The sequence below is a fragment of the Nocardiopsis tropica genome (genome assembly GCF_042660575.1).
In the GTDB taxonomy this organism is placed as follows: domain Bacteria; phylum Actinomycetota; class Actinomycetes; order Streptosporangiales; family Streptosporangiaceae; genus Nocardiopsis; species Nocardiopsis tropica.
Window position 1 is genome coordinate 1 of sequence record NZ_JBHSUF010000001.1, and the last position, 57671, is coordinate 57671.

Here is a 57671-nt window from a genome sequence, read left to right on the forward strand (position 1 = left end):
TGGTGCAGCACTGGCTCGGGGCCATGGGCTTCCCGCGCCGCTACGCCGACTACCTGCCCGGAGACGGCTTCACCGAGCTGAACCAGATCTCCTCGGTCTCCGCCTTCGTCCTCGGCGCCTCGACGCTCATCTTCTTCTGGAACATGTACATCACCGCCAGGAAGGCGCCCAAGGTCACCGTGGACGACCCGTGGGGGTACGGCTGCTCGCTGGAGTGGGCGACCACCTGCCCGCCGCCGCGGCACAACTTCACGTCGCTGCCGCGCATCCGCTCGGAGCGTCCCGCGTTCGACCTGAACCACCCGCACGCCGCGGTCCCGTCGGGCACGGACCCCGAGAGGAACTGACCGCCCCGAGCAGTCGGGCCTCCCCGCAGGAGACCCTCCCGGGGCCGTTCCGCCCGCACACGAGCTCAAGGCCCCAGGCGCCCGCACGGCGCCGAGGGCGACCGGTTCCGGATCGAAGGCGCATGGTCGTGAATCCATCCCCTGCTGACAACGCACGGTGGCCGCTCCTCGAGGGGCGCGCCGCCACGGTGTTCGCCACCCTCCTGGCCGTCGCCACACTGATGATGCTGTGGACCTGGACGGGGCACACCGCCTTCGCGGCGGCCGGGTGCTGCACGGCGGCCGTCGTGTTCGCGGCGGGGTTCGTACGGGCCAGGGCCGGCTGGGCCGAGCTGGTCGGCGGCCCCCTGGACGGCGCACGGGTCCGCTCCACCAGGGCCGACCGCCTCCGGGGGGCGTGCCTGGTCCTGGTCGTCCCCGGCGGAGGGCGTGCCCGCTACGGCCGGGACGAGGCCGGACGCCTGGTCTACCGGGGACGCGACGACAGCGGGGAGAGCTGAGGGCGCGGCCCCGGGCAGCGCTCCCGATGCCGTGGCCGCTCCCCGCCGTGAGCGGCCACGGGAGCCCCGACGGGCGCCGCGAGGCCCCGCGGAGTGATCCCCGTCTCAGGACGACCTCCACAAGTCCGACGCCCCCGGAACTGTGCGCCCCGCCCTCCCCCCGCCACACGCGCATCACGGACAATGGGTGGTGATCCACTCCCACCGCCTCCCCGAGGGGAAACGCCCATGCCCGCCAACGGGACGAAGAAGCACGTCCGCCACAGGGGTCTGACCGCCCGCGACCTGGCGCTCATCGCCGTGTTCGCGGCCCTCATCGCCGCCCTCAGCGTCACCGTCGCGATCCCCTTCCCCGGCTCCCCGGTGCCGGTCACCCTCCAGACCCTGGGCATCATGCTCGCCCCCAGCCTCCTGGGCTGGAAGCGCGGCAGCCTGGCCGTGGCCACGTTCGTCGTGCTCGGCCTGGCGGGACTGCCGCTCTTCGCGGGAGGCAGGGGAGGGCTGGCAGCCCTGGCGCTCCCCTCCTCCGGGTTCATCGTGAGCTGGATCCCCGCCGCCCTCGTCATCGGCCTGCTCACCGACCTGATGCTGCGCAACGGCCGCTACCGCCTCTGGCAGGGGGTCCTGGTCAACGCCCTCGGCGGCATCGTCGTGGTCTACGCGATCGGACTGCCCTGGCTCGCCGTCGCCGTGCAGAGCTGGGAGATCGCGGCAGTCTCCGGGGCCACCTACCTGGTCGGCGACGCCGCCAAGGTCGTCCTCACCGCGCTCATCGCCTCCGCGGTCCTGCGCGCCTACCCGATCCCGCCCGCCGGACGCCCCGTCCGCGACGGGGCGGACCAGGAGCCCGGCAGCGGCGGCGGAGCCGCCTGATGCTCCGCCTCCAGGGGGTCTCCCACTCCTACGACGACCGCGCCGTCCTGCGCGACGTCACCCTCGACCTCGCCGAGCACCGCATCGGCGTGATCGGGGCCAACGGATCGGGCAAGTCCACGCTCGCCCGCACCCTCAACGGCCTCGTCGTCCCCGACGAGGGCCGGGTGACGCTGGGGGAGTGGGACACCCGGCGCCACGCCAAGCACATCCGGCGCCGGGTCGGGTTCGTCTTCTCCGACGCCGCCAACCAGATCATCATGCCCACGGTCGCCGAGGACGTGGAGATCGGCCTGCGCTCCCTCCGACTGGGGAGGGAGGAGACCGCCCGCCGCGTCGACGCCTTCCTGGTCCGCTACGGCCTCGACGGCCACCGCGACCACCCCGGGCACCTGCTCTCCGGAGGCCAGAAGCAACTCCTCGCCCTGGCGTCGGTCCTGGCCACCGAACCCGAGGTGCTGGTGTGCGACGAGCCCACCACCCTGCTCGACCTGCGCAACACCCGCATGGTGCACCGCACCCTCGACGGCCTCGACCAGCAGGTCGTCCTGTTCACGCACGACCTCGACCTGCTCGACGGGTTCGACCGGGTCCTGGTCATGGACGAGGGGCGGGTGGCCTTCGACGGGGCCCCCGCCGAAGCGGTGGCCCACTACCTCCGGCTCATGGACGGGGCGGACCGGGAGGCCGGCGCGTGAGCGCGATCGGCCTGTACGTCCCCGGCACCGGGCCCCTCTACCGGGCCCCGGCCTGGGCCAAGCTCCTCGGACTGCTCGCCGCAGGCGTGGCGCTCCTCGCCGCCGCGGACCACCGGATCGCGCTCGGCGCGCTGGCCGCGTCCCTCCTGGCCTACCCCGTGGTCGGGCTGGCCCCCGCCCGCGCCTGGGGGGTCCTGCGCGTCCTGTGGCCGTTCCTGCTGGCCATCGCCCTGTTCCAGGTCCTGTTCGGCGAGTGGGAGACGGCCGTGCGCCTGTGCGCGCAGCTGGCCGCGCTCGTGCTGCTCGCCAACGTCGTCACGCTCACCACGCGCGTGCGCGAGATGCTCGACCTCTTCGAGCGCGTGGCCCGCCCGCTCCGGCACGTCGGGGTCGCCCCCGACCGGGTGGCGCTCGTGCTCGCCCTGACGATCCGTTCCATCCCGATGGTCGCCGACGCCTGGCGGACGTCCCAGGAGGCCTATCGGGCGCGGGGGCTGTCCGGGCGCCCCCACCTGCTCGTGGTCCCGGTGATCGTCCAGCTGCTCCGGATGGCCGACGCGACGGGCGAGGCGCTGGTGGCCCGGGGGATCGACGACGACACGCGCGCCTGACGCGACGCGGGCACACGGCGCAGGGCGGACACCGGATCGCCGCCCACGGGGCGCCGGGTGGATAATGTCCGGACAGCCCCCCTGCTGCTCCTACGAACCGGTGATAGCGTGCCCCGGCGTCCCCCCGCCGACATCATCCGAACATGGTCCGCCGCCACGGCGGCGATCTGCCTCGTCGTGCTCACGGCCCTCGCGGTCCCCGGCGCCACCTCGGCCGCCGGAGGACTGTCCGCGCCGGACCCGGCCCTCGTCCGAACCCTGCTCTCGGAGAGCGCCCTGCCCCTCGTGCCCTTCGCGCCCCTGACCGGCCCGGCCACCGGCGGGCGCACACTCGGGCCGGCGCAGCGGGACGAGCTCACCGGGCGGGTGGAGGAGCTGGCCGGCGAACACCCCGCGGACTTCGCGGTCGCCGTCCAGGACCTGCGCACCGGCGCCACCTTCAGCCACGGCGCCCACGAGCGGTTCCCGACCGCGAGCGTGTCCAAGCTGACGATCCTCGCCCTGCTGCTCCTGCGCGCGGAGGAGGAGGGGCGCGGGCTCTCCGCGTCCGAACGGGACCGGGCGGAGGAGATGATCCGCTACAGCGACAACGAGGTCACCGACGGCCTGTACGCACGCATCGGCTTCACCGACGGGTTCACGAGCGGCGTCCGCGCCCTCGGGTTCACCGGTACCGACCCCGACCCGCGCGGGGTGTGGGGCTCCACGACGACCACCGCGGCCGACCAGGTGCGGCTGCTGCGGATCCTGTACGTCGGCGAGGGGCCGCTGTCGCCGGAGAGCCGTGCGTACGCCCGCGGGCTGATGGAGTCCGTCGCCCCGGAACAGGCCTGGGGGGTGTCGGCCTCGGCCGTCCCGGGGGACACGGTCGGCCTCAAGAACGGCTGGACGCCCCGCGAGGGCAACCGGGGGCTGTGGACCGTCAACACGGTCGGCTACGTGAGCGGCCCCGACCACGAGTACCTCATCGCGGTCCTGTCCGACGGGAGCCACGACTACGCCACCGGCGTGGCACTCGTGGAGGAGGTCTGCGGGACGGTCACGGAGGCCATGGAGGAGGCGCGCGGCGACGGAGGTCCGGCGCCCTCTCCCCGGGGCCCCGCACGCTGACCGTCCCGGACGCCCCCGCGCGGGCAGCGCGCCGGGGCGGGACCCCGGCGCGCCGGGCCGGCCCCGGACGGGACGCACGGGCGCCCCGGCCGGAGGCGTGCCCGGCCGGGGCGCACGGTCCCGGAGGCGGACCGTGGACGGCGCGCCGCTAGTCCAGCGGGCCGCCGGCCACGTAGACGACCTGGCCCGACACGAACCCGGCGTCCTCACCGGTGAGGAACGCGACCGTGTTGGCGATGTCCTCGGGGACGCCTACCCGCCGCACCGGGATCTCCGCCTCCTTGAACGCCTTCATGTCCTCGTACTTGACGCCGATCCGCTCGGCCGTGGCCCTGGTCATCGCGGTCTCGATGAACCCGGGGGCGACGGCGTTGCAGGTCACGCCGAACTTGCCCAGCTCGATCGCCAGGGTCTTGGTGAACCCCTGGAGCCCGGCCTTGGCGGCGGAGTAGTTGGCCTGGCCCCGGTTGCCCAGCGCGGAGGAGCTGGACAGGTTGACGATGCGGCCCCAGCCGTTCGCGGTCATGTGCGCCTGGGCGGCCTTGCTCATCAGGAACGAGCCCCGCAGGTGCACGTTCATCACGGTGTCCCAGTCGTCCGCCGACATCTTGAACAGGAGGTTGTCGCGGAGGACACCCGCGTTGTTCACCAGGATGGCGGGCGGGCCGAGGCGTTCGGAGACGGTCGCGACCGCGGCGTCCACCTGGTCGGCGTCGGAGACGTCGCATCCGACGGCGAGGGCCGTGCCGCCCCCGGCGGTGATGCGGTCCACGACCTCCTGGGCGTCGGACTCCTTCAGGTCCAGGACGGCGACGGCCCGGCCTTCGCGCGCCAGGCGCTCAGCCGTGGCGGCGCCGATCCCGCGGGCGGCTCCGGTCACGATGGCCACACGAGGCGTTGGGGACATGGGGTTACCTCCAGAATTCACGTGGTGGGCGCGACAGAATCCTATCCACATCCCTACCGGTCGGTAAGCGGGTGGGGGTGGGCGTGCGGCCTTTCGGGGAGCGCCGGGGAGAGGGCCGGGGAGGAATGGGGATCCGGTGAAGTTGGTCCCCCTGTTTCCCTGCACTTTGTCGAAGCTTGGCCTACGATTGCCACCAAGACCGAGATGCACGTGCATACGAGACGTGCAGCGGCACGGGCCCGAAGGTGTCTTCGCGGGATCGCGGAGGTTTCCGGGACGTGTCGTCGCTGCTCGCCACGGTGCGTCAGGGAGGAAGTGGAAGGCATGGAGTGTGCGGAGGCGGTGACGGAGCCTGCCGGCGGATGGTGGCTCAAGGTCCTGACGCACGGTTCCCGGCGCTGGAACACCCCGGTCTGCGGCGACCGGCACGACGCGGTCACGTGGAGCTTCGAGCCGAGGCCCCAGGCGGTGGGGGCCGCGCGGGAGATTTCCGAGGCGCTTCTCCGCGAATGGGAGATGCAGTACTTGTCCGGCGATGTCGCGGTGGTCGTTTCCGAATTGGTCACCAATGCGGTCCGGCACGGCGGTCCCCTGCCCTTGACCAGGCAGAGCGAGGGGGGTATTCAGCTCTCACTGATGCGCAGCGGGAGCGAATTCATCTGCGCGGTCCGGGACGGCGGTGATCGGCTGCCCCGGAGAAGGGAAGCAGATCTGACCATGGAGGGCGGGCGCGGACTTGCCCTGGTGAGTGCTTTCGCGCGAGAGTGGGGTGTGATTCCCACGTCTCCCGGCGGAAAGTTCGTTTGGGCACAATTCGCCTGATCCCGGTCAGGCGTCCCGTGACCGGCCGTCCCGCGGCCACCCGAAGTCCGCGGGGGCTCCGGCCCGGTGGCCCGCCGTCCGCGACGGGGGTCGACGGCGGCCCCTCCCGGAGGGGCCGGCGCCGTCACCGATGGAGTACCCGGGTGCGGGGGCGCTCCGGTTATATCGTGTACATGTAGTGTCTTGACCTCAAGGCAAAGGTGTCCCGCCACCCCGGATACCCTTGTGCCGGGAATGACAGAGAGGCGACGAACGTGGATATCGCTCGATTGCGCAAGGGGAGCGGCCCCACCGTGCGTCGCATGCTACTCGGGCACGAGCTTCGTAAGCGTCGCGAACAGCGGGGTATCACCCGTGAGGACGCGGGGAACCGGATTCGGGCATCCGCGTCGAAGATCAGCCGGATGGAACTCGGCCGGGTCGGTTTCAAGCTGCGCGATATCGAGGACCTCCTCAAGATGTACGGGGTCTCCGACCGCAAGACGATCAAGGAATTACTCGAAGTCGCCCGCGAATCCAACAAGCCCGGGTGGTGGAAGGAGTACGGCGACTCGCTCCACAAGTGGTTCATCCGCTATGTGGGCTTCGAGGAGGCCGCCGACCACATACGCATCTACGAGTCCCAGTTCGTGCCGGGCCTGCTCCAGACGGAGGAGTACGCACGGGAGATCATCTCGGGCGGCGTCGAGACCGACATGGTCACCGAGCAGCGCATCGAGGCGAGACTGCGCAGACAGAAACGCATCGAGAACGACACGAGCATGCGCATGTGGGTGATCCTCGACGAGGCTGCGGTGCGCCGCCCCATCGGCGTGATCAGCCGCGGTCCGGAGATCATGCGCCGCCAGATCGAGCACCTGATCCACCTCAGCAGCGAGCACGACAACATCACCCTCCAGATCATCCCCTTCTCCGTGGGCGCGCACGCGGCCGAGGCCGGGTCCTTCACCCTGCTGAGGTACTCCGAGTTCGAGCTCGCGGACATGGTGTACCTGGAGCAGCTCCACGACGGCGAGCTCATCGACCGCCGCAACGTGGTGGAGGCGTACACCAAGGCGATGACCCGGCTGAGTGTGGCCGCGGCCACCCCGGACGAGACGCTCGACATCCTCAAGGAGATCCGGGAAGACCTCAAATAGCCGTTCACCGTCGCCCGCGGAGGGGCGGAGCGGTGGTGAGGGGAGACGAACGCGGGCCCGCCGAGGCGGGCCTTTCCGGATGTTGAAGGGCCCTGTCCACTGGACAGGGCCCTTCTGTCCGTATCCTCGGTCGACCCGGGTGAGGGCGTGGCAACCGGGTCGGTGAGTGCGGAGGGTCCCCGGGCGGAACTCCCCCGGGCGCTCCGAAGCCCCCGACGGCATTGTCGGTGGGGACTCGTCCTAGCTGAGCAGGTTGTCGAAGTCACCGTCCTTGGCGCCCAGGATCATGCAGTCGATCTCCTCCTGGGTGTAGACCAGCGCCGGCCCGGACGGAAACCGGGAGTTGCGCACGGCGATCGAGCCGTCGCTCAGGCGGGCCATCTCGACGCAGGCGCCCTGGGAGTTGCTGCGCTTGGCCTTCTGCCAGGCGACATCGGTCAGCTCGGTCGCGGTGATGCCGTTGTGTGCGGTCATGCTGTGCTGCTCCTTCGGATCTGCGAGGGGAACGTCCGTGCTGATGCACCGCCAGATGCACGTGCACAAGCACTGACACTTCATAAGCATAGCGTGACCCTCGCCACTTGTCCGGGGGTTTGGTTCTATGTAAGCGCGGTGTAATCCAACCGTTCGGGACAGGTGTCCGGACCCCGACGAACGGGACGACACGGGTGCGATTCCGGCGCTCGGCACGGTGCCGGACACGCGTGAGCCCCACCCGTCCGGCACGTACCGGACAGGTGGGGCTCACGGGGGCCGACCGGGCAGGGGCCCGGTCGCGGCGGGACGCCGTCAGGCGTTCGAGGTCAGGAGCAGCCCAGCGCGGTGGTCAGCGCGGCCAGGTTGCCCCGCATGATCGACGGGTAGTCGTCGCCGGGGGAGTCCTCGGTGACGCCCTCCAGCGGGTCGAGCACCCGCACCTCGGCACCGGTCTCGGAGGCGATGGTCTCGGCCGTCTCCGGCGGCATCAGCGGTTCGGTGAAGACCGTGGTGATGTCGCGCTCCCGCACGATGTCGGTGATCGCGGCGATCTGCGACGGGGAGGGCTCGGTGTCGGGGTCCACCCCGCTGACGCCGACCTGTTCGAGGCCGTAGGCCTCGGTCAGGTACGTGAACGCGGTGTGGCCGACGACGACGTCGTGGTGCTCACAGGAGGCCAGGCCCTCCTCGTACTCCTGGCCGATCGCCTCCAGCTCCGCCGTCACGGCCTCGACGTTCTGCTCGTAGGCGTCGGCGCCCTCCGGGTGGACCTCGCCCATCCGCTCGCCGAGGGCCCGGGCGGTCTCCGCCATCAGCTCCACGTCCAGCCAGAAGTGGGGGTCGTGCTCACCGTGGTCGTGGTCCTCCTCCCCCTCCTCCTCATGGGCGTGCTCGTCCTCGTGGCCGTGCTCGTCCTCGTGGGCGTGCTCCTCGTCCCCGTGCTCCTCGTCCTCGCCTCCGGCCGGACGCAGGTGCACGACGTCGCCCACGTCGAGCGCGCTGTCCGAGGCCTCCTGGGAGATCGCGTCGTCCACCGCGGGCTGGAGGCCCCCGACGAAGAACGCGATGTCGGCCTCGCTGACCTCGCCCACCTGGCGGCCGGTGAGCTCCAGGTCGTGGGGTTCGGTGCCGGGCTCGGTCAGCTGGGTGACGGCCACGCCGTCCCCGCCGATCTCGCGGGCGAGCCACTCCAGGGGGTAGACGCCGGTGACCACGGTCAGGTCGGCGTCGGCCGGGGGGACACCCGTGTCCTCGGCCCCGCCTCCTCCGCTTCCGCAGGCGGTGATCATCATGAGTGTCGCGGTGCCGAGGACGGCGGCCCGCACGGTTGTCCCTGTTCGCATGGGTCAATCATCGGGATAATGAAAACGGTTGTCAATTTGTCTGCTTGTGGAGGATGTCTCCCGGGTGTCGGATCCGCCCGGGTTCTACACGATCTCCGAGAACCGCTCGACGTCGTCGGTCCGTCCCGCGACCACGATCACATCGCCCTTGTTGAGCACCGTCTCCTGGGTCGCGTACGTGAACTCCGCGCCCATGCGCTTGACCGAGACCACGGTGATCCCGTACTCTTGGCGCACTCCCGTCTCGCGCAGGGATTTGCCCAGCAGCTCCTTGGGAGCCTTGGTCTTTCCGAGGGAGAACCCCTCCTCCAGCTCCACGTAGTCGAGCATCTGCCCCGACAGCAGGTGCGCCACCCGCTCGCCCATGTCGTGCTCGGGCAGCACCACGTGGTGGGCTCCCACCTGCTCCAGGATGCGGCCGTGCCGACGGCTCGTCGCCTTCGCCCAGATGGTCGACACCCCCAGGTCCACCAGCTGTGACGTGGCCAGGATGCTCTCCTCCAGGTGGGTGCCGATGGCCACCACCGCCCGGTTGAAGTTGGAGGCGCCGATCTGGCGCAGCGCCTCCTCGTCCGTGGCGTCCGCGATCACCGTGTGGGTGAGGGCGTCGGCGTAGGTCTGCACCAGGCGCGGACTGGTGTCCACGCCGAGGACGTCCCAGCCGCGGTTGACCAGTTCGAGGGCGAGGGAACTGCCGAACCGGCCGAGGCCGATGACCAGGACGCTCTTGTCGTCGTTCCTGTTGCGGTGTGGCACGGGTGACTCCTGTCTGTGCGGCTCAGCCGATGATCGGCCTGGCCTCGGCGAGATCGTAGCGCCGGCGGCGGTCGCGGAAGGCCAGGGCGGTGGCGACGGTGATGGGGCCGATGCGCCCCGCGACCATGAGCGCGACGAGCAGGCACTGGGCCCACGGGGGCAGCTCGGGGGTGATGCCGGTGGAGAGCCCCACCACGCCGAAGGCGGAGACGACCTCGAACACCACCGGGAGGAAGTGGAAGGGGGTCGTGTGCATGAGCAGCAGCGAGCTGAACGCGACGACCGTCGCGGACAGGAACACCAGGCTGAGGGACTGGCGGATCACCCCGGGCGGGAGCTTGCGGTCGAACACGTGCACCTCGTTGTGCGCGCGGATCTCCGCCAGCACCACGAGGAAGATCACGGCCAGGGTCGCGACCTTGATTCCGCCGGCCGTTCCGGCGCTGCCGTTGCCGACGAACATGAGCATGATCGTCAGCAGCAGCGTGGAGTCCTGCATCTCCCCGACCGGGACGGAGTTCAGCCCCCCGCTGCGGGGCATCACGCTGTGGAAGAAGCCGTCCGTGAGCTTGTCCGTCCAGTGCATCGCCCCGAGCGTCGCGGGGTTGCCCCACTCCATCGCGGTGATGAGCGGGAAGCTCCCCAGGAAGAGGATGGCCGTGGTCGTGATGGTGATCTTGGCGTGCAGGCTCCACGTGCGGGGCTCGCCGAGGTTGCGGCGCAGTTCGAGCAGGATCGGGAAGCCGAGGCCGCCGAGGATCACCGCGAAGGCCACCGGCAGGAGGATGAGCGGATCCCCCGAGAAGCGCATCATGCTGTCGTCGTAGAGGGAGATGCCGGCGTTGTTGAACGCCGAGATCGAGTGGAACAGGCCGGAGTAGGCGGCCTCCCCCGGGGACATGTCGTAGCCCAGCCACATCCGGGGCGTGATGAGCAGGAACGTCAGGCCCTGGAGCGCCAGGAAGACCAGGGCGACGCGGCGGACCACGCCGGAGACGTCCCCGATCCACAGGCTCCGCGTCTCGGCCTGCACGTTGAGCTGGGAACGCAGCCGGAAGCGGTGGATCATGGCCGTTCCGAGCACGGACGCCAGGGTCATGATCCCGATGCCCCCGACCTGCATCAGGGCGAGCATGACGATCTGGCCGAAGAGGTTGAGGTCGTGGCCGATCGAGATCACGCCGAGCCCGCACACGGCCAGGGCGGACGTGGCCGTGAAGAGCGCGGGGACGAAGTCCAGCCCCTCGCTGCCGGGGGTGGCCAGCGGGCTCATCAGCAGGGCGGTGCCGACCAGGTCCACGGCGAGGAAGACGAGGAGGAAGACGCGGGCCGGTTTGCGCCATGCGAGGAGTTCCCTGGTCGGCCGCCAGGCCAGGCGCGGGCGGAGGAGGGTCTTCGGCGACCGGAGGCGGGGGGCCGTCCTGCGGACCAGCGCGCCGAGGCTGCCTCCGCGCGGGCGGGGGCGTCGGCTCACCGGGTGCGCAGCCCGTGGCCGTGTGTGGTTTTCACCGGATTCTCCTCCTTCGACGAAGCGCGAACGATTCTGTCAAAGGTTGCGGGTTTGGTCACGTCGACGGCCCGGTCCGTAGGGACCGGAGGGGCCGCTCAGGGCTGGGAGGACGCCCGCTCAGTCGTGTCTGGCGCCCTCGTGGTCGGCGTGGCCCGGAGGCTCCAGTTGCAGGGTGGAGTGCTCGACGTCGAAGTGGCCGGTCAGGCAGGAGTGGAGTTCGTCGAGCATTCTCCCGGTGTCCCGGAGGTGTTCCTCGGCGACCACCACGTGCGCCGACATCACGGGCACCCCGGAGGTGATGGTCCAGGCGTGCAGGTCGTGGACGTCCAGGACCGCGGGGTGCCCGAGGAGGTGGTCGCGCACCTCGCTGAGGTCCATGCCCTCGGGGGTGGCCTCCAGCAGGATGTGCACGGCCTCGCGCAGCAGGGACCAGGCCCGGGGCACGATGATGGCGGCGATGCCCAGGGAGACGAGGGTGTCGATCCGGCCCCACCCGGTCAGCCACACGGCGATCCCGCCGACGATGACGCCGACGGAGGCGAGGGCGTCGCTCATGACCTCCAGGTAGGCGCCCTTGACGTTGAGGCTGTCCTTGGCGCCCGAGCGGAGGACGAACAGCGCGGCGATGTTGGCGACCAGGCCGAACGCGGCGACGGCGACCATGCCCGCGCCGGACACCTCGGCGGGCGACCGGAGGCGGTCGACCGCCTCGACCACGATGAACCCGCACAGCAGGAACAGCACGAGCGCGTTGACCGCGGCGGCGAGGATCTCGGCGCGCTGGTAGCCGAAGGTCCGTCGGCTGGTGGCGGGACGGGAGGCGATCCAGACGGCGGCCAGCGCCAGGGCCACGCCGAAGGAGTCGGTGACCGTGTGGCCGGCGTCGGCGAGCAGCGCCAGGCTGCCGCTGTACGCGGCGCCCACGACCTGGACGGCGGCGACGGCGACCATCATCGCCAGGACCAGCGCGAGCCTCCCGCTGTTGGCCGCACCGGCGGTGATCGCGTGCCCGTGTCCGTGCCCGTGTCCCGCTCCCACGGCGCCTCCCTCTTGTCCGCGTCGTCCCGTGTCCTCGGGCGCCGTGTGCGACCGCGCCCCATAGTTCAGCCTTCACTGTTTATACAGCCAAGGCTGTCTATACAGCAAACTATGTACAATGGTTTTCATGTTGACCTCCGAGCAGCGCCTGTCCGCCATCCACCGGCTCGGGCGCGCGCTGTCCGATCCGACCCGGTCCCGCCTCCTCCTGGCCCTCCTCGAGGGTCCGAACTATCCGGCCGGACTGGCCGACCAGCTCGGACTCACCCGGCAGAACGTCTCCAACCACCTCGCCTGCCTGCGCGACTGCGGGCTGGTGCACACCCACGCCCGCGGCCGTCAGGTCAGCTACGAGCTGGTGGACGCATCCCTGGCGCACGCGCTGGAGGACCTCCTGCGCGTGGTGTGGGGGACCTCCCAGCCGCACGAGCCCCTGGAGGAGCACCGGGCGGGCTGAGTCCCACCCCTTCAGGATGCCCCGGCGGGCCCCGCTCTCCCGGTTGTCCACAGGTCGTTTTCGTGGAGGCGTCGCGCCCCGGTCGCGACGTCTTTTTTGGTGGACCGGAAATCGTGGCTGTGATGTCCCTTACAAGGAGCCGGGGTCTGAGGCCACGGGAAGACCCACCTCACCCCGGGGGACTCCGACTTACGGCGGACGTCCCTAACTTTGGTCAGGGATCGACCCTGACAGAAGACTGACGCGCCCCTGAGAGTCCCCTGAACCGGACGGGGTTGGCTGATCTTCCGATATAACGCGACGTATTCTGAATCGTGCGCCAGGCGGATGCTCCCCCTGTGCCGCACATCGCGAACGCACAACCTGCGTCCCCACCAGCACCACACGTTCGAGGACCGGTCGCCAGACCGCAGTGACGGCGTGCCCGCCCGACGGTCGTCGGAAAGCGCTCGACCACCACACCACGGTCTGCTCCCGTGGTCAGCAGCGAACTAGGAGCGAAAACCTCTCATGTCCAGATCGGCCACAAGGGCCCGTGGTACGGGCCGTCCCCCGGCAGGGACCGCCGCCCGCCGCTCGGAAGGGGCCACGGTATGAACCGCCTCGCGGTCATGTCGCTCAAGAACCGGGCGCTGGTCCTGCTCGTCACCCTGGCCGTCCTCTTCTTCGGCGTCCTCGCGGCCGCCTCGGCCAAGCGGGAGCTCTTCCCGGAGATGTCCCTCCCGATGGTGATGGTCTCCGGCACCTACCAGGGCGCCTCGCCCCAGGTCGTGGAGAACCAGGTCACCGAGCCCCTGGAGCAGGCCGTCCAGGGCGTGGCGGGCGCCACCACGGTGACCTCCACCTCCAGCACCGGCTCCTCCCAGGTCACCGTCGAGTTCGACTACGGCTCCGACCAGGACGACCTGGTGCGCCAGACGCAGATCGCGGTCGACCAGATCTCCGGCATGCTCCCCGAGGACGTCAGCACCAGCGTCATGTCCTTCAGCACGGACATGATGCCGGTCGTGATGCTCGCCGCGGGCGCCGAGGACGGCGACGACCAGTCCATGGTCGAACCGCTGGAGACGCACCTCGTCCCCGAGATCGAGTCCCTCCCCGGCGTGCGCTCGGCGATGGTCACCGGCGCCATGGGCTCCGACGTCGTCGTCAGCCCGGACGCGGACGAGCTCGCCTCCGCGGGGCTGTCCCCCCAGGACCTCACCCAGGCCCTCCAGTCGAGCGGCCTGCTCCAACCCGGCGGTGACATCGACTCCGACGGCCGCACCCTGAGCGTGACCACCGGCGAGCAGTTCTCCTCCGTCGAGCAGATCGAGGACGTCTGGGTCCAGCCCTCGGCCGCCGCCGGCGACATGTCCACCGCGGCGCCCGGAGCGCCCCCCGCGGCCCCGCCGGCCCCGGTCCAGATCTCCGAGGTCGCCGACGTCGAACTCGTCCAGGACGAGGCCACCACGCTGGCCCGCGTCAACGGCGACCCGAGCATCGGCGTCATGGTCATGGCGACGCCCGACGGCAACACCGTCGAGGTGTCCGAGGGGGTCCAGCGGGTCCTCGACGAGCAGGCCGACGTCCTCGGCTCGAACATCGACATCAGCGTGGTCTTCGACCAGGCCCCCTACATCAACGAGTCGATCCTCGCGATGGTCGAGGAGGGCGGCATGGGCCTCGTCGCCGCCGTCGTCATCATCCTCGTCTTCCTCCTGTCGATCCGCTCCACCCTGGTCACCGCGGTGTCCATCCCGGTGTCGGTCCTGATCGGGTTCCTCGGGATGCAGGCGTTCGGGTTCAGCCTCAACATGCTGACCCTCGCCGCCATCACGATCTCCATCGGGCGTGTGGTCGACGACTCCATCGTGGTGCTGGAGAACATCCGCAGGCACCTCGACTACGGCAAGGAGCGGATGGAGGCCGTCCGGACCGGTGTGCGCGAGGTCGCCGCCGCCGTGGTCTCCTCCACCCTCGCCACGATCGCCGTGTTCCTCCCGCTGGCGTTCGTCGGCGGCATGGTCGGCGAGCTGTTCATGCCGTTCGCGGTCACCGCCAGCCTCGCCCTGGCCGCCTCGCTGATCGTCTCCATCACCCTCATCCCGGTGCTCTGCTACTGGTTCATGCGCCCCAAGGACATCGGGGACGCCACCCAGGAGGAGATCGAGCAGGAGGAGAACGAGCGCGAGCGCAAGGGCGTCCTCCAGCGCGCCTACCTGCCCGTCATCCGGTGGATCACCACCAAGCGCAAGGTCGCCACGATCACGACCCTGCTCGCCTCGGTCGTCATCTTCGCCGGCACCGTTCTCATGGCCACCAACCTCGAGACCGACTGGATGGGGCAGTCCGAGGAGAACTCCTACGCGATCGTCCAGGAGCTGCCCCCGGGCACGTCCCTGGAGGAGGCCGACGCCGAGGCCGTCAAGGTCGAGGACGCCCTGGCCGGGTTCGCCTGGGTGGAGTCCTACCAGACCAACGTCGGCGGCGGGGGCATGGCCGGGATGATGGGCGGCGGAGGCAGCAGCCAGGTCGACTACACGGTCACCGCCGACCCCGACACCGACCAGGCCCGCAACCGCGACGTGCTCCGCGACACCCTCGCGGACCTGGACACCGAGTACGAGCCCGTCCTGAGCAGCATGGGCGCCATGGGCGGATCCGGCATCGAGGTGCAGGTCAGCGCGGACGACCAGGAGGTCCTCGCCGAGGCCACCGGCATGGTCGAGGACGAGCTGAGCGCGATCGACGGCACCGCCGACATCACCAACAGCGTCGCCGCGGAGCAGTCCTCTCTGGAGGTCAGCGTCGACGGCGAGGAGGCCGCGGCCGTCGGCCTCACCGAGGCGGCGGTCGGCCAGCAGGTCTCCGCGGCCTTCAACGGCCAGAACGTCGGCACCGTCACCCTCGACGACACCCGTCGTGACCTGGTGGTCCGCTTCGACGAGGCCCCGCAGACGGTGGACGACCTGGAGGACCTGCCCGTCATGGGCGCGACCGGGGCCGTCCCGCTGTCCGACGTGGCCACGGTCGAGGAGGTGCTCCAGCAGCCGGAGCTCACCCGGATCGACGGCATCACCAGCGCCACCGTGTCGGCGAGCGTCACCGCCTCCGACCTGGGCGCGGTGAGCGCCTCCATCACCGAGGCCCTCGACGGGCTGGACCTGCCGGAGGGCGCCTCGGCGACCCTGGGCGGCGTCAGCCAGGACCAGTCCGAGGGCTTCGCCTCGATGATGCTGGCGATGCTCGCCGCGGTCGTGATCTGCTACCTGATCATGGTCGCGACCTTCAAGAGCCTGCTCCAGCCGCTCATGCTGCTGATCTCGATCCCGTTCGCGATCACCGGCTCGCTGGGCCTGCTCCTGATCACCGGAAACCCGCTGGGCATCGCCGGAATGGTCGGCATGCTGATGCTCATCGGCGTGGTCATCACCAACGCCATCGTCCTGATGGACCTGATCAACCAGAACCAGAACAACGGGATGCCGCTCAGCGAGGCGATCGTGGAGGGTGCCCGCCACCGTCTGCGGCCCATCCTCATGACGGCGCTCGCCACCATCGCGGCACTGACCCCGATGGCCCTGGGGATCACCGGCGGCGGGGCGTTCATCTCCGCGCCGCTGGCGATCGTGGTGATCGGCGGCCTGCTGACCTCGACCGTGCTGACACTGGTCCTGGTCCCGGTCCTCTACCAGCTGGTGGAGTGGTCCAAGCAGCGCCGTGCCGCGCGGAGCGCGGAGCGCGCCGAACGGCGCCGCGCCCGCAAGCGCAAGGCCGCGGGGGGTGCGCCCGAGGGCGGCACGTCCGGGGCCGAGCGGGCCGAGGAGCGGGTCGGCTCGTAGCCGCATGCTCCACAGGGGCGCCCCGCGCGACGCGCGGGGCGCCCCTCGCCGTTCGCGGCACCGCCTTGCGGGGGCGGCGGTCGGCGCCCGTGTAACCCGGTACCACCCCGGTGTCACGGGGACCGGGGACGACCGGTACCGACGGGGCCCGCCGGAACGCCGGCGGGCCCCGTCGTGCGATGTCTGTCCAGGGGAAACCGGGCGATGTCACCGAAATGCCTACTATGTAGGACTTATTGGTCATCCCTCTCCGTCACCGGAGCGGCGATTTGTGCAATCCGCGCACTACAGGCAGGCTGCGACACATGGCAGAAACGAACAAGAGCCTCGACGACCTGGTCCGCGACGAGCTGGGCGAGGAGCCGTCGCAGGAGGCGAAGGACTACGCGCGCGAACTCTACGAGCGGTACCGGCTCCCCGCGCCCACCGAGGGCGGTGGTGCGCAGGAGCAGCAGGGGGCCGGCAACGAGGGGTGACGGCGGGCCCGCGCCCGCGGGCGGCCGGGGCGGCGTGACGGAGCGGCCGCCCGTTCGAACCCCTACTCCGCCGCGTCCACGGGGTCGGCGTCGCAGTCCCACACCAGCTCGAACCAGACCCTGCGCCCCATCCCGTCGGCGCGGGGCTCGGTTCCCCACTTGCTGGACAGCGCCTCGACCAGGTCCAGGCCACGGCCGTGCTCGGCCGTGTCGTAGGGGTCCCGGTGCTGGGGTTGCGGCGCCTCCACCCTGTTCCCCAGGTCCCGCACCTCCACGCGCGCCCACCCGGGGGCGAGGTGGACGCTGACCTCGAACTTGCCGGTCGCCCGGCCCGAGGCGCTGTGCGTGATGGCGTTCGTGGCGAGCTCGCTGGTCAGCAGCGTCGCCGTGGTGAGTTCGGGTGAGGCGGCCAGCTGCCGGGCGACGAACCGCCTCGCGTAGGCGATCTGGCTCGGCAGCCCCGGGAACCGTCGCCGCGCGGGTCTGCGGGCGGTGCCGGTGCTGTGGGGTATCTCGTCTTCCATGTGATTCGCCGGACTGTGTAAGGGACTGGGCGGAGGGACCGGGGCCGGGAGTGCGTCCGGCGACGGGGGACGGGTCCTGTGGGCGGGGCCGTGCGCGTGGCGCGCGACGAGGGGTCCGAGAGAGCTCTGGGATGCTGCGGTCTCACACATTGGGTTCGCTCCCCGATGACGTGTGTTCGCGGCGGGCAGGGCAACGCAGCGCCGGGTCCTCGAGGCGTCCGTGCCCGTGGGGACGGGTCACGGCGCGGAGCGGACGCACAGGGCGGAGCCCCCTGGAGCAGGGAGGGAAGCGGGACTGTGCCACGACTGCTGCGCAAGGGCGGCGACAGGCGTTGGGTGAGAAGCCGCTTGGCTTCCCCGGGGACGGTGGTGGGGCCTGGGGCGGGCCGTGCTGCATGCTCATGTCTGGTAGCGGATGTGCCCTACGACACTGAAGGGCGTATTCGCGATCAGCATACGCTCTGTGCCTCCCCGGAAACCCAGCCGACCTGGCTTGGTCAGGATAACCCCCGCTGAGCTGCCCGAAGAGGGCGTTCGGCCCGACGGGGCGGGTGAGCGGTCGCGCATATCGGCGGGGATTCGTGACTCGTGGGACTCGAGAGCCCAAGTAACGATTACGTCAAGCTCTCCCCGATTCCGGTGCTTCCCGCGGTCTTGCGTCCGCCGCGTCCGACCCGACAAGGTATGGGGCATGGCCTCCCGCTCCCCGCTTCCCCCCGGCCTCGGTGTCGAGATCGACCGCTCCGTCCGCCTCGCCGACGAGGGGCACCTCCTCCTGGGCGGCTGCCCGCCACGGGCCGTCCGCCTCGACCCGTCCCAGGTCAGTGCGCTGATCCGCTGGCTGAGCGGCGCGGTCCCCGCCGGAGCGGACGAGGGACTGCTCGCCCGCGACCTGATCAGGGCCGGGCTCGCCCACCCCCGGCCGCTGCCCCTCCCGCCGGGGCGCACCGCGGAGGTGGCCGTCGTCGGCCAGGCGGGACCCGCCGCGCTGGAGACCACGCTCGGCCTCCTCGCCGCGTCCCACCCGGAACTGCGGCCGGTCGTCGTCGGAGCCACCGGGGCCTGCGCGTGGATCGCGCGCAGGCACGGAGCCCGGGTCGTGCCCGGTCCGCCCGGGGGTGCGCAGGCACGGGCGGTGGCGCTGGGAGCCTGCTCCGCGGAGTTCGTCGCCCTGGTCGAGTCGGGAGCGCGTCCCACCGCCGGATGGCTGGACACCGCCCTGGGGCACTTCGCCGACCCCGGGGTGGCGGCCGTGGTGCCCCGCGCGCTCACCGACCGGCCCCGGACCCCCGGCCCCCTGAGCAGGGCGGTGGCGGCCGTCGCCGCCCACGGGGCCGGGCCCGACCGCGGCGCCGACCCCGGCGCCGTCCTCCCCTGGGGGCACGGGACCCCCGGCCAGGCGCGCCCGGGGGCCTTCGGTGACCAGGGCTCCGACGATCCGCTGCGTCCCGTCCCGGTGCTGGTCGTGCGCCGCTCCGTCGCCGACCTGGACCCCGGGCTGGGGCCGGCCGCCGAACTCGACCTCTTGTGGCGCCTCGCCGGAGGCGGGTGGTCGGTGCGCTACGAGCCGAGGTCCCGTGTGCGGATGCCGCCGACCACGGACATGGGGGACTACCTGCGCGCGTGTTTCACCTCCGGTGCGATCGCGGGGCCCCTGGCGCGCCGCCACGGAGGACGGGCCGCCGGGCCCGAGGTCTCCTGGGCCGGGGCGGCAGCCCCCGCGCTGGCGGCGTCCGGCCGCCCAGGGGCCGCGCTGGCGGCCGGGGCCCTGGGCGGCGCGGCGGTCGCGGCCGCGGTCTGCGGTCGGGCACGCGCCCCGCTGGCGGAGGCGGTGAGGCTGACGGGGCTCGACCTGGTGCGCACCGCCGGGGCGGGTGCGCGCGCGGCGCGGGCCGGATGGTGGCCGGTGGCCGCCGCTGCCGTGGTCGCCGGCACGGTGGCGCGGGGACGCCGCGGGGCGGGCGCGCGGCGGTCCGCCCGGTCGCGCCGGGTCGCTCGGATCGCGGCGGTGTCGGGGGCGACCCTGGTCCTGCCGCACCTGGCGGCATGGCGGAGGGGGAGGGGCGTGACCCTCGCGGGACCGGTGACCTGGACGGTCCTGGGAGCCGCGGGCGATGCCGCCCGCTCGCTGGGCGCCTGGTGGGGGATGGCGGGGGCGCTCTCCGCGGCTCCCCTGGTGCCGCGGCCGGTGGCGGTGGTGGCCGGGGCCGCGCCGTGGGCGCCCGTCGCCGAGGGGGCCGCGGCGGCCGCCGGCCGGGAGAGCGTGCCCGCCCTCGTCAGCCGTCACTGACTTTCGCTACCCAGGGTGAGTGTCCTTGCCTTCGCGCGTCCGCTGTGCCCTGAGCGCGGGACACGGCGGGCACGGGCGTTCGGTACGCGTTCGCAGGTAGGAGGAGTCAGGGTTTCGTGTGTGTTACTAACTATTGATGTTTGATGGCGTGTTTGTGGTGTTATGTCCAGTTCGAGGGCTTGAATGTTGTTTCGTTCGGGATGCTCTGGAGTTTATTTCCGCAGGTCAACTGGTGTATTGGTAACTGTGGGGAGTCGCCGGGAAGCTGTGTGTGTAAAGATTGACAAAACGGATGCATCCGGATGGTCGAATGGGCACCGTTGTCTTTTCTTGATGGAGTGGTTACCGTCGAGTGTCTAGTGCTCCCGCAGACTCTTGACATTCCGGTCACTGATCGTGAACCGGATGCAATTGTGTTTTGGTAGTCACCGGGAGTAACCCCCACCGGTGGTCGCAGGAACGTGAAGGCTCAACGGCGGCACCCGCCGCGCCCCTCCGATCCGTGACCCTCGGTGCTCTCAGTCACGACCGCGCACAAGGGACAAGCGTCGGGCTCGGCTGTGAGGTTCGGAGATAGTTTTGGGCAAGTTCCTGGCCAGGCGGCTGCTGAACTACGTCGTGCTGATCTTTCTCGCGACGAGTTTCGCCTACCTGCTCGCCGCAACCAACCTCTATCCGCGCGGTTATTTCGAGCAGATGCAGCCCCCGCCCACGGCCGAGGTCATCAATGCCCAGCTCGACACCCTCAACCTCAACGACGAGACGCCCCTGGCCGAGCGCTACGCGGTCTGGTTGGGCGGTGTGGTCCAGGGAGACTTCGGGCAGAGCATCCAGGGGCGTGACGTCACCCCCCAGATCTGGATGAAGGCCGGCGTCACACTGCGCCTGATCACGTTCGCCACCGTCCTCGGCGCCGCCGTCGGCATCGCCGTCGGCGCCTACTCCGCCGTACGCCAGTACAGGCGCTTCGACAAGGCCTCCACGGCAGTCGCCTTCTTCGTGCTCTCCGTGCCCACGGTGGTCATCGCGATCAGCGTCCAGGTGGGCGCGACCGCCATCAACGACCTCGTCGGCTTCCAGCTGCTGATCTTCTCCGGCGAGTACTCGGCGGGCTTCCGGGGGGAGTGGTGGCAACTCCTGCTCAACCGGATACACCACGCGCTGCTGCCCACGATCGTGCTCGCCCTCTCCCTGTTCGCGGCCTTCGCGCGCTACCAGCGCAACATGATGCTCGACGTGCTCAACGCCGACTTCGTGCGCACGGCCATGGCCAAGGGGCTCACCCGCAGGAGAGCGCTGTTCAAGCACGCCCTGCGCACCGCGCTGATCCCCACGATCACCTACTTCACCTTCACCTTCGGGATCATGGTGTCCGGCGCGACCTTCACCGAGAAGATCTACGGCTGGCACGGCATGGGCGCCTGGCTGATCGACTCGATCTCCCAGCACGACGTCCACGTGGTCGCGGCGGTCTCCTTCTTCATGGCGGTGACGGTCATGGCCGCCTCGTTCCTCTCGGACATCCTCTACGCCTGGCTCGACCCGAGGGTGCGGGTGTGATCGTGACCGGCCCCCGCACCACCCACGGCGACGCCCGCGCGTCCCGCCCCTCGACCGCCCCGCACACCACCGCGGCAGCCCGGCTGGAGACCACGCCATGAGTACGACCGAAACGAGCACGGAGCCCGCACCGGCACCGGCCGTGCCCCCGGCGCCCAACCGCCTGAGGGACATCGGGCGCCAGCTCCTGGGGACACGGCGCGTCATCATCGGGCTCGGCATGCTCGTCCTGCTGCTGGCCGTCGCCTTCATCGGTCCCCTCCTGACCGGATGGGACGTGGGGGAGCGCGACTACACCTCCCTCATCGACCCGCCCTCGCCCGAGCACTGGATGGGCACCAACCGCACCGGCCAGGACGTCCTCACCCAGAGCACCGCGGGCCTGCAGAGGTCGCTGCTCATCGGACTCCTCGTCGCCCTGCTCTCGACGGCGGTCGCCGCCCTGGTCGGCTCCTTCGCCGGGTACTTCGGGGGCCTCACCGACCGCGGCCTCATGTGGATCGCCGACCTGGCCCTGGTCCTGCCCAGCTTCGTCGTCCTGGCGATCCTGTCCAAGCACTTCGTCGGCAACGGCGGCTGGCTGGTCCTCGTCATCCTGCTGGCCGCGTTCAGCTGGATGGTCACCTCCAAGATGGTCCGCGGACTGACCATCTCCCTGCGCGAACGCGAGTACATCCACGCCGCCCGGTACATGGGCGTCCCCCCGCACAAGATCATCCTGCGGCACATCCTGCCCAACATGTCGTCCCTGCTCATCGCGGACGCCACGATCGCCGTGAGCACGGCGATCATCGGCGAGACCGCACTGAGCTACTTCGGCCTGGGCGTGCAGGCACCGGACATCAGCCTCGGCGTGGTCATCGCCGACGGCTCCCGGTTCGCGACCACGGCGTGGTGGATGTTCATGTTCCCCACGCTCCTGCTGGTGGTCCTCGTGCTCGCGGTGAACATGATCGGGGACGGGCTGCGCGACGCCCTCGACCCGCAGTCCAAGTCGCGCCGCTCCTAGGGGGACAGCAACACATGAGCACCGAAACGGTCGCCGCCACCGACGTCGCCCGAGACGGGCGGACCGCGGACAGCCCGGTCCTGGAGGTCACCGACCTCACCGTCACCTTCCCGGGGTTCGACGGCAACCCCGACGTGCACGCCGTCCGCGGCGTCAGCTACGCCGTCGGACGAGGCGAGGTCCTGGGCATCGTCGGCGAGTCCGGCTCCGGCAAGTCCGTCTCCTCGATGGCCGCCATGGGCCTGCTGCCCGAGCACGCGAGGATCACCGGCTCGGTCCTGCTGCACGGGGAGGAGATCCTCGGACTGGACGACCGGGCGATGGCCGCCAAACGCGGCAAGGTCATCTCCATGGTCTTCCAGGACCCGCTCTCCGGCCTCACCCCCGTCTACACCGTCGGCGACCAGCTGGCCGAGGCCGTCCTGGTCCACGACCCGAAGACCCCCAAGGCCAAGGCGCACGATCGGGCCGTCGAACTCCTCGACCTCGTCGGCATCCCCAACGCGGCCCAGCGCTACCGGTCCTTCCCGCACGAGTTCTCCGGCGGCATGCGCCAGCGGGTCATGATCGCCATGGCCATGGCCAACAACCCCGACGTCATCATCTGCGACGAGCCCACCACCGCGCTCGACGTCACCATCCAGGCCCAGATCCTCGACCTGCTCCGCACCGCGCAGAACGAGACCGGCGCGGCCATCGTCATGATCACCCACGACCTGGGGGTGGTCGCGGGCTTCGTCGACCGCGTCCTGGTCATGTACGCGGGCCGCCCCGTCGAGATCGGCACCGTCGACGAGATCTACTACAGCAGCCGCATGCCCTACACCATGGGCCTGCTCGGCGCCGTCCCCCGCATGGACCTGGACCGCCAGGGCGCCCTCATCCCCATCAAGGGCACCCCGCCGTCGCTGTCCCACCTGCCGCCCGGCTGCCCCTTCGCGCCGCGCTGCCCCATCGCCCAGCCCGAGTGCGAGGCCGCCGAGCCCGAGCTGCTCGCCATCGGCTCCCAGCCGAGCGCGGAGGCCATCCGGCTCGCCCACGCCGACGGCGGGACCGTGCCCGGGAGCACCGGGGCCCACGACACCGGCGTGCAGAGGGTGGCGTGCATCCGCTCCGGCGAGATCGCCGACCGGGGCTGGACCGCCCAGGACATCTACCCCGTCCCGGAGATCCCCGACGTCCCGGCCGCCGAGGTCCCCCGCGAGGACCGGCCCGAGATGCTGCGGGTCGAGGGCCTGGTCAAGCACCACGCGCTCAACAAGGGCATGGTGTTCAAGCGGCGCGTCGGCACGGTCTACGCGGTGGACGGCATCGACTTCGACATCCGCGAGGGCGAGACCCTCGCGCTCGTCGGCGAGTCCGGCTGCGGCAAGTCCACCACCCTCATGCAGATCATGGACCTGGAGAAGCCCCAGAGCGGCTCCGTCTCCGTCATGGGCAAGGACGTGACCACGCTCGGCAAGAGCGGGCGGTTCGCGCTGCGGCGCGACATGCAGATCGTCTTCCAGGACCCCATGAGCTCCCTGGACCCCCGCATGCCGGTGTTCGACATCATCGCCGAGCCCCTGCGGGCCCACCGGACCGGCACGGCCGAGGTCACCCGGCGCGTCTACGAGCTCATCCAGCTGGTCGGCCTCGACCCCGAGCACGCCACCCGCTTCCCCTCGGAGTTCTCCGGCGGCCAGCGCCAGCGCATCGGCATCGCCCGTGCCCTGGCGCTGGAGCCCAAGCTGCTGGTCCTCGACGAGCCCGTGTCCGCGCTCGACGTGTCCATCCAGGCCGGTGTCGTCAACCTCCTGGAGGAGCTCCAGGCCAGGCTGGGACTCTCCTACCTGTTCGTGGCGCACGACCTGTCCGTGGTGCGGCACATCGCCGACCGTGTGGCCGTCATGTACCTCGGCCGGATCGTGGAGATCGGCGACACCCGGTCCGTCTACTCCAGGCCCGCGCACCCCTACACCCAGGCGCTGCTGTCCGCCATCCCGATCCCCGACCCGGAGAAGGAGCGGGCCCGTACCCACATCGTCCTCGACGGAGACCTGCCCAGCCCCGCCAACCCGCCCTCGGGTTGCAGGTTCCGGACCAGGTGCCAGAAGTTCATCACCCTCTCCGACTCGGAGAAGGACACGTGCGTGAACGTCGAACCGCAGATCCTCCCCACCAACGGAGGAGACCAGGGCGCCGCCTGCCACTACGCGGAACGGCGCCAGGTCGTCTGACCCCCCGGCCCTTCGAGGCACGGCCGGCGCCGCCCCGCGCGCCGGCAGAACCACCCCCATAGGAGGAATCCCCATGCGAATCGGGAAGGCGCGCTATCTCGCCCCCGTCGCCGCCCTGGTGATGGTCGCCAGCGCCTGCGGCAGCGATGACGGAAACGACCCGGACGCCGCGCAGGAGGAGGTCGCCGCGCTGCCCGCGTCCGACCTCAACGCCGCTCCGCGCGAGGACCTGCAGGAGGGCGGCACCTTCGTGTGGGCCCTCAGCGAGTACGAAGAACAGCACAACATGGTGCACGTCCAGGGCAACAAGGCCGAGGTGCGCCGTGTCCTTGGCTCCCTCATGCCGACCCCGACCCGGTTCGACGACGAGGGCGGCTTCGCCCCCAACGAGGCCTACGTCCTCGATTACGGGGTCAGCGACGACGGCCTGGAGGTCTCCTACACCCTCAACCCCGACGCGGTCTGGTCCAACGGCGAGCCCATCACCTGGGAGGACTACGAGGCCCAGGTCATCACCCGCAAGGGTGAGCGCGACGGCGAGTTCGAGGTCGGCTCCGACACCGGCTACAAGTGGATCGAGGACGTCGTCCAGGGCGAGGACGAGTACTCGTTCACCCTGGAGTTCTCCCGGCCCTACGCCGACTGGCCCGCCCTCTTCGACATCGTGTACCCCAAGGAGTACATGGAGGACGAGGAGCTCTTCCTGGAGGGCTACGACGGCGAGATCCCCGTCACGGCAGGCCCGTTCGCGGACCCCGAGTTCGACGACGTCACCCAGCGCATCACGGTGACGAAGAACGAGGACTGGTGGGGCGAGCCCGCCATGCTGGACGAGATCGTCTTCACCCACGTGGCGATCGACGGCCAGGCGACCGCGTTCAACAACGGTGAGATCGACGCCTTCTACCTCGGCTACGACGCCGCCGCGTGGGAGCTCCTGAAGGACCGCGAGGGCACCTACTTCACCCGCGCCGTCGACAACGCCCACCGGTTCATCTCGCTGAACGCCGGAAGCGAGATGCTCCAGGACAAGAACGTCCGCCAGGCCATCTCCATGGCCATCAACCGCGACACCATGGCCGAGGTGGCCCTGGGCGCCGTGGACTGGCCCATCACCGGCGAGGTCAACCGCCTGCTCCGCTCCAGCCAGAACGGCTACCAGGACAACAGTGACCCGGTCGGCACCTTCGACCCCGAGGCCGCGGCGGCGCTGCTCGACGAGGCCGGCTGGACCCTGGAGGAGGGCGCGGAGTTCCGCACCAACGAGGCGGGCGACACCCTGACCCTCGGCTGGGTGGCCTCCGAGGACATGCAGCTGGCCAAGGACGAGGGCGACATCGCCCGCGAGATGCTCGCCGAGATCGGCGTCGAGGTGGACGTCCAGAACGTTCCCGGCAACGCCCTGTTCTCGGACTACGTCATCCCGGGCAACTACGAGATGGCCAGCTTCGTCCTGACCGGCTCCAACCCCTACCCCACCGACACCGAGGGCAACTACAGCGGCCCGGTCGACGAGGCGGGGGAGGAGTGGGGCAACAACACCAGCTTCCACTCCACCCAGGAGATCAACGACCTCTACGAGGAGCTGGCCGGGGAGACCGACCCGGACCGCTACGCCGAGATCGCCAACCAGATCGACGCCGCCATCTGGGAGGAGGTCCTCACCATCCCGCTGTTCGAGCGTCCCGGCCAGTACGCCATGGACGAGAACCTGCGCAACTGGGGCGCCTACGGCGTCGCCGGCAACTACGTCTACGAGGACATCGGCTGGCTCGCCGAGTAGCCTCCGCGACGGCACCGCCCACGGCGGTCTGAGCAGCCGCTGCTCCGAGCGCCGAAGGACACCGGGGCGCCGGCCTCCCACAGGGGGCCGGCGCCCTTCGCCGTGCCAGGCCGCCCGCGGTCCCCGATCCGCCACCGACCCTCGGAACGAGCCCCGCGCTCAGGGGGAACCGGGCCCTGGGTTGGGTCTGCGAACCCCGCTGTGGCAGGGTCGGGGGTGCAACCCCCCGCCCCCCGTTACCCCGCTCGCTGGAAAGCTCTCGATGAGACCTCACCCCATCCCCGCCGCGGCCGCGGCGGTGCTGCTCTGCGCGGCCCTCGTCTCCTGTACGCGTCAGGAGGAGGAACCCCGGGACGCCGTCGAGCCCCCCGTCGGCGCGGCCGTCGAGCCGCAGACGGAGGAGGCCGACGAGTCGAGCCCCCCGCCCTCGGAGGAACCCGGGGAGGAGGACCCGTTCGGCACCCCGGTCGGTTGGGCCGGCGAGCCCCTGGAACGCGACGGCGAGGACCACCCCGGCGTCACCGGCGGAGCGGGGGGTGAGACCGTCACCGCGTCCGACGCGGACGAGCTCTCCGACCACCTCTCCGACGAGGAACCGCTCACCATCGAGGTCAGCGGACGCATCGACCTGGACGGGGCCGTCGAGGTCGGCTCCGACAAGACGCTCGTGGGCGTGGGGGACGGCGCCGAGCTCACCGGCGGGAGACTGGTCGTCGACGGCTCCAGCAACGTCGTCCTCGCCAATCTGGCGCTGGAGTCGGACGGGACGGCGGTGGCGGTCCGCGGAGGGGCGCACCACGTGTGGGTGGACGGCTCCACCCTCACCGGGGGCGACGGCGGCGCCGCCCTGGTCACCGTCACCGGAGGCGCCGACAACGTCACCCTGTCCTGGAACCACTTCCGGGACGCGGAGTCGGCCATCGGCATCGGCGGCGAGGACGACGAGCCCGGCGCCCTCCGCGTGACCGTGCACCACAACTACTTCGACGGGACCTCCGGCCGGCACCCGAGTGCCCGGTCCGCCGAGCACGTGCACGTGTTCAACAACTACTACCGGGCCAACCCCGAGTACGGGGTGCGGTCCACCCACGACGCCAACGTGCTGGTGGAGGGCAACTACTTCGACGGAACCCCGGTCTCGGTGGCGCCCGAGGACGAGGAGCCGGGCAACGTCGTCACCCGCGACAACCTGCTGGTCGACTCGGCCCAGCCCGACCTGCGCGGCGCCGTCCCCGACCCGCCCTACACCTACGAGCTCGACGACACCGCGACGGTCCCCGACGTGGTGGCGGCGGGAGCGGGCGCCGACACCCCGTAGCCGCGGGCGGTCGGCGCCGGGCCCCGGGGTGGGGCAGGGCCGGGGCCTGATGCGCGCCCGCTTCCGGGGGATCAGCTGAACGAGTGGTACTCGTAGCTCTCCGCGAAACCGCCGGCGGCCCGGTAGTCGAGTCTGCGCGGATATCCCTGCTCGTCGATCCACAGCTCGAACTCGGCGTTCGGCACGAGGGTGAGGGTGTTGACCCCGCTGTCCTTGTCGTAGCCGCCCACCTTGGCGGAGAAGGTCCCCGTGTAGAGGTAGGCGCTGTGGGTGCTCCGCTGGCCGGGCCACCGCAGGTCCACCTCCTCCAGGCCGACCAGGGCCAGGTCGGAGGAGGTTTCGAGGATCTCGTGCAGCTTGGCCGAGCCGAACCCCCGCGAACACAGGTAGCCGTCCGCCTCGCTCGGCGGATCCAGGAGCTTGAGCCCCCGGTCCGCCGTCATCATGAGCTGCCCGTCGCCCACGTCGTAGCGGTAGACGCTCTGTCCCTCCGTCGTGGTGAAGAAGTGGTCGAACTCCGGCTCGGCCGTGGCGTCGTACATGACGCGCCCGCGGCCGGAGGCCACGTTCGGGTACGCGGGCGCCGCCGGGACCGCCCCGGCGGCCGGCTGTCCGGCGGCACGCCGGGCGTCGTCGGCGGAACCCCCCGAGGCGGGCAGGACCCGGGGCGCCCGCCGCTCCTGGTCGGGCGCCTCGGACTCCTCACCGCCTTCTGGGCCGTCCGGGCGCTCCCGGCCCTCCGAGGCCTGCGAGCCCTCCGGCCCGGCGCTCCCGTCGTCGACGGTGAAGGTGATGTGGAAGGCGGCCGAGTCCTCCACCAGGCCCGCGGCCACCGCCACGTAGGACTCGGCGTCCTCCGGGTCGGCCTCCGAGGAGGGGGCGCCCGTCCGGGGCGGACGCGACTCGGGACCGTCCGCGACCTCCAGGGGCCGCAGGGGGGAGCCCAGCGTGAGCCGGGCCACCCCCCAACCGCTGGCGATCACGGCGAGGCAGACCACGACCACGAGCACGGACACCAGCCAGTTGGGGCGCTCTCCCCCCTCCGGAGGCGGGTCCTCGGAGTCGGAGGTGCGCGGTATCGACGGCATCGACACGGCCTGGGCCTCGTTTCTGCGAATCGGAACGCGCCCGCCAGGGCACGGAGGGGGACGGCGGCGCATCTTCGTCAGCTGGCGTCGTCGGGTTGCGTCTGCGGGGGGTACGACGCGGTGACGCAGTGTTCTGTTCGATGGTCGCATGCACGTAATCGCTCCCCGCATCGGCGAACCGGAGCACCCAGTCCAGGTGCGGCGCCTCCAGAGCCGGCTCCAGGAAGCCGAAGGTGCGGGTCCGCGACAGCCTTCGCAGGGCCTCCTCCGACGCGTGCTCCCACAGCGCCCGGACCGCTACCCGGGCCGCGCCGGTCGCGGCGAAGGAACGGCTGGAGAAGAGTTCGTGCAGCTCATCGGCTTCCAAACGAAGAACGGTCGCTTCGAGTACCTCCGATTCCAGCAGTCCCAGGAGCGCCAGCGCACAGTCGACGCGAGCCACGGGGTCGGGAACGAGCGTGCCCCGCGAGCAGCGCAGGACGGCTTCGGCCGCGGCCACAGGATCCAGCGTCCAGTCACCGTCCGGTAGGCGTTCGTGGCCGATTGTGGCCTCGTCGTTATGGTCCGGCCCGATCGTTCCGCCGCTCCCGGGGAGCCCGTGGCGGCCGGTCCCGTTCGCACCGGGCTCTCCGCCGGAGCGACCGCCCGGAGGGGCCGCCTCCCCGGGCGGAGCCTCCGGGACCCGGCCCAGGGCGGCGTGCACGGCGCCGCGGACCTCCGCGGGCAGTTCCCGAACCGGTGCCTGGACCGCGAGCGCCACCACGGCGGCCACCACGACCAGCAGGGCCGTGTACTCGATCACGGCGTTGCCCCGGTCCACGTCGGGCCTCCTCTCTCCTGTCGGGGACGGTGGCGGGGGTACTGCGGGCGGCCCCCGGGGACTCGGCGGGAAGGGCGCGGGCGTCGGGCACCGCGCTCGGAGGGGCCACCCGGGTCTCAGGGCTCCGGGGGAGCCGTCAGCAGGGGAGGCCGTGCCGCGTAGGCGCGGATCTTCCGGCGGACGCGGCGCAGACGGTGCGGTGGACACGACCAGCCCCGTCGGACGAGCGTGTGCAGGAGGCGCTGCACCAGGCGGTCGGGGCGCCGCCGGAGGTCGTACACGCCGACGGAGACCACCTCCCAGCCCTCGGCGCGCATCGCGGCGTAGCGGGCGCGGTCGCGGGCCAGGGACTCTCGCGAGGAGTGGAACTCCAGGCTGTCGTACTCCAGCGCCACCCCCAGGGAGGGCCAGCCGAGGTCGGCGTGGAACAGGCCCTCCGCGGTGGCGATCGGACACCGGGGGACGGGAGGCGGCAGCCCCGCCTCCAGGAGCAGTACCCGTGCCCACGACTCGGCGGGGGACTGGCTCAGGGCACTGGAGTAGGACAGCGCGGAGCGGAGCCGGCGCAGCCGCGGTTGCGCCCGGGGAGCGCGGGCCGCGCGGGCCATCTCGTCGTCGGTGACCAGCCCCCGTGAGAGGAACCCGTCGAGACGGGCCGTGGCCACGAAGACCGAGGGGGCGCGTGCGGCGACGTCGGCGGCGGTCCTCGCCGGGGTGGTGATCCGGACGCCCTCCACCACGGTGGTGTCGGCGGGCGGCAGGACCTCCCTGTGGGCGACGACCGGGGCCCCGGCGGTGCTCACCCCCGGCGGTACCGACACGTGCAGCCGGGTGCGGGTGGGCCGGGCGCCGCGCGGGTACAGGTCCACGCCCCACACGTAGGCGGCGGTGACGTCGGCGGCGACCGCCGTGGCGGACACCGTGTCGAGGACGGGGGCGAGTGTGCGGAGGAGGAGGGAGCGGTCGGGGAGGGCGACCCCACGGAGTGTCATACCTCCAGGCTGGACCGCGGCCGGAGGGGGGACAAGGGGGAGTTCGCGCCTGTGGACGGCCGCGCCGGACCGCCTCCGGCGCGGCCGGCGGAGGATGCGGCCCTACTGCATGTTCCCCTCACCCGCGGCCAGGTGGATGTGGTCGACGTGGTCCTGCGTGTTGTTCCCGGTGTCCTGGTGGAAGCGGCGCACGCTCTCCCAGGGTCCCACGGGGTCCCGGTTCGCGTTCCAGATGTGGTGGTCGTAGATGATGCCCTTGACGCGCAGCTCCCTGGCCCGCGGGATGATCCAGTTGATCACCGTCACAGCGGTCTGGTGCATCTGCGGGGTCGGCACCGCGCCCAGGTCCGACACCATCATGTAGTCGACCGCCTGGCCGGTGTGGTGGTCGCTCCCGGGCTCCGTGCGCCGTCCGCCCGCGGAGATGTAGAACCCGCCGAACTCCTCCTGGAGGCGGTTGTGCACCGCGCACATCGCGGGGTGGAGGGAGCCGAGCGAGGAGCAGTTCACCACGGCGCCGCCCCCGAAGTACGAGTCCGGGTCGAACCTGTACCGGCCCTCCTGGTCCACCAGGTGCACGGCGACCAGGCGCTTGGCCGACTCGACGTCGGTGACCGGCCCGCCGCCGCAGTCCATGACGCCGCCGTCCACGCCGCAGTCGTGGGGGACCCGGACGATCGCGATGGCCGAGGCGTTGCCGACCACGGTGTCGGTCTCGTCCTCGCTCCCGTCGCACACCACGTCGTTCCAGTGCCGGGACCCGTCCTCCTCCAGCTCCCTCTGGCAGACGGCGCCGCGCACCTCGACCCGCACGATGTTGCCGTACCGCCCGAGGCTGTTGTCGCTGGCGCGGATGTCGGTCAGGACCGCCCCGTTGGCCCGCGCGTACTCCTCGGCACGTCCCTCGGCGACCTCCTCGTCGAACCACGGGTACGGGATGCCGCCCTCGACCATCTCCTGGGCGGCCTCGTCCTGCAGGGCGCCCACGGCGGCCAGCGCGGCGGCGTCGGCGGCCGTCTGGACCCGGGAGCGCGTGTCGTTGGCGGCGCCTACCCTGACGAACAGCAGGGTCAGGGCCAGCAGGGCCAGGGTGAGGCCGAAGAGCAGGAGGGTGTTGGCCTGCCCTTCGTCGTCGCGGCCCAGGAGGGGCCGGGGCCTCTTCCGGGCTGAGGAGGAGGGGAGGAGGGTCCGTCGCAGTCCCATGTGTTTTCCGTGGGTGGGGGCCTTCCCCGTGTGGGCGGGGAGCGGGGGCGGGTGTTCGAGGGGCCGGGAGCGCGTCGCGCGGGGCGTGCGTGCGAGCGCATCCGGACAGTTGCCCTGCCGGGCGCAGCTTATCCGGGCTTGTCCATGATCGGTAGTCGCCTGTGGACGGAACCGCGTTTCACGCGACGCCGGAGGGGGTTTTCGTCCTTTTGATGTCGCCCTGGGCGGTGGAGGCGTGACCACACCTGGCCATCGGCGCGGGAGTTCGTCCACACCCGCCTGTTGGCCCGTTTCGCGGCGCTTGGCCTGGTAAGAAAGGAAACGCGGACCGACCGTCCCGCCGTGCCGACGGGTGTGCCCGGGAGGGATGCGGAGGCCGCGCCGGGCTCGCGCGCGGGTTTTTGTCGTGTGTTCGGCCAGAATCGGATTCCACCCGGAAGGATGTACACCGTCCGGAAGCCGCATACGGGGAACTTTCCCAACCCTCACGGCAATCCACCCAAGAAATCCACGTGCCACATACAGGGCAACTAGAAGGCGAGAACATGAGCGCCCGAAAAGCGATGACGCCCGTCGAACAGGACGAATCCCTCCGCGGTCTGGGAGCGGACCTGCTGCGGACGGCCCCCGAGGACTGGGCCAAGTTCCGGCTCGTGTACTCGGGACTCGCCGACGCCGAGTCCGCCCACTTCGAGGTCATGTTCGACGGGGGCCGGAGCACCGGGTGGCTCCCGCCGCTGTCCGCACTGGAGGTACTGCGGGAGGTCCGCTCCGGCATGTACACGCACGGGAAGGGCACCTGGTACACGGCCTACTTCGAGTACGACCGGACCGGCCGGTACCGGGTCCGGTACGACTACGACAACGAGCCCTGGTTCGACGAGCCCCGGGACGCCGCCGACTACATGCTCGACCTGGAGTACTTCCCCCGCGACGACGAGCACCTCCCCGACTGGCTCATGGAGAGACTCGAGGGGGAACGGGTACCCGACACGTCGGAGGCCTCGTCGCCCTGGAGCGTGTTCCGGAGCGCGCGCGTCACGCGGGAGACCAGGATCGCTCCCGGCGACATGTCGCCCGAGGAGATGATGGACACCGTCCAGGAGATCGTCGACCGCACGATCGAGTCCGTGTGGGGCGAGTGGAGCGAGATCGTCGTCGACTACAAGGGGCTCGTCGGGGTCTCCTCGGCCAGGGTCAGCGTGCGCACACCGGACGGCGGGACGGAGTGGGACCTCCTCCTGCCGGAGGCCGGCCGCCTGCTCGGCCGCCTGAGGACGGGCATGTACCAGCCGGGCAAGGGGACGTGGTTCACCGCCCGCATCACGATCCAGGAGTCCCGGGAGATCGGGGTCCACTTCGACCACCAGAACCCGCCGGAGTTCGACGTGGAACCCGACCCCCGCAGCTACCACCAGGACATGCGGTACTTCCCCCGCAGCGCCGACCACCTCCCCGACTGGCTCCTGGACCACCTGAGCGCCGCTCAGCGCCTGCTCCGTGCCGACGCGCAGGAGTAGCCGCGGCGTCCGCGGGCGGGCCCTGCCGGGACCCGCCCGCGGACGCCGTGCTCCGGTGGCGGCCGCGGCCCGCCGGGACGCCGCCGCGCGTCAGCGCAGACGCCGGCTGACCGAGCCCCACAGGTGCACGTCGGCGACGGTGACCTTGAGGTCGCCCGATCCCACCGGCGTCACTGTCACCGAACGCAGGTACGGGCCACGGCTCCAGCGGCGCGCCGTGTGCCCGGGAACCTCCTCGGCCCTCACCCGGCCCATCGCGTCCGCGGGCCCCGCCAGGAGCCGCAGCTGCCACGTGACCCGAAGAGGGGACGCGTCGCCGTACTCCTCGCCCCGGAGCAGCGGCAGGGTCCCCACGAGGCGACCGCCCCCGGGGACGGAGGCCGTCCCCGGCCGACTCCGCGGACCCTCGGCGTGCAGGGGGAAGCGCCGGCCCACGTCGGTGCCGCGCACCACCTCCACCGCGTACTCGGCACCCTCCGGCAACGGGCCGTCCAGGTGCGCCTCGAACCGCAGACGCCTTCCGTGGAGCCCCGTCGGCCGCACCCGTACCTCGCCCACCTCCAGGGACGGCGCGGACGGGGACGTCAGCAGCCCCAGACGGTCGTTGACCGTGTAGTAGGGCCGCACATGTACCCCGCCCCCGTGCGGGGACTCCACCCGCTGCGCCGGGTACTCGATGATCTTCTTGTAGCCGGCCACCCCGGACAGGTGACGCCCCAGGGTGCACTCGGCGCCGTCGGACAGCACCAGCCGCATCTCCCACTTCTGCGACATCCCCTCCCGACCGCGCACCACCGCCTCCGGGTCGATCACCGCGGTGAAGAGGCCGTCGGCGGCCACCGGGGCCGAGAACTCCCGCGGGGCCTGCGGCGCCTCGCGGAGCCGCACGGCGAGTCTGGCCCCGGCGTCCGGCCCGCCCCGGCCCAGGACCCGCCCCCGCACGGTGATCAGCCCGTCGGCGACCTCCACGCGCTCCACCTCCGCGTGGCGGGCGGAGCGGCGCACGTGCAGCACCAGACGGCCCTTGCCGGAACGGGCGGGGACCACCAGGGCGAGCCGGTCGACGCCGTCGGCGGCCAGCGGGTAGCCGTGCTGGTGGATCTCGACGTCCTCGACGGGGCTCACCCGGCCCCCGTCGACCCGGCACACCTCCCACGTGCGCGCCGCCAGGCGGTCCCGCTCGGCGTCCACCACCACCTCGCCCCCGGGGCCGGGGGTCAGCGCGACCCGCTGTCCCGGGCGCACCAGCACCACCTCGTCGGGAGGATCCGTGAACGAGAGCACGGCCCGGCCGGCGCCCCCCGCACGCACCCGGCACGCCGCCGGCGGCCCGGGCCGGGGCACGGGCGCCGCGGGCGCCGGCGCCCGCGGCGCCCGCCCGGCCAACTCGGAGAACAGCTCCTCGTGCAGGCGCACGACGTTGGCCGGGTCGAACCGCTCGGAACCCAGGAGGGCCGCCGCGGACATCCGGCGGCGGAGGCCGTCGTCGGCCATCAGTGTGGACAACCCCTCGGCGATGCCCTGGGCTGACCGGTTGGGCACCAGCAGCCCGTCCTCGCGGTCGCGGATGATCGACGCCGGCCCGTGCGGGCAGTCGGTGCTCACCACGGGCAGCCCCGATCGCATGGCCTCCACGATGGTCATCCCGAACGGCTCCTCGCTGGAGGTGACCGCGGCGAACGCGCCCTGGGCCCAGGCCTCCTCCACCCGCGGGTGCGGCCCCATGAGCCACACGCGGTCCTGGAGGCCCAGCGAACGCACCAGCCGGACCAGCGACGCACGCTTGTCGCCGCGCCCGTAGATGCGCAGTGTCCATTCGGGGAACTCGTCGCCGACCATGGAGAAAGCCTCCACCAACAGGTCGTGCCGCTTGCTGGGCGCCAGCCGCCCGGCGGCCACGATCGTCCGCGTGTTGTGGCCGTTGGCGGTGAACGGCGGGGCGGGCACCGAGTTCGGGATGGACAGCACCCGGACCCCCGGCATCGGCATGCGCTCCGCGTAGGTGCGCGCGTCGGCCTCGGTCACCGTCACGAACGCGTCCAGGCGGGGGTACTCGGCCTCCATCACCCGGCGCAGCGGTTCGGAGTGCTGGTCGTAGGTCAGGTGCTCCTGGCCCACCTTCACCACCCGGCTCGGGGCGGCGCGGGCGATCACGACGTTCAGACCGGGCCGGGTCCCCACGACCACGTCGGCGTCCGTGGTGGCCAGGTACTCCTCCAACCGGTCGTCCGTGAGCCGGCTGTGCGTGGACCCCCGGGTGTCCTCCTGCGGGAACAGCTCAGGCGGGAGCCCGGCCCGCTCGGACCCCTCGTACAGGGGGCGCCCCTCCGCCCCGGCGCCGGGGCCCCGCCTGTCCTTGCGCACGTCGACGAGGGGCCGCAGGCGCACCCCGGACGGCACGGGCAGGGCGGGCTCGGCGCGGTGCCGGAACACCGAGACGATCTCGACCTCGTGCCGTGCCGACAGCGCCGCCGCCTGGTTGGCGACGGTACGGACGGTGCCGCCGATGCCGTACATGTCATTGATCAGATAGGCGATCTTCACTGGCCCCCCGTGTTCCCGGCGCCGCTCGGCGTTCTCTCGCGCGGGAAGGCGCCGACCCCCGTCGACCACGCCGATCCGAGCCCCCCGGCAGGGAAAGGCGTGGGGAATGAACGCTCAGGCTATGGGTCCTGTCCAAGTAGAAAGTACTTTATGTCGGATTACTGCCTGAAGGTTTGCCGGTCAATGTGCGGCTTTTGCGCACACCAGGGGTCGTCCGGGGAATGAGAAAGGCGCCGTCCCCCGGAGGGCGGGGGCGGCGCACGGGGCGCTGGTCTCGGCGGACACGCGCCGAGGGCGGGTTCAGTAGGTGCCGGAACCCTCCCACTGCGCGAAGGCGCCGCAGGGCGAGTCGTAGGCGGCAGCGATGTAGCCGATCCCCCAGGAGATCTGCGCCGACGGGCTCTCCATGTAACCGGCGGGCATCGAGCCGTGCCTGGCCGGGTTGAACCCGGCGATGCCGCTGTTGCCCGTCTCGGTGTCGACGACGGTGTGGTCCCAGCTGGAGATGGTGCCCCACAGGTTGCTCAGGCACTGCCATTCGCCGTCGGTCCACCCGGCGTCAGCGGACATGCGCATGGCGAGGCTCTGGTTCTCGGTGGAGGTGGGGTCGTCGCCGCTCCACTCGTACTGCTCGGGTTCCTCCGGACGGTCGGCGTCGACCCACGTCTCGTCGCCGCAGTCGGGCCCCTCGACCAGACAGACCATCTGCCGGACCCCGCTGTTGAAGGTCTGGCTCAGTTCGAGCTGGTACACCGAGACCATGATCGCCGCGGCCAGTACGGTGACCGCCGCGAGCTCGACGAGAGCCGCGCCCCCGTCCTGTCCGGATCTTCGTGCCGGACGGAACCAGCGGGAGGCGCGTTCGATCCGGGCACGCACACGAGGCGGCCCGTGGCGTGCGCCCGAGCGTCCGGGCGGTCCGCTGGGGGAGGGCCGTCGGCTGCCTCCGGGGGCGGGGCGGTGGGGGGTGGGCAACGCCGTCTCCTACGGGTGTCCGGAAAGGGAACGGAACAGGGGTCAGGAAATCGGAACATCCTCGATGGGCTCGAATCCGGGGATCTCGATCGTCACCGACTCGACGTCACCCGGCACCGAGAACATGGACCAGTAGGAGACCTTGTCTCCGGCCTCCAGGCGTTCTTTGAAGGAGGAGGAGTTGTTTCCTGAGCACAGGCACTCACCCATGCCGTCCATCACCGGGTGATGTCGGGAGGCCCCCTCGTTGCTCGCTACCGTGACACCAGAGAAGTTGGCTCCGGAGTAGGTGTAGGTGCGACCGTACAGCCAGGTGAGCACCACCCGTTCCGAACCCTGGTTCTCGATGCTCCAGGTGACGGAGAGAATATTTCCCGATTCGTTGGTTTCCACTTGGTTGACTTCGGCGATGAGCCCGGAGGACTCTGTTTCGTTCCCCTCGGACGTTCCTAGTGAATCAAGATCGCTGGCGCGGGGAGATGCAGATGCCCCGGTGATGCCGGTGGAAACGGCAAGGAAGGTGGAAGCGGTCAGTGCCAGAAGCCTGGCGGATCGATTTATTCTCCTCAAGGCTGTCTCCTACTTTTCGAAGGTAACACTGACTCGGCGGTTGCGCTCTCGTCCTTCTTCGGAACTGTTGTCGGCGATGGGGTCGCTTGAGCCGTGTCCTTCGCTCTCATAGGAAATACCGTTCCTGGTGACCAGTTCGCTCAGTGTTGACTCCACTGCTTCTGCTCGTTCCTCGGAAAGCGGAAGGTTGATGGAATCGTTGCCGGTATTGTCCGCGTGGCCGTCAATATTCACCGTCGCCGAGGTGGCATCGTCGATCTCGGTCGCGACTTGCTCGAGGATTTCCTCTGCTTCGGGGCTGAGGGTCGCACTGTTCGTCTCGAACAAGACGTCCGAGGAGAGGATGATGCTGACCTCGTCCCCGCTCTCTGTGCGACCCGTCTGGTCCTCCAGGCTGTCCGAGATCATGGTGAGGTCCAGGATCTCGGGCTCTGCGAGGCCCTCGTTCTCGATGCTCTCCGATGCGTACCCCAAGGGCACGTCGAGCAAGGGGGGCGCCAAGGCAGTGACGATCGTCATGGATTCCAGTTCCGGTGGGGGTTCCGGGTAGATGACCCACATGTCGACCGTCTCGCCTGCCTGAAGGGAACCCTCTACGGGAGGAGAGCAGAAGCATTTTCCGTTGCTTTGGTCATAGCTCAGGTATCGCTTCTGGTTTTCGGAATCGATGAGCGATACGTGACTCGCTGTGTTCTGGTCGCCTTCCTGAGAGAGGCCGTCGACGAGGGAGAAGCTCTCGGAAGAGTTGTTCGTGACCCCGAGTTCGAGTCTGACGAGGTTGTTCTCGAGCCTCTCGAGCGCGAACACGTCTATCTGGAGTTCGCTTCCGGGGGCTGTGGCTGTGGTTGTGCTGCTTGCGATGGGTTGGACGTCTTCTCGATCACCGGGTTCGGAGGGCTGGGCAGCGGGCGAGTCGGGGTTGTCGCTGCTTCCGTTGCTGGTTTCGGTTGACTCCGGAGCTACTACACATCCGGTGATGGTGAGGAGCAGAAGAGAGGTAGCGGTACCGCGACTGAGGAACGCGGACCCGGTCTCCCGGAAGAAGGTGTGAGGTCTGGGGGCACGGGAATTCTTGCTTCCACTCGCCCGGTCGGTGTTCATGTGCAGATCTCGGTCCCCTGTGCGTCCTTGTCGGAAAAGAGCGACGTTGCGCACGTCAGGGCCCACTGAGAATATCGGAAACGGCGGTCCCGACAGCCCCGCTGATGTTCTCTGGAATTCCGAGTGCGAACACACCGACGGCGATGGCCGCGACGAGGATGAGGATGGCGGCGTATTCGACGATCCCCGCGCCCTCGTCCTGCCTCTCGGAGGGGGGCGCCAGGTAGGTGCTGAGCGTCACCCAGAACCTGTTGGGACTGTTCACGGAACTGACTCCTTGCGGGAAGGGCTGAGGGCGCCGCCGGGGTGCGGCTCTGCGCCGGTGAACCGAGGCGGGGGTCCACCAGGGGTGTGCGTGCGGGTTCTGAGTGACCCTGGGGAACCACTATCCGACACGGGCTCGGGTGCCGCCCCGCGTCCTGGCCGGATGTGGCCATCTTTCTTCAGGATGCCCTCCGGGGCACGGGGCCACACACTTTCCACAGGGCTCGATGTCGGCCCAGGTGGATGCCGGTAACCGGGGAGTCGGTGGTTCACGTCCGCGCTGCCAGGGAGGTCACGATCGGTGCTCGTCGAGTGACCATGATGGCACGCGGTTCGCCGGGATGTCATGGCCGGGGGTGTAATGCCAGGCCACCCCGCGTCCGCGATATCGCCGTGGTGTTGGATGGGTGGGCCGTTCCGGCCGGGACGGCCTGAGGGAGCGTGATCCCGACACCGACGCGGAAAGGCGGCGGGGATGGACGGCAGTTCTATTCTCTTCCTGGTTCTGGGGGCGGCCGCAGGCCTCCTGGTCGGAGGCGTCCCGCTTCTGCGGGTCGTTCGCGGTCATCTCGATCTCCGGGCCGCTCTCCGCAGGAGCCCGGGACCGGTCCCGGCCCCCGACCCCGACGAGCTGAGCCCGAACGAGCTGGCCTTCCTCGCCGGGGGACCGGTGCGGGTGGGGGAGACGGCGGTCGTGGACGCGTTCCTGGGCGACCGCATCCGGAGCCAGGCCGCCAGGGGGTTCTTCACCCTCGTGGGACCCGGCGTCCCCTACGCGCACGAGAAGGACCCCACACGGCGCGTCCTGGTGAAGGCGTTCAAGAAGCGCGTCGGGGTCAGCGCCCGGGAGATGGTGCGCCGCGTGGTGACGGGCCGCGGCGTGGAGCAGATCAGACGGGACCTGGCCGGGTCCGGGCTGATCGTCGACACCCCGGAGGTCCGCGCGATCCTGGAGCGGCGGGCGGGGCTCCCGAGGGTCATCCGCGGGCGGAGGATCCTCTCGCTGCTGGTCGCCGCGGTGGGAGCGGGGACGTTCTTCCTGCTGGAGCCGACGAACCCGGGGCTGGCAGCCCTGGCGGGCGGCCTCGCGGCCTCGGCCCTCCTGGTCGCCGCACAGGCGGTCCTGGCCGCGACAGGCGGCCCGGCCGTCCTTCCCAACACCGCGGCGGGCGACGAGGTCGTCTCGCGGGCCCGGGAGCGCTACGGGAACACCACAGCCCTGACCACGGCCGAGATGACCCGGGACCAGGCGGTTCGCCGCACGGCGGTCACCGGTTTCCGGGCGCTGCGGGCCGGTGGCCGCGATCGGAGCTCCAGCAGGGCGGTGTCCGAGGACGGATCGCCGGCCCTCAGCCCGGACCTCACCGCGGCCAACGCTGTGTCGGCGGGCGGGGGTGACGCGGGCGGCGGCGGTGGCGTCATCGACCAGGACAGCCTCTGCGAGTTCGCCGACCTCTGCCAGAGCGGCACCTCCGAGAGCGGCGGCTCCGACAGCACCTTCGGCGGCGGCTCAGGCGGTGACGGCTGGAACGGCGGTTTCGACGGGTCCGGAGGCGGCGGATCCGGCGGCGGATGGGGCAGTGGCGGCTGGGGAGGCGGCAGCGGTGACTCCGGCGGCGGCGGAGGAGACGGCGGGGGTGGCGGCGGGGGCGACTGAGCCCGTCGGCCGCGGACCGGCGGCGGGTTCCGGGCCGATGTGCAGGGGGACCGTGGCCGGGCCGGGCTCCGCTGGAGCCCTGCCCGGCCCGCCCTCACCGGGAAGACGGCGCCACTGCCTGCCTACAGTTCGGCGCCGCCACCCTTGACCGGTTCCCGGGTCGGGTGTGGGTCAGCCCTGTTCCGGACGCCGGAGTTCGGCCACCTCCGCGAGCAGCTCGAACGAGCGCAGGCGGGCCGACTGGTCGTAGATCATCGACGACACCATCAGCTCGTCCACACCCGTGTCAGCGACGAACAGTTCGAGCTTCTCACGGACGGTTTCGGGGGAGCCCACGAACGAGTAACGAAGCATGTGGTCCAGTCGTTCCTTCTCGCCGGGACGCCATGCCGTGTCGAGGCTCTCGACCGGCGGGCGCAGGCGCCCGCGGGCGCCGCGCAGGGTGCCGAGGAACGCCTGCTGCATGGTGGTGAACAGCCGACGGGCCTCCTCGTCGGTGTCGGCGACGAAGGCGTTCACCCCGGCCATGACGTAGGGCTTCTCCAGTTGGGCGGAGGGCCGGAAACCCGCACGGTAGGCCTTGAGCGCCTCGTACAGGGCGTCGGGGGCGAAGTGCGAGGCGAACGCGTACGGCAGGCCGAGCTGGGCGCCGAGCTGGGCGCCGAAGAGGCTGGAGCCGAGGATCCACAGGGGGACACGGAGCCCCTCGCCGGGAACGGCGCGGACCGGCTGGCCGGGTTCGGCGGGCTCGAAGAACGCCTGGAGCTCCTGGACGTCGCTGGGGAACGTCGAGGAGGCGCTGTGGTCGCGGCGCAGCGCCGCCATCGTGCGCGGGTCGGTGCCGGGCGCGCGGCCCAGGCCGAGGTCGACGCGTCCCGGGTAGAGCGACTCCAGGGTACCGAACTGCTCGGCGATGACGAGCGGCGAGTGGTTGGGGAGCATGATGCCGCCGGCGCCGACCCTGATGCTCGTCGTGCCCTCGGCGATGAACCCCAGCGAGACCGACGTGGCGGCGCTGGCGATGGCCTGCATGTTGTGGTGTTCGGAGAGCCAGAAGCGGGTGTAGCCCGCGCGTTCCGCGTGCTGGGCGAGTTCCCGGGCGGAGCGGAGCGCCTGGCCGGGGGTGGACCCCTCGGCGATGCTGGCGTGGTCGAGCACGGACAGCGCGATGGTGGACATGGTTGCCCTCTTCCCCTGCTGCGTAGCGGTTCCTGCGGCAGGGCCGGGGCGGGAGGGTCGGTGACCCCAGCCTGTCTGCGCGTTCGATGTTCGACGAACATCGAATTACGAAGGTACACTCGCGACTGTCCATGAGCCAAATCCCGTCTGGCCGTCGGCCAGGCCCCGTACGAGGAGGACCGCCTTGGCTCCCAGGGAGCAGGAGCACCCCGCCCTCAACGACGTGGAGCTGGTGACGGTGCTCTCCGCGCTTGCCGAGCCGACCCGGTTGCGGATCGTGCGGATGCTCGCGGCGATGGAGGGTGAGCGGGCGTGGAAGGACATCGACCTCCCCATTGCCCAGTCCACGCTGAGCCACCACCTGAAGATCCTGCGCAACGCCGGCCTGGTGCAGAACCGCACCGAGGGCACGCGGTGCTTCATCTCCCTGCGCGACGCGGAGCTGGAGGGGCGCTTCCCGGGGCTGCTGGAGTCGGTGCTGGAGTGCCGGGACACCGCTCTCGCCAGGGAGTCGGAGGAACCCGCGTCCCCGGAGAAGCACGGGGCAACCGAGGGTTCATCGGTCCCAGCGGCCACATGAGAGCAGGTCAGCGCCCAGTCACGGCCGGACGGGAGCCGTGGCCGGGCGCCGCGTTCACACAGTAGGCGACGGCGGAGGCCCCTGTCAGGGGTTGCGCCCGGCTGCAATGGAGCCCTCCGTGCTCCTCCGCCTCCGACGGGCCGGTCCCGTTCGAGGTCCGGCTACCCGCCGCCGGGGCGGCGCACCGTCGTCCGTCCCCCTGGGGGGCTGCCGGGCCGTGGGACCGGCGCGGTGGCCCGTGCTCTCCGTTCCCCGGGCCGTGGGAGGAGACCGGGGAGGTTCCCGGGTGCGTTCGGGAATGTACGCTCTGTATCCAGGAGATTCCCGTACCCATGGGTCGTAGCTGGACGGGTCGGACACCGCGCCGACGGCCCAGGAGAGTCGAAAGCGTTCCCCCCATGGCACCCACCCCGTCTACTCCCCTCCCACCGCACGTCCGCCCCCTCGCCGGCGACGACCCGGAGATGGTCGGCGGCCACCGGCTGATCGGCCGCCTCGGCCGCGACGGCACGGGCACCGTCCACGCGGCCGTGTCGCCGGACGGGGAGCCCGTCGCGCTCAAGCTCGTCCACCCGCGGGCCCCGGCCGCAGGGGCGCGGAGCGCCGCCGCGGTGGTCCGGGGGAAACGCGGCGTGTGCTGCGTGAGGGTCGCGGACAGCGGGAACCTGGGCTCCCGACCGTGGTCGGCGACCCCCTACGTGCCCGGGACCGGCCTCGCCCGCCACGTGGAGGACAGCGGCCCGCTGTCCGGAGGCGCGCTCCTCGTCCTTGCGGCGGGGACCGCGGAGGCCCTCGCGTCGGTCCACGCGGCGGGCGTGCCCCACGGTGACGTCAGGCCCGCCAACGTCGTCGTCGCCCCCGGCGGCCCGCGGTTGATCGACCACGGGATCGCGCGCCTGTCGGACGACGTCGAGGCGCTGACGCCCGGGGTCGGCCCCGGGTGGCTCGCCCCGGAGCGCTGCGCGGGCGCCCGTCCCGACCCCGCCTCGGACATGTTCTCGTGGGCGTGCCTGGTGGCGTTCGCCGCGACCGGCCGACCCCCCTCCGGAGGGGGCGAGCCCCTCACAGAGGCCGCCCGCCGCGCCCGCGAGGGGTCCGTCGACCTGTCCGCCGTACCCGAGGGGCTGCGCGACCTGCTGAGCCGCGCACTGTCGCCGGACCCCGGGCGACGGCCCTCGTCGGAGGAGGCGTACCTGGAGTGCCTGCTGCTCGCGGGGGTCGAGGACGACGCCACCCGCGAGGTGTGGGCCGACCGCCTGCGCGGCCTCGTCCACGCCCACTGGCCGCCGGTCGACACGGACTGGCACCGGCCCGGGCGGTGGACCGACGCCGCCCGGGCCCTGGCGGAACAGGGCCCGGGGGCGGTCCGGCCGCACCGCGGTCCCGCCGGCCCGGCCCGGGAGGGCACGCGGGACGCAGGCGCCGGGCGCACCGCCGGCACCCTCCTGCGCCGGGGGCGGCCGGGCGGGCTCCTCGCCCTCGCGGTCGCCGCGGGAGTGTTCGCCGGTGCGGCGCTCGGCGGCGGGTACCTGTTCCTGGACACCCTGGCCGAGGGGGCGGACACCCCCGCGCCGGAAGGCGGGGGCGGCGCCGGGGCGGAGCCGGAGGGGTCCGCGCGGCTCTCCGGGGCGGACCTGGTGGCGGCGTCGCTGGACACGTTCCTGGCCGCGGAGTCCTTCGAGCTCACCGTGCTCACGCACGCGGGGAACGGCGAGGGTTTCGGCCAGCCCCTTCCCGCCGACACCGGTGCCGTCCCGACCCTGTTCGACCGGGTACTGCGCCGGTCCGGGTCCCCGGACGCGCTCCGCTGGAGCAGCACCGTCAGCGGGTCGCGCACCAGCGACCTGATGGTGGTGGACGGGGAGCTGCTGCGCGGGGAGGGCACCGCCTGGGACGGCGCCCCCACCTGGTACCGGGTCGGGTCCGCGCCGGCCGCCACGTTCAGCCCGGAGGGGGTGGTCGGGCCGCTCGTCCGCGCGGCGGAGGCCGGCACGGTCACCGGAGAGGCCGAGACGGTCTTCAGGGCGCCCGCGCCCGCGGAGGACGCCTACGGGCACCTCGCGGGCGGTGTGCCCGAGGAGGTGCCCGCCGTCCGGCTGGAGGGGGACTTCCGTACCTCCGACGCGGACGCGCGGGAGGCGACACGGTTCACGCTCGTCGCCACGGAGGACGGCGTCCCGCTGTCCTTCGCCACGGAGGGCGCCGCGGACGGCGGCCCCGTCCTCAACGGGCGCCCCGTCTCACAGGAGGTGCCGCCGTCGCTCCTGGCCCCCGCCGTCCCGGTGGAGCGGTGGTACACGCAGTACACGTTCGTGGAGCTGAACGGCCGACCTGACCTGCGCGTCCCCGACCCCGCCGAGGTGCTGTCCCCGGGGGCCGAGGCCCCCTCGCCGATCGCCCACTGACCGGTGAGGCCGCCGCGCCCCGGCCCGCCTCCTCAGGAGGAGGGGGAGGGGGTGTGGGCGCTCCCCGCGTAGGTCAGACGGCGCAGCACCGCCTCGGCGGGGCCCCGGCGCCCCGACCTGCGCAACGCCTCCGCCAGGACCACGGTGGCGAGCCAGGTGGCGACCGCGACCGACGCGGCACCGGCGAAGCCGAGGGACGTCCCCAGCCCCGCGCCGTAGGGCGCGAACACCAGCGTGAACACCACCGACTGCGCCAGATAGCAGGTCAGCGACCGCTGACCGACCGCGGCCACGGCCCTCACCACCGGGCCGTACGGAACGTCGGACCCGGTGGCCCCGCGCCGTCCTTCCCAGCGGGCCGCGAGGAGGGCGAACAGGGCGGCCCAGCCCAGACCGCCGAACCAGCTGGTGTCGTCGTGCAGGAGCCCCAGGAGGGCTTCCGTCCACGCGGATCCGGCCGGCATGAGTTCCGCGTACACCAGCGCGTTCGGCAGCCCTGCGGCGGCGGCCACACCGAGTCCGAGCACGGCCGCGCGGACCAGCAGCGTACGGTGCGCGGCCGGTTCCTCCAGGATCCGGCGGTGCGCCGCCCAGATGCCCAGGGCGATTATCGGCATGGCGACGGTCAGCATCGTGTACGGCGTGTGCAGCAGCCACTCCTGGACCCGCTCGGCCGATGCGGTCCAGAAGTCCCCCTCGGTCAGCGACGGCGCGGCGATCGAGGTCTCCCCACCCGCACCTGCCAGCAGCACGGTCAACGTCGTGTTCAGGGTGACCGACCCCGCTGCCAGCAGACCTGCGGTCCACAGCAGAACGGCATCGCGCGCCCGCGTCAGCCCCACGAACAGCAGCAGCGCCAGTCCGTAGGCGCCCACGATGTCCACCGGCAGCAGCAGGGCGCCGTGCGCCGCCCCGATCGCCAGCATCACCCAGCCGCGCCGCCGCAGCAGGCGGCGGGCGTGGATCCACCCGCCCCCACCGGTGCGCACCCTGCGCATGATCTGGACCGTCCCGTATCCGAACAGGAACGCGAACAGGGGTATGGCGCGGGTGTTCACCAGGGTGAGCTGGACGACCGCCACCGCCTGGTCGCCGAACGACCGCACCGGGTCCGGTCCGACCAGGAAGAACTGGGCGTTCACCAGGGCGATGAACAGCAGCATGAAACCCCGTGCCAGGTCCGGCGCGAGGGATCGCGCCGGGGTCGGCGCGGGGTCTGTGGGCGGCGCTCCGGCCGCACCCGGGTCCTGGCTCACTGTGGTCCGCCTCCGTCTCGATCCGTGTGTCCACGAAGCTACGGACCGGGGAGGCCCGGCCCCATACGGCAGGCACACCTCTTCCGGTGGACCCGGCCCTACCCCCTGGGGTAGGCTCACCGGCGTGTCGCGTGCCCCGACCATGAGCAGTGGGCCGGTCGGTGGGCATGGAGGCACCTTGATCGTCGAGGAGAACACCGTGAGCGCACCCACCATGCATCGCGCCTAGGATTCCGCGCGGCGTCGGCCTGAGCCACGCCCGAATGCGTCGATCCACCGCGACCTCCCCGAGATCCACGACACCCGGTCGCCTCCGGGACACCTGTCACCCCACCCGACCCTTCCGTGCGCCCGCGCGCAGGGACGGCCCGCCGGCGTGCCCCGCCGCGCGGTCCGCCGTGCGCGCCGCCGATCGTGTGCGGGTTCCTCGGGGACGGTCGCCCACCCCACACCCCGAAGGAGACCTGTGCCAGATTCGTACGCACCGACCGCACCGCACGTCAGCGACTTCAACATCCCGGTCGTGGAGGAGTTCCGCGCCAACGGCGGCCGCGTGGGCGGCATGTTCGAGGGCGGAGACCTTCTGCTCCTCACCACCACGGGCGCCAGATCGGGCCGCGAGCACACCACCCCGCTCGGATTCGTCCGAGTGGAGGGGAAACTGCTGGTCATCGGCTCGGCAGGCGGCTCCGACCGCCACCCCGCCTGGTACCACAACGTCCTCGCCCACCCCATGGTCACCGTGGAGCTGGGCACCGAGGAGTTCACCGCCGTCGCCGTTCCCGCCGAGGGCGCGGAACGGGACCGGTGGTTCGCCGAGGTCGTGCGCCTGGTCCCCGGATACGGCGACTACCAGGCCGGGACCGCCAGGGTCCTGCCGGTGGTGGCACTGGAGCGGGACAGCCTCGCGGCCCCGTCCGAGGCCGCCAACCTCGCCGAGAAGTTGGTGGAGATCCACACCTGGCTGCGCGCCCAGCTCCGGCACGTCCGGGAGGAGGCCGACGCCTTCCTCGCGGAACGCGCGGCCCGGGCGGGGCAGGAGGGGGGCGGGGAGCCGGTGCTCGGGCTCAACCTCCAGCTGCGGCAGCACTGCCTGGCGTTCTGCGAGTCCCTGCATTACCACCACACGGGGGAGGAGTCGATGTTCCCCCGCCTCGCGGAGGCGGAGCCGGACCTGGAGGAGGCGCTGCGGAGGCTGTCGGAGGAACACCGCACCGTGGACCGCATCCGCGGAGAGCTGGAGGCGCTCATCGGCGACCTGGCGACCGCCGATCCGGAGGCCTTCCACCGTGAGCTGGACCGGATGACGCGGGAACTGGAGGCGCACCTGGACTACGAGGAGTCCGCGCTGTTCCCCGTCCTGACCGCCATCCCGTTCCCTCCGGGCGGGCCCGCGTAGCCGCTGTCCGGAACTGTGGGCGGTGTGCCGCCTGCGATCGGTCGTGAGGAGACACGCTTCCACTGTCACCGCCGTTGCCCCTGGCGGCGGTGGGAGCGGTGCCGCTCCCGAAACCGGTCACGACACGTATTGCCTCCGGCACGACCGGTATCCGGGGTTCGGCGCGCACCACCGCGCCGGTGCCCGTCAGTGTCCGCGGAAACGCCCTACGTAGCTCCGCCCGCTCCGGGAAGTTACGTAGTGACCACGTATTGTCCGCGCCCGGGTCGCCGCGCATGATGGAAGCAGGGTGGCCACCCTCCGCATCCCCCGCCCCCTCCCCGAAGGGTTCCTCCCACCATGCGCAAGTTCGGTGCGGTCCTCGCGGCCGCAGCCCTGTTGCCGGCCGTGCTCGCAAGCCCCGCCCTCGCCGCCGACGCCCCCGACACGACGGACACGGCAGAACGCACCTACATCGTCGTCCTGGACGAGGACGCCTCCCCGGACGACGTGGCCGACCGCCACGGAGACGACCCCAGCAGCGTCTACGAGCACGCGCTCACCGGCTACGCGGCCGACATGACCGCCGCCGACGCCGCCGCCCTGCTCCAGGACCCCGACGTGGCCTTCGTCCAGGAGGACCAGGTCATGCACACCTTCGCGCAGGACGTCCCGGACGGGGTGGCCCGCACGTTCGCCCCGGACAACCCCGGCCTGGCCATCAACGGCCAGGCCGACTACGTGCCCGACGTGTCCGTGGCCGTCCTGGACACGGGTGTGGACGCGGGCCACCCCGACCTGAACGTCGTGGACGCCGTGAACTGCACGAGCGGGACCTGCGTCCCCGTCACCGGCGTCGACGGGAACGGCCACGGCACCCACGTGGCGGGCACCACCGCCGCAGTCGACAACGACGAGGGCGTGGTGGGCGTGGCGCCCGGCGCCGCCATCTGGAGCGTGCAGGTCCTGAACTCCGGCGGCAGCGGCTCCCTCGCCGGGATCACGGCGGGCGTGGACTACGTCGCCGCCAACGCCGACCAGGTCGCCGTGGCCAACATGAGCCTGGGCTGTCAGGGGTGCACCAACCAGGCGCTCAGCCGGGCCATCGCCGGGTCCGTCGACGCCGGCGTCGCCTTCGCCGTCGCCGCGGGCAACAGCGCCACCAACGCCGCGAACTTCTTCCCGGCCAACCACCCCGACGTCCTGACGGTCTCCTCCATGGCCGACTCCGACGGAGCACCCGGGGGCACCGGCGGCACGCTCCGCTGCACCGGTGACGACGACGACACCCTCTCCTACTTCTCCAACTACGGCTCGGTCGTGGAGATCGCCGCGCCCGGCTCCTGCATCACCTCCACCATGCCCGGTGGCGGCTACGGGTCCATGAGCGGTACCTCGATGGCCTCGCCCCACGCCGCGGGCGGCCTGGCACTGCTGGCCGCGGGCCCGGCCAAGCCGACCGACCGGGCCGGGGTGCTGGCGCTGTACGACGCCCTCGTCGGCGCGGGCAACCACGACTGGACCGACACCTCGGGCGACGGGATCCACGAACCGCTGCTGGACGTGGGCGACCCCGGCCTCTTCCCCTCCGACGGGTGACCCGCCGGCCCTCCGCCGCCGACCGCGGCAGGCAGGGCCCGGCCCACCCCGGGCGGCCCCTCCCCGAGCTCGGGGAGGGGCCGCCACCGCGGTCGGGGGCCGCCCCGGGGACCGGCGGTCAGCCGCCGAAGATGGCGCCGAGGTCGACCTCTGTGCCCAGGAACATGGACCCGACGATGAGGATCAGCAGCCCCGGCAGCAGGGTCACCGCCGTCACCATCGTCACGCGCGGGTTCATCCGCTGGGCCTTGCGGCGCATGTACTGGGCGTCGGCACGGCGCATGTCCCGGCTGATGTCCACCAGGGTGTCGCTGAGCGGGGCGCCCAGCTCCTCCGCCTGCTGGATGGCGGTCACGAACTTGCTCAGCGACTCGTTGCGGGTACGGCGCCGCAGCATCTCGAAGGCCTCGCGCCGGGACGTCCCCAGCTCCATCTGGCGGAGGGCGAGCGTGAACTCGTCGGCGAGCACCCCGGGCATCGACTCGGCCACCCTGGCCACCGCGGCCCGGAACGACATCCCCGCGCTCACCGTCACCGAGAGCACGTCCAGGAAGTCCGGCAGCTGCGACTGCACCCGGTCGGCCCGTTCCTGGCCCTGGACGTACATGCTCAGATCGGTCAGCCCCATGAACGCCAGCACGACCACGCCCACCAGGGGGCTGCCCACGGCGAACATCAGCAGCCCCAGGGGGCCGTACAGCGCCACCTCGCCGATCTTGCGCCGCACGTACCGTTCGACGGTCAGCCCGTCCGGGCGCCCCGCCGCCTCCAGCCGCTCGGTGACGGAGGCGCGCATCCGCGGGCTCATCGACGCCAGGACCGACTTGACGAAGGGCTTGCCGATCGCCTCGGTCAGGCGGTGCAGGAAGAACGTCTCCTCCGACTTGGTCCGGGGTGTGCGGGCCGCCGGACCGCCCACCTCCACCCGGGTCCGCGACATGGTCAGGTACAGGCCGTAGCAGGCGGTCAGCACGACCAGGGCGCCGGCCAGCGCCGCGGCGAGCGGGACCAGGGTGGGGAGCACACTCATCGGGGGAGTCCTTCTAGAGGTCGAACTTGGTGATGCGGGACACCAGCAGGAAACCGAGCGCGAACAGCGCCGCCACCACCAGCAGCACCGTCACCCCCGCGACGGACGTGGTCATGACGCGCATGATCCCGGGCTCGATGCCGTTGATCAGGAACAGGGCGCCCACCGACATGAACCCCAGAGCCCACACGGTGCTCGTCGTCTCGCTGAGGATCGTCTGCACCTCGCGCCGGGTCTCCTTGCGGTTCTCCAGGGTCTCGGAGATGTTGCGCAGCGCCGTGACCAGCGAACCTCCCGAGCGCGACGCCACCACCAGTGTGGACAGCAGCACCCCCAGCTCACGCGAGGGCATCCGCTCGCGCAGCTCCCGCACGGCCTCCTCGAAGGCGGCGCCGAGCTTCATCGACTCCGCCATCCGGCCCAGCTCCTCCCCGGCGGGCCCGTCCAGCTCCTCGGCGGCCATCGCCACTGCCGTGGGCAGCGCCAGCCCGGCGGAGGTCGCGTTGCCCAGGACCCGCGCCAGGTCCGGCAGCTGGGCGGTGAACTCCTCGCGCCGCTTGGCCTCCGCCCGGTTCAGGTAGGAGAAGAAGAGGAACGCCACCCCGACCGCGGCCAGCAGGCCGAAGAACGGGGCCAGGACCTGCCAGACCACGATCACCGCCAGGAGCGAACCGCCGGTCAGCGCGAGCACGAACGTCGAGAGGCGCACGTCCGCCCCGGACCTGGCGATCCGGCGGTACAGACGCGAACCCCACTGGGTGCGGTAGATGGCCGCGTCCAGGCGGGCGGCCGGCGTGGACGCCTCGTACTCGGCCCGGTCCAGGGCGCTGCGGGCGGCGATCATGCGACGCTGCTCGGCGCTGGCCACGAACTCCCACAGCCCCCACAGGGCCACGGCGAGGACCACGGCCAGGCCGCCGAGGATCGCCACGAACTGCCAGGTCACCGGGACTCCAATCGGGTGGGGGGCGAGCACGCCCCGGAGGGCGCGGGAAAGGGGGTCACCATCGGCCCGCGACGCCCTCGTCGGGGACGACGCCGAACGCCGCCGGGATGGCCTCGCCCACGTGGTAGATCCGTCCCGCCATGTGCCGCGGCATCGGGTAGTGCCGGAACTCGCCCGACACGGACCGGTTGGGGCCCGTGGGCAGGGCGTCGAAGGTCATCACCGGGTCCAGCCGGAACTCCTCCCGGCGGCGTGAGGAGACCACGGCGATCTCGTTGACCCGTCTGGACCCGTCCGGCCAGCGCCCCAGGTGCACGATGGCGTCCACCGCGTTGTTGATCTGGTCGCGGATCGCGTCGTAGGGCACGTTGCCGTCGCCCAGCGTCGCCAGGGTCTGCAGCCGGTAGATGGCGTCGTCGGCCGAGTTGGCGTGAACGGTCACCAGGGAGCCGTCGTGGCCGGTGTTCATGGCCTGGAGCATGTCGATGGTCTCCGGACCGCGCACCTCGCCGACGATGATGCGGTCGGGGCGCATCCGCAGCGCGTTGCGGACCAGGTCGCGGATGGCGATCTCACCCCGGCCCTCGATGTTGGCCGGCCTGGTCTCCAGCCGCACCACGTGCTCCTGCATGAGCTGGAGCTCGGCGGAGTCCTCGATGGTGACGATGCGCTCGTCGGTCGGCACGAACGCCGACATGGCGTTGAGGAACGTGGTCTTCCCCGTGCCGGTGCCCCCGGACACCACGATGTTGAACCGGGCCCGCACCATCGCCGCCAGCAGGATGCCCGTCGGCGCGTCCAGGCTGCCCATCCGCACGAGCTCGTCGATGGGGTAGGGCTTGGGGAAGCGCCGGATGGTCAGGATCGGCCCGGACAGCGACAGCGGCGGGATGATCACGTTGACGCGCTCGCCCGTGGGCAGGCGGGCGTCGACCATCGGCGAGGACTCGTCCACCCGGCGGTTGACCAGCGACACGATGCGGTCGATGGTCTGGTAGAGCTGCTCCTCGCCGTTGAAGGTGGCGTCCACCCGCTGCATCCTGCCGCCGCGCTCGATGAACACGTTGTCGGGACCGTTCACCATGATCTCGGTGACGGTCTCGTCGGCCAGCAGGGGCTCCAGCACACCCAGGCCCAGGGCCTCGTCCACGACCCTGCGGATCAGCAGCGACCGCTCACGGTCGGACAGCACCGGGCCCTCGCGGGTGAGGATGTGACCCACGACCTTCTCCAGCCGCACCCGGCGCTGCGCCAGGGTGAGCTGGGTGAGGTCCTCCAGGTTGATCTCCTCCAGGAGGCGCCGCCGCCAGTGCGTCACACTGGCGCTGTCCGCGCGGCCCTCGACGACGCGGTCCTCCTCGAGGCGGTCCTTCAGGCCCATGTCCCTCGTCTCCTTCCCCCCGGACGGGCGCGGCGCACCGCTCCCGCCTCACACATTGGGCATGTCCACGCGACGCGTCAGGGTCAGGTCGAGCCCCGACGACGAGAACACGATGGGCAGCGGGTGCGACACCTCCACGTAGAAGCCCTCGCTGTCGTTGGTCCCGCTGGTGACGGTCGCGTTGTCCAGCCACGAGGGCAGGGCCTCCCGCGCCGCAGCCTCCGCGCCCGGCAACTGCTCGGCCCCGGCCACCCGGGCGCCGGCGCGCGCGGCCGACTCCAGGCGCTCGACCGCCACGAAGGCCAGGAACGCCTCGATCGCGACGACCGCGGTCAGGAGCAGGATCGGGAAGAACGCCGCGAACTCCAGGAGCGGGCCGCCGCGGTCGGCGTCCCGTCCCGCCCGGCCGCCGAGCGGTGGGCGCCGCGCGGCTCCACCGCGCGGGCGCCCCGGGGAGGAACCCCGGGCGGTGGGGCCGCCCCGGCCGGAGCCGGGACCGGCGGTCGGTCGGCTCATGGCGCGGTTCCCCGCGGCTCCACCTCGGGGACGACCAGGGCCTCACCGGTGATGTCCCACGGCCCCGTGACCCCGGGCAGGAAGATCGGCATGGCGAGCGTGACCCGCGCGAACCGCCCGCCGTCGCGCTCGACGACGCTCACCGTCATCACGTCCTCGCCGTCCCACGGCGGCCGCACCCGCTTGCGGGCCTCCTCACCGATGCGCTCCATGTCGTCGGGGGTCACGGAGGCCTGGCGGGCGGCCTCGGCGGCGCCGTGCGAGGCGTACATCGAGGTGATGCCGAGAAGCAGGACCTGCCACACCAGTGCCATCGCGAGCATCATGAACGGCACCGCGGCCGCGAACTCCACGATGACCGCGCCGTCGTCGCGTCGGCGCCGGGCGCGCGCGGACCGCGGCTCAGCCATCGAACCCACCGCGGCCCCCGCCGCCCCACGGCCCCGCCGCCGGGCGGCCCCCCGAAGGCGTCGCGGAGGACCCGTTGGCGGCCCTGTGGGCCGGATCGGGAACCGACGCGTTGAGGAACCCGGACACGTCGCGGGTGGACGGCGCGAGCGCCTGGCGGTCCGCGAGGGCGGCGAACGACCCCAGCCCGCCGGAGGGCGTGGTCGTCCCGCCCTTGCCGCCGCTGCCCGGAGGGGCCGGCGGGCTCAGCAGGTCCAGCTCCGCGGCCAGGCGCGCGAAGGCCTTGCGCAGGCCCTCGTCGGTGACCTTGGTCGGATCGCCGTTGTTCTCCCCGGGTTCGAGGGCCCGGTAGGCCGCGGGGACCGGGGTGCGCAGCACCCTGGTGCCCAGCAGCTGCTGGAGGAAGTCCGGCTGGATCTCGTTCTTGCGGCTGTGCCGTGTGACCAGCGAGTACACGTCCTCGTGGGAGCGGATCTGCAGCCGTTCCCACATGCCCATGAGCCGCTGGGCGCCGCGCAGCGCCGGGACGTCGGGGGTGACGGTGACGACCGCGGTGTCGGCGAGCTCCACCGCCATGGCGGTGGCCTCGTTCATGGTCGAGCCGCAGTCCACCACCACCAGCTCGTACCGGGAGCGCAGCGCGTTGAGGACACGGCGGGTGGCGCGGGCGGTGACGTCCTCGCCGCGTTCGCCGTGCTCGGGCGCGAGCAGGACGTGCGGGCCCCGGTGGTCCACGTACAGGGTCTCGGCGAGCATCCCCGGGGTGATGTCGTCCCCGGCGTCGACCAGGTCGCTGATGGAGCGGCGGTGGCGCAGGTTGAGGAACGCGGGCAGGTCGCCCGTCTGGAGGTCGAGGTCCACCAGGCACACGACCCGGCCGGCGGCCGCCGCGACCATCGCGAGGTGGACGGCGCAGGTGGTGGCGCCCACGCCCCCCTTGGCGCCGCTGACGGCCATGATCCGGCCGCGCACACCGGAGGCGGGCAGGTCCAGGGACGCCGACTCCAGGTGGCGGCGCAGGGTCCGCGACCACTCCGCGGCCTTCGTGACGCGGGTCTCCAGCTCGGCGATCCCGGAGTCGTGGGGCAGCACGCCCCGGGCGCCGGCCTCCATCGCCCCGGTGAACGTGTCGGGGTCCATGGTGGGGGAGACCAGGAGGATCGCGAGCTGGGGGTGGCGGTGGGACAGGTCGCGGATGGCGTCGAACACCGGGGCGGGCCCCAGTTCCTGGTGGATGAGCACGACGTCGATCTCGGGGAACTCCCCCGCCGCGTCGATCAGCGCGGAGGTGGTGGGCCGGGAGGCCACCAGTTCGGCGCTGCCCAGCTCCTCGAAGCGCGCGGCCAGCACCAGCTCCGCCTCGGAGGTGGGCATACCCGCCAGGACTCGGAACATCAACGTCTACCCCCCATGCGGCGCGGGCCGCTCGTCGGTCGTCTCTCCCTCGTCGGGGGTCGCGCCCCCGGCGAGGTCGTCGAAGTCCCCGCTGCAGAACTCGCTGGCCCCGGGCGTTCCGCCGCCGTCGGCGCTCACCAGCGCCAGCCTGAGCTTGGTGGAGAAGTCCTCCGCGTAGGCGAGCTGGAGCGCCGCCTGCGGGTCGAGGCGGAAGGTCACCGGGACCACCCCGGAGACGCCGCCGTTCTCGCGCTCCTGGGAGCGGAGCTCACCGATGTCGAGGACCTCGACCTCGGTGATGATCCGCACCGCGCACGCCTCACCGTGGTCGCGCGGCTGGAACGTGCCGTAGATGTCCACGAACGATCCGCGCTGCACCTTGCCCGCGACACCGGTCTCGGCGTCGACCATGATCGCGATCTCCCGCTCGCCCGTGGTGAGGGTGGGCTGGGGCTGCACCATGCCGCGCTGGAGGTAGACGCCCTCCTCCAGGTGGGAGGCGGCGACGAGCTCCTGGTCGGCGGGTGTGTCCACGTCGGCCAGGTCGGTGATGAACACCTCGGGGTCGAAGTACATCCTTGGCACCTGCACCCGTTCGACGGAGTCCTCGCCGACGGGCTGGTAGGCGTCCACGTCCTCCGACAGGCGGAGGACGGTCGCGAACTCGCCCAGGCGGTCCTGCTGCGAGTTGAGGTAGGTGAACACGGACGCGAACACGGCGACGGCGCCGATGGCGGCGACGACCATGAGCAGCACGCCACGTCGCTGACGGGGGTTCATAGGGGGTCTTTTCCGTTTCCAGTGTCGTCGCGGAGCCGTCCGCCCGTCGGGCCGGCGCGGTCGCGGGCCCTAGCGGGAGTAGGTCCTGGGTGTACCGGGCCACAGGGCGCGGCCCGCGAACGGGGCGCCCTCCGGCCGGTCGGCGGTCGGTGGGGTCGGTCGGCCGTCGGAGGCGCCCCTGCCGCCCGGGGGCGGAGGGGTGCCGTCGGACGGCGGGTCGGAGGGTAGGGGCCCCGCCCGGCGCCGGCCCCGCGCGTGGCCGGGCGACGGGCCCTCCACCGGGCCCCGCGCGGGTCCGGGGGACGGGCGCCGCTGCGGCCGGGGCGCGGATTCGGGCACGGGGGGCCGGGACGTCTGCGGTGTCCGGACGCCTGCGCCGGTCCGGGGGCTGTCGGCCGAGCAGAAGGGGCAGGGCCTGCCCGACATGGGTTCGCCGCACCAGGAGCAGTACGAGGCGCGAATGGCGCCCGCCGCGTAGGCGAGCGCCTGGGGGTGGGCGCTCAGGGCCACGAACTCCACGTACCGGGACGTTCCCCAGTACACGGGCCCGAGCGGTTGGACGGGAAGGGTGCGGGTGGCCACCGGCTGGATGGCCTGCGGCAGGTTGTCGTCGAAGACCCCGGTGATGGACGGGTCGGGGGTGGAGCAGAGCAGCTGGACCGGCTGGACCGGGCGGAAGGGCAGCGTCCGGGAGACGTCGGCCGGACGCAGGCGTCCCACGCGGGCGGTGGGGGCGCAGTAGGCGAGGAAGGACACGGACGGTGCGAAGGAGCCCATGTGCTGGCGCATCGAGGTGGGGATGGTGGACAGGCCGGAGACCGTCTTCAGCCAGGCGCCCGCGAGCAGGTGCCGGGGGAGTTCGTCGCAGAGCGCGGCGACCATGCCCGGCGGCAGGTAGGGGGCGAGGTAGGCGAGCTGGTCCGCGATCAGTGACAGCGCCAGGGGGGAGAGGTCGACGGCGATCCCCGCGACGTGGTCGGTGCGCATGGAGCCGCGCGCGAAGTTGATCGCGCGTTCGGCGTCCTCGGACCGCCAGGCGGGGTAGAGCGCGACGACCTTGCGGCCGGCGTCCACCTGCTGCCTGGCGAAGGCGACGAACGCCGAGCTGCGCTCGCCGATGCCCTCGCCCCGCATCGCGAACCGCTGCGCCCGGACCTCGCCCACATGGCCCGTGCTGGGGATATCCGCCAACAGGGCGACGGTCGTCGCCGACCGAGGTTGGGCTCTGGACACTGGGCAAGCTCCATCGGTTCTGCGCGCTTGGGAGAGATCTGAAGCAGAGCGGCCTCCCGCGTCGAAGGTGCCACCCGAACGCATCGTAACGAATGTGTGGCTGAAGGGGGGAGACCTCGCATTTGTCGCCATTGAACAGGAGGCGCGGGTCGGCCGGAAGGACCGGGGGCGGAAACCCGCGTGCGCGACCCGTGCGCGGCGCCTCCCGCGCAGGTCCCGGGGGACCGGCCCGGGGCGGGACGCCGGTCGCGTCGGCCGCATGCGGCCAGGGGGTGGACAGGCCGTTCCGCGCCGGTCCGGTGGACATGTGTGTGCCTTGCCCGGCGTGTTCGCGGGCTGTACGCGTGTTCGTCTCCTCACCTCCGTCCTTCCCACCCAAGGATGCCCCTCCGCTCCGCCTCCCACCAGTGCCCACGGCCGAACTGTGGAAAACTCCCCGGCGGGCACGGGTGTCGCGTGCGTCTCGTCGGGGGTTGGGGCGTCCTGCCGAGGGAACGAATCGGGGGGACTTCGCGTCATATCTTGAGAAGTCAGACGCCCCTGAGGAGACCAACGATGCGCAAGGCAAACCGTGCCGCGGCCGGAGCCGCCGCCTGGCAGGTCATCCAGAACTCCGACACCGACATCTCGGTCTGGAAGCGGATCGGGGCCGTCCCGCGCATGCTCGGGGCCAAGATGCGCGGCCGGTACCCGGACCTGAGCAGCGGGAAGCTGCTCGGCATGCTGGTGCTGGCGGTCTACATCGTCTCGCCGGTCGACTTCGTCCCCGAACTGTTCATCCCCCTGCTCGGCCTCGCGGACGACATCGGCGTCGCCGTGTGGCTGACCACGATGGCGCTCGGCGAGAGCGAGCGCTTCGTGCGGTGGGAGCGGCAGAGCCAGGCCCAGCAGGCCTTCCACGAGGCCAACCGGCCCGGTGAGGGCGCCGGCCGGCCGGATCCCGGACAGGCGGGCCCGGGCCCCGAGGGCGCCCGCGACGGGGCCGACCGGGCCGCCGCCCGGAGGTCCTGACGGGCGGGCCGCCCGGCCTCCCGGAAGCACTGCCGGGCCCCGCGTGTCACCGGACACGCGGGGCCCGCTCCGGTCCGTCCGTCCCCGCGGCCGGGTCCCGGGCCCGCCCCGGCGCCGACCCGCCCTCGTGACGCGTGGGGGTTGAGACCTGAAGGCAATTGTGGTCGGTCCGTAAATGGTGACAGTGTGACGCCTGTGGCTCCGCAACGGTACGGACGGGCCCTGCGGCCCGTCCGCGTCCTGGGCCGG

General features: G+C 71.8%; 48 protein-coding genes and 1 pseudogene. 24 read left to right on the top strand and 25 right to left on the bottom strand.

Features of this window, described 5'->3' with window-relative positions; translation table 11 throughout:
• The 6 genes and pseudogenes from ACFQBR_RS00005 to ACFQBR_RS00030 all read left to right on the top strand — a co-directional run.
• A pseudogene (locus ACFQBR_RS00005) lies at positions 1–347 on the top strand (aa3-type cytochrome oxidase subunit I); the annotation flags it as partial.
• Positions 348–469: 122 nt separating this feature from the next.
• On the top strand, positions 470–847 hold the full coding sequence (locus tag ACFQBR_RS00010; RefSeq protein ID WP_267946172.1) for a hypothetical protein: 378 nt from the start codon (positions 470–472) through the stop codon (positions 845–847).
• A gap of 228 nt (positions 848–1075) precedes the next feature.
• Positions 1076–1720 (top strand): biotin transporter BioY, encoded by a 645-nt coding sequence (locus ACFQBR_RS00015; protein ID WP_267946171.1) that lies wholly within the window; start codon positions 1076–1078, stop codon positions 1718–1720.
• Positions 1720–2418, top strand: coding sequence for an energy-coupling factor ABC transporter ATP-binding protein (locus tag ACFQBR_RS00020; RefSeq protein ID WP_267946170.1), 699 nt, complete (start codon positions 1720–1722; stop codon positions 2416–2418). The genes ACFQBR_RS00015 and ACFQBR_RS00020 overlap by 1 nt, the downstream gene beginning before the upstream one ends.
• The gene (locus ACFQBR_RS00025; RefSeq protein WP_267946169.1) at positions 2415–3029 is read left to right on the top strand and encodes an energy-coupling factor transporter transmembrane component T family protein; all 615 of its coding nucleotides are present in this window, start codon (positions 2415–2417) and stop codon (positions 3027–3029) included. Before ACFQBR_RS00020 ends, ACFQBR_RS00025 begins: the two co-directional genes overlap by 4 nt.
• Positions 3030–3137: 108 nt before the next feature.
• Positions 3138–4139: a serine hydrolase gene (locus tag ACFQBR_RS00030; protein WP_344184554.1), complete on the top strand. Its 1002-nt coding sequence runs from the start codon at positions 3138–3140 to the stop codon at positions 4137–4139.
• Positions 4140–4287: 148 nt separating this feature from the next.
• On the opposite strand, the gene fabG is transcribed toward ACFQBR_RS00030, so the two are convergent.
• Positions 4288–5046, bottom strand: a complete 759-nt coding sequence (fabG, locus tag ACFQBR_RS00035) for a 3-oxoacyl-ACP reductase FabG (RefSeq protein WP_344184553.1) — start codon at positions 5044–5046, stop codon at positions 4288–4290.
• Between the two features lie 324 nt (positions 5047–5370).
• Here fabG and ACFQBR_RS00040 point away from each other — a divergent pair, with 324 nt between their 5' ends.
• Both ACFQBR_RS00040 and ACFQBR_RS00045 read left to right on the top strand, forming a co-directional pair.
• Positions 5371–5868, top strand: a complete 498-nt coding sequence (locus tag ACFQBR_RS00040; protein WP_267950484.1) for an ATP-binding protein — start codon at positions 5371–5373, stop codon at positions 5866–5868.
• A gap of 302 nt (positions 5869–6170) precedes the next feature.
• The gene (locus tag ACFQBR_RS00045) at positions 6171–7007 is read left to right on the top strand and encodes a helix-turn-helix domain-containing protein (protein WP_267946166.1); all 837 of its coding nucleotides are present in this window, start codon (positions 6171–6173) and stop codon (positions 7005–7007) included.
• Between the two features lie 240 nt (positions 7008–7247).
• On the opposite strand, the gene ACFQBR_RS00050 is transcribed toward ACFQBR_RS00045, so the two are convergent.
• The 5 genes from ACFQBR_RS00050 to ACFQBR_RS00070 form a co-directional block, all read right to left on the bottom strand.
• Positions 7248–7481, bottom strand: coding sequence for a DUF397 domain-containing protein (locus ACFQBR_RS00050; RefSeq protein ID WP_267946165.1), 234 nt, complete (start codon positions 7479–7481; stop codon positions 7248–7250).
• Positions 7482–7810: 329 nt separating this feature from the next.
• Positions 7811–8827: a metal ABC transporter substrate-binding protein gene (locus tag ACFQBR_RS00055; RefSeq protein ID WP_344184552.1), complete on the bottom strand. Its 1017-nt coding sequence runs from the start codon at positions 8825–8827 to the stop codon at positions 7811–7813.
• Positions 8828–8911: 84 nt separating this feature from the next.
• A complete protein-coding gene (locus tag ACFQBR_RS00060) occupies positions 8912–9583 on the bottom strand; it encodes a potassium channel family protein (protein WP_267946163.1) in 672 nt (223 codons plus the stop codon).
• Positions 9584–9605: 22 nt separating this feature from the next.
• A complete protein-coding gene (locus tag ACFQBR_RS00065) occupies positions 9606–10958 on the bottom strand; it encodes a TrkH family potassium uptake protein (protein ID WP_267950483.1) in 1353 nt (450 codons plus the stop codon).
• A 252-nt stretch (positions 10959–11210) separates the two neighbouring features.
• Positions 11211–12131 carry a cation diffusion facilitator family transporter gene (locus ACFQBR_RS00070; protein WP_344184551.1) on the bottom strand — a complete coding sequence of 307 codons (921 nt, stop codon included), beginning with the start codon at positions 12129–12131 and terminating at the stop codon, positions 11211–11213.
• Between the two features lie 127 nt (positions 12132–12258).
• On the opposite strand from ACFQBR_RS00070, the gene cmtR reads away from it, so the two are divergent.
• The 3 genes from cmtR to ACFQBR_RS00085 all read left to right on the top strand — a co-directional run bounded on the left by cmtR (position 12259) and on the right by ACFQBR_RS00085 (position 16888).
• Positions 12259–12588 (top strand): Cd(II)/Pb(II)-sensing metalloregulatory transcriptional regulator CmtR, encoded by a 330-nt coding sequence (cmtR, locus tag ACFQBR_RS00075; protein WP_344184550.1) that lies wholly within the window; start codon positions 12259–12261, stop codon positions 12586–12588.
• A 593-nt stretch (positions 12589–13181) separates the two neighbouring features.
• On the top strand, positions 13182–16412 hold the full coding sequence (locus tag ACFQBR_RS00080) for an efflux RND transporter permease subunit (RefSeq protein WP_344184549.1): 3231 nt from the start codon (positions 13182–13184) through the stop codon (positions 16410–16412).
• A 305-nt stretch (positions 16413–16717) separates the two neighbouring features.
• Positions 16718–16888, top strand: a complete 171-nt coding sequence (locus ACFQBR_RS00085) for a hypothetical protein (RefSeq protein WP_344184548.1) — start codon at positions 16718–16720, stop codon at positions 16886–16888.
• A gap of 62 nt (positions 16889–16950) precedes the next feature.
• On the opposite strand, the gene ACFQBR_RS00090 is transcribed toward ACFQBR_RS00085, so the two are convergent.
• Positions 16951–17412 (bottom strand): ATP-binding protein, encoded by a 462-nt coding sequence (locus ACFQBR_RS00090; RefSeq protein ID WP_344184547.1) that lies wholly within the window; start codon positions 17410–17412, stop codon positions 16951–16953.
• Between the two features lie 691 nt (positions 17413–18103).
• Between ACFQBR_RS00090 and ACFQBR_RS00095 the strand changes: the two genes are divergently transcribed.
• From ACFQBR_RS00095 to ACFQBR_RS00120, 6 genes are all read left to right on the top strand, one after another.
• The gene (locus ACFQBR_RS00095) at positions 18104–19702 is read left to right on the top strand and encodes a family 2 glycosyl transferase (RefSeq protein WP_378551654.1); all 1599 of its coding nucleotides are present in this window, start codon (positions 18104–18106) and stop codon (positions 19700–19702) included.
• Positions 19703–20281: 579 nt separating this feature from the next.
• A complete protein-coding gene (locus ACFQBR_RS00100; protein WP_267946156.1) occupies positions 20282–21262 on the top strand; it encodes an ABC transporter permease in 981 nt (326 codons plus the stop codon).
• Positions 21263–21359: 97 nt separating this feature from the next.
• Positions 21360–22271, top strand: a complete 912-nt coding sequence (locus ACFQBR_RS00105) for an ABC transporter permease (RefSeq protein WP_267946155.1) — start codon at positions 21360–21362, stop codon at positions 22269–22271.
• Positions 22272–22285: 14 nt separating this feature from the next.
• Entirely contained in the window at positions 22286–24490 is a 2205-nt protein-coding gene (locus ACFQBR_RS00110; protein ID WP_344184795.1) for an ABC transporter ATP-binding protein, read from the top strand.
• Positions 24491–24563: 73 nt separating this feature from the next.
• On the top strand, positions 24564–26273 hold the full coding sequence (locus ACFQBR_RS00115) for an ABC transporter family substrate-binding protein (protein ID WP_344184794.1): 1710 nt from the start codon (positions 24564–24566) through the stop codon (positions 26271–26273).
• A 262-nt stretch (positions 26274–26535) separates the two neighbouring features.
• On the top strand, positions 26536–27591 hold the full coding sequence (locus ACFQBR_RS00120; RefSeq protein WP_344184793.1) for a pectate lyase family protein: 1056 nt from the start codon (positions 26536–26538) through the stop codon (positions 27589–27591).
• Between the two features lie 71 nt (positions 27592–27662).
• On the opposite strand, the gene ACFQBR_RS00125 is transcribed toward ACFQBR_RS00120, so the two are convergent.
• The 3 genes from ACFQBR_RS00125 to ACFQBR_RS00135 all read right to left on the bottom strand — a co-directional run bounded on the left by ACFQBR_RS00125 (position 27663) and on the right by ACFQBR_RS00135 (position 31694).
• Positions 27663–28679: a hypothetical protein gene (locus ACFQBR_RS00125; protein ID WP_344184792.1), complete on the bottom strand. Its 1017-nt coding sequence runs from the start codon at positions 28677–28679 to the stop codon at positions 27663–27665.
• 936 nt (positions 28680–29615) lie between these two features.
• Positions 29616–30491 (bottom strand): hypothetical protein, encoded by an 876-nt coding sequence (locus tag ACFQBR_RS00130; RefSeq protein WP_344184790.1) that lies wholly within the window; start codon positions 30489–30491, stop codon positions 29616–29618.
• Positions 30492–30593: 102 nt separating this feature from the next.
• Complete coding sequence (locus tag ACFQBR_RS00135; protein ID WP_344184789.1) at positions 30594–31694, bottom strand: VldE C-terminal domain-containing protein; 1101 nt, start codon at positions 31692–31694, stop codon at positions 30594–30596.
• Positions 31695–32239: 545 nt separating this feature from the next.
• Here ACFQBR_RS00135 and ACFQBR_RS00140 point away from each other — a divergent pair.
• Positions 32240–33214, top strand: a complete 975-nt coding sequence (locus ACFQBR_RS00140; protein ID WP_267946148.1) for a hypothetical protein — start codon at positions 32240–32242, stop codon at positions 33212–33214.
• Positions 33215–33304: 90 nt separating this feature from the next.
• On the opposite strand, the gene ACFQBR_RS00145 is transcribed toward ACFQBR_RS00140, so the two are convergent.
• The 5 genes from ACFQBR_RS00145 to ACFQBR_RS00165 form a co-directional block, all read right to left on the bottom strand.
• Positions 33305–35758: a glycosyltransferase family 4 protein gene (locus tag ACFQBR_RS00145; RefSeq protein ID WP_378551660.1), complete on the bottom strand. Its 2454-nt coding sequence runs from the start codon at positions 35756–35758 to the stop codon at positions 33305–33307.
• Between the two features lie 300 nt (positions 35759–36058).
• Complete coding sequence (locus ACFQBR_RS00150; protein ID WP_344183503.1) at positions 36059–36637, bottom strand: aggregation-promoting factor C-terminal-like domain-containing protein; 579 nt, start codon at positions 36635–36637, stop codon at positions 36059–36061.
• 138 nt (positions 36638–36775) lie between these two features.
• Entirely contained in the window at positions 36776–37303 is a 528-nt protein-coding gene (locus tag ACFQBR_RS00155; RefSeq protein ID WP_344183505.1) for a hypothetical protein, read from the bottom strand.
• A gap of 9 nt (positions 37304–37312) precedes the next feature.
• Positions 37313–38404 carry an OmpA family protein gene (locus tag ACFQBR_RS00160; protein WP_344183507.1) on the bottom strand — a complete coding sequence of 364 codons (1092 nt, stop codon included), beginning with the start codon at positions 38402–38404 and terminating at the stop codon, positions 37313–37315.
• A 55-nt stretch (positions 38405–38459) separates the two neighbouring features.
• Positions 38460–38669, bottom strand: coding sequence for a hypothetical protein (locus ACFQBR_RS00165; protein ID WP_344183509.1), 210 nt, complete (start codon positions 38667–38669; stop codon positions 38460–38462).
• 474 nt (positions 38670–39143) lie between these two features.
• Here ACFQBR_RS00165 and ACFQBR_RS00170 point away from each other — a divergent pair, with 474 nt between their 5' ends.
• On the top strand, positions 39144–40325 hold the full coding sequence (locus ACFQBR_RS00170; protein ID WP_344183511.1) for a TIGR04222 domain-containing membrane protein: 1182 nt from the start codon (positions 39144–39146) through the stop codon (positions 40323–40325).
• 171 nt (positions 40326–40496) lie between these two features.
• Here the strand turns inward: ACFQBR_RS00170 and ACFQBR_RS00175 are convergent, their stop codons facing one another.
• Complete coding sequence (locus ACFQBR_RS00175) at positions 40497–41504, bottom strand: LLM class flavin-dependent oxidoreductase (protein ID WP_267946141.1); 1008 nt, start codon at positions 41502–41504, stop codon at positions 40497–40499.
• A 184-nt stretch (positions 41505–41688) separates the two neighbouring features.
• Between ACFQBR_RS00175 and ACFQBR_RS00180 the strand changes: the two genes are divergently transcribed.
• A complete protein-coding gene (locus tag ACFQBR_RS00180) occupies positions 41689–42084 on the top strand; it encodes an ArsR/SmtB family transcription factor (RefSeq protein ID WP_267946140.1) in 396 nt (131 codons plus the stop codon).
• Between the two features lie 398 nt (positions 42085–42482).
• The gene (locus ACFQBR_RS00185; RefSeq protein WP_344183513.1) at positions 42483–44489 is read left to right on the top strand and encodes a serine/threonine-protein kinase; all 2007 of its coding nucleotides are present in this window, start codon (positions 42483–42485) and stop codon (positions 44487–44489) included.
• 32 nt (positions 44490–44521) lie between these two features.
• Here ACFQBR_RS00185 and ACFQBR_RS00190 read toward each other — a convergent pair whose 3' ends face one another.
• Entirely contained in the window at positions 44522–45652 is a 1131-nt protein-coding gene (locus tag ACFQBR_RS00190) for a DUF418 domain-containing protein (RefSeq protein ID WP_378551665.1), read from the bottom strand.
• A 559-nt stretch (positions 45653–46211) separates the two neighbouring features.
• On the opposite strand from ACFQBR_RS00190, the gene ACFQBR_RS00195 reads away from it, so the two are divergent.
• Positions 46212–47144 (top strand): nitroreductase/quinone reductase family protein, encoded by a 933-nt coding sequence (locus ACFQBR_RS00195; RefSeq protein ID WP_344183517.1) that lies wholly within the window; start codon positions 46212–46214, stop codon positions 47142–47144.
• Positions 47145–47483: 339 nt separating this feature from the next.
• Positions 47484–48722: a S8 family serine peptidase gene (locus ACFQBR_RS00200; protein ID WP_344183519.1), complete on the top strand. Its 1239-nt coding sequence runs from the start codon at positions 47484–47486 to the stop codon at positions 48720–48722.
• A 118-nt stretch (positions 48723–48840) separates the two neighbouring features.
• Here ACFQBR_RS00200 and ACFQBR_RS00205 read toward each other — a convergent pair whose 3' ends face one another.
• The 8 genes from ACFQBR_RS00205 to ACFQBR_RS00240 form a co-directional block, all read right to left on the bottom strand.
• Positions 48841–49752 (bottom strand): type II secretion system F family protein, encoded by a 912-nt coding sequence (locus ACFQBR_RS00205; protein ID WP_344183521.1) that lies wholly within the window; start codon positions 49750–49752, stop codon positions 48841–48843.
• A gap of 13 nt (positions 49753–49765) precedes the next feature.
• On the bottom strand, positions 49766–50698 hold the full coding sequence (locus tag ACFQBR_RS00210; RefSeq protein WP_330161168.1) for a type II secretion system F family protein: 933 nt from the start codon (positions 50696–50698) through the stop codon (positions 49766–49768).
• Between the two features lie 55 nt (positions 50699–50753).
• Positions 50754–52079, bottom strand: coding sequence for a CpaF family protein (locus ACFQBR_RS00215; protein WP_267946133.1), 1326 nt, complete (start codon positions 52077–52079; stop codon positions 50754–50756).
• Between the two features lie 48 nt (positions 52080–52127).
• Positions 52128–52595: a TadE/TadG family type IV pilus assembly protein gene (locus tag ACFQBR_RS00220; protein ID WP_344183523.1), complete on the bottom strand. Its 468-nt coding sequence runs from the start codon at positions 52593–52595 to the stop codon at positions 52128–52130.
• Positions 52592–53005: a TadE/TadG family type IV pilus assembly protein gene (locus tag ACFQBR_RS00225; RefSeq protein WP_267946131.1), complete on the bottom strand. Its 414-nt coding sequence runs from the start codon at positions 53003–53005 to the stop codon at positions 52592–52594. Before ACFQBR_RS00225 ends, ACFQBR_RS00220 begins: the two co-directional genes overlap by 4 nt.
• Entirely contained in the window at positions 52998–54377 is a 1380-nt protein-coding gene (locus ACFQBR_RS00230) for an AAA family ATPase (RefSeq protein ID WP_378551670.1), read from the bottom strand. Before ACFQBR_RS00230 ends, ACFQBR_RS00225 begins: the two co-directional genes overlap by 8 nt.
• 27 nt (positions 54378–54404) lie before the next feature.
• Positions 54405–55178 (bottom strand): Flp pilus assembly protein CpaB, encoded by a 774-nt coding sequence (cpaB, locus tag ACFQBR_RS00235; protein ID WP_344183527.1) that lies wholly within the window; start codon positions 55176–55178, stop codon positions 54405–54407.
• Positions 55179–55247: 69 nt separating this feature from the next.
• Positions 55248–56369: a hypothetical protein gene (locus tag ACFQBR_RS00240; RefSeq protein WP_344183529.1), complete on the bottom strand. Its 1122-nt coding sequence runs from the start codon at positions 56367–56369 to the stop codon at positions 55248–55250.
• Between the two features lie 597 nt (positions 56370–56966).
• Here ACFQBR_RS00240 and ACFQBR_RS00245 point away from each other — a divergent pair.
• Positions 56967–57422 (top strand): YkvA family protein, encoded by a 456-nt coding sequence (locus ACFQBR_RS00245; protein WP_344183531.1) that lies wholly within the window; start codon positions 56967–56969, stop codon positions 57420–57422.
• Positions 57423–57671 lie beyond the last annotated feature (249 nt).

What these genes read in the sequence shown, in the direction of transcription:
- ACFQBR_RS00010 (WP_267946172.1), top strand. Translation starts at nt 470, where the DNA reads ATGGTCGTGAATCCATCCCCTGCTGACAACGCACGGTGGCCGCTCCTC.
- ACFQBR_RS00015 (WP_267946171.1), top strand. Translation starts at nt 1,076, where the DNA reads ATGCCCGCCAACGGGACGAAGAAGCACGTCCGCCACAGGGGTCTGACC.
- ACFQBR_RS00020 (WP_267946170.1), top strand. Translation starts at nt 1,720, where the DNA reads ATGCTCCGCCTCCAGGGGGTCTCCCACTCCTACGACGACCGCGCCGTC.
- fabG (WP_344184553.1), bottom strand. Translation starts at nt 5,046, where the DNA reads ATGTCCCCAACGCCTCGTGTGGCCATCGTGACCGGAGCCGCCCGCGGG.
- ACFQBR_RS00040 (WP_267950484.1), top strand. Translation starts at nt 5,371, where the DNA reads ATGGAGTGTGCGGAGGCGGTGACGGAGCCTGCCGGCGGATGGTGGCTC.
- ACFQBR_RS00045 (WP_267946166.1), top strand. Translation starts at nt 6,171, where the DNA reads ATGCTACTCGGGCACGAGCTTCGTAAGCGTCGCGAACAGCGGGGTATC.
- ACFQBR_RS00050 (WP_267946165.1), bottom strand. Translation starts at nt 7,481, where the DNA reads ATGACCGCACACAACGGCATCACCGCGACCGAGCTGACCGATGTCGCC.
- ACFQBR_RS00055 (WP_344184552.1), bottom strand. Translation starts at nt 8,827, where the DNA reads ATGCGAACAGGGACAACCGTGCGGGCCGCCGTCCTCGGCACCGCGACA.
- cmtR (WP_344184550.1), top strand. Translation starts at nt 12,259, where the DNA reads ATGTTGACCTCCGAGCAGCGCCTGTCCGCCATCCACCGGCTCGGGCGC.
- ACFQBR_RS00080 (WP_344184549.1), top strand. Translation starts at nt 13,182, where the DNA reads ATGAACCGCCTCGCGGTCATGTCGCTCAAGAACCGGGCGCTGGTCCTG.
- ACFQBR_RS00085 (WP_344184548.1), top strand. Translation starts at nt 16,718, where the DNA reads ATGGCAGAAACGAACAAGAGCCTCGACGACCTGGTCCGCGACGAGCTG.
- ACFQBR_RS00090 (WP_344184547.1), bottom strand. Translation starts at nt 17,412, where the DNA reads ATGGAAGACGAGATACCCCACAGCACCGGCACCGCCCGCAGACCCGCG.
- ACFQBR_RS00095 (WP_378551654.1), top strand. Translation starts at nt 18,104, where the DNA reads ATGGCCTCCCGCTCCCCGCTTCCCCCCGGCCTCGGTGTCGAGATCGAC.
- ACFQBR_RS00105 (WP_267946155.1), top strand. Translation starts at nt 21,360, where the DNA reads ATGAGTACGACCGAAACGAGCACGGAGCCCGCACCGGCACCGGCCGTG.
- ACFQBR_RS00110 (WP_344184795.1), top strand. Translation starts at nt 22,286, where the DNA reads ATGAGCACCGAAACGGTCGCCGCCACCGACGTCGCCCGAGACGGGCGG.
- ACFQBR_RS00115 (WP_344184794.1), top strand. Translation starts at nt 24,564, where the DNA reads ATGCGAATCGGGAAGGCGCGCTATCTCGCCCCCGTCGCCGCCCTGGTG.
- ACFQBR_RS00120 (WP_344184793.1), top strand. Translation starts at nt 26,536, where the DNA reads ATGAGACCTCACCCCATCCCCGCCGCGGCCGCGGCGGTGCTGCTCTGC.
- ACFQBR_RS00125 (WP_344184792.1), bottom strand. Translation starts at nt 28,679, where the DNA reads ATGCCGTCGATACCGCGCACCTCCGACTCCGAGGACCCGCCTCCGGAG.
- ACFQBR_RS00130 (WP_344184790.1), bottom strand. Translation starts at nt 30,491, where the DNA reads ATGACACTCCGTGGGGTCGCCCTCCCCGACCGCTCCCTCCTCCTCCGC.
- ACFQBR_RS00135 (WP_344184789.1), bottom strand. Translation starts at nt 31,694, where the DNA reads ATGGGACTGCGACGGACCCTCCTCCCCTCCTCCTCAGCCCGGAAGAGG.
- ACFQBR_RS00140 (WP_267946148.1), top strand. Translation starts at nt 32,240, where the DNA reads ATGAGCGCCCGAAAAGCGATGACGCCCGTCGAACAGGACGAATCCCTC.
- ACFQBR_RS00160 (WP_344183507.1), bottom strand. Translation starts at nt 38,404, where the DNA reads ATGAACACCGACCGGGCGAGTGGAAGCAAGAATTCCCGTGCCCCCAGA.
- ACFQBR_RS00170 (WP_344183511.1), top strand. Translation starts at nt 39,144, where the DNA reads ATGGACGGCAGTTCTATTCTCTTCCTGGTTCTGGGGGCGGCCGCAGGC.
- ACFQBR_RS00175 (WP_267946141.1), bottom strand. Translation starts at nt 41,504, where the DNA reads ATGTCCACCATCGCGCTGTCCGTGCTCGACCACGCCAGCATCGCCGAG.
- ACFQBR_RS00185 (WP_344183513.1), top strand. Translation starts at nt 42,483, where the DNA reads ATGGCACCCACCCCGTCTACTCCCCTCCCACCGCACGTCCGCCCCCTC.
- ACFQBR_RS00190 (WP_378551665.1), bottom strand. Translation starts at nt 45,652, where the DNA reads ATGCTGCTGTTCATCGCCCTGGTGAACGCCCAGTTCTTCCTGGTCGGA.
- ACFQBR_RS00200 (WP_344183519.1), top strand. Translation starts at nt 47,484, where the DNA reads ATGCGCAAGTTCGGTGCGGTCCTCGCGGCCGCAGCCCTGTTGCCGGCC.
- ACFQBR_RS00205 (WP_344183521.1), bottom strand. Translation starts at nt 49,752, where the DNA reads ATGAGTGTGCTCCCCACCCTGGTCCCGCTCGCCGCGGCGCTGGCCGGC.
- ACFQBR_RS00215 (WP_267946133.1), bottom strand. Translation starts at nt 52,079, where the DNA reads ATGGGCCTGAAGGACCGCCTCGAGGAGGACCGCGTCGTCGAGGGCCGC.
- ACFQBR_RS00220 (WP_344183523.1), bottom strand. Translation starts at nt 52,595, where the DNA reads ATGAGCCGACCGACCGCCGGTCCCGGCTCCGGCCGGGGCGGCCCCACC.
- ACFQBR_RS00225 (WP_267946131.1), bottom strand. Translation starts at nt 53,005, where the DNA reads ATGGCTGAGCCGCGGTCCGCGCGCGCCCGGCGCCGACGCGACGACGGC.
- ACFQBR_RS00230 (WP_378551670.1), bottom strand. Translation starts at nt 54,377, where the DNA reads ATGCCCACCTCCGAGGCGGAGCTGGTGCTGGCCGCGCGCTTCGAGGAG.
- cpaB (WP_344183527.1), bottom strand. Translation starts at nt 55,178, where the DNA reads ATGAACCCCCGTCAGCGACGTGGCGTGCTGCTCATGGTCGTCGCCGCC.
- ACFQBR_RS00245 (WP_344183531.1), top strand. Translation starts at nt 56,967, where the DNA reads ATGCGCAAGGCAAACCGTGCCGCGGCCGGAGCCGCCGCCTGGCAGGTC.